General features: G+C 32.2%; 57 protein-coding genes, 8 tRNA genes, 2 pseudogenes and 2 riboswitches (2 of these 69 running past the window's edge). Of the genes and pseudogenes, 20 read left to right on the top strand and 47 right to left on the bottom strand.

The annotated features are described in order from the left end of the window. Nucleotides 1-58, bottom strand: the beginning of a protein-coding gene (locus BTJ66_RS00805; RefSeq protein ID WP_099089101.1) for an alpha/beta hydrolase. The gene continues 767 nt to the left of window position 1, outside the view; 58 of the gene's 825 nt are visible here — the first part of the coding sequence; the start codon lies at nucleotides 56-58; its stop codon lies off the left edge, out of view. 265 nt (nucleotides 59-323) lie between these two features. Here BTJ66_RS00805 and BTJ66_RS00800 point away from each other — a divergent pair, with 265 nt between their 5' ends. Beyond that, the gene (locus tag BTJ66_RS00800; protein WP_099089100.1) at nucleotides 324-1,325 is read left to right on the top strand and encodes a proline dehydrogenase family protein; all 1,002 of its coding nucleotides are present in this window, start codon (nucleotides 324-326) and stop codon (nucleotides 1,323-1,325) included. Between the two features lie 209 nt (nucleotides 1,326-1,534). Here BTJ66_RS00800 and ribH read toward each other — a convergent pair whose 3' ends face one another. The 5 genes from ribH to BTJ66_RS00775 form a co-directional block, all read right to left on the bottom strand. Next, complete coding sequence (gene ribH / locus BTJ66_RS00795) at nucleotides 1,535-1,993, bottom strand: 6,7-dimethyl-8-ribityllumazine synthase (protein ID WP_099089099.1); 459 nt, start codon at nucleotides 1,991-1,993, stop codon at nucleotides 1,535-1,537. Nucleotides 1,994-2,006: 13 nt separating this feature from the next. Beyond that, nucleotides 2,007-3,188, bottom strand: a complete 1,182-nt coding sequence (ribA, locus tag BTJ66_RS00790) for a GTP cyclohydrolase II (protein ID WP_099089098.1) — start codon at nucleotides 3,186-3,188, stop codon at nucleotides 2,007-2,009. A gap of 11 nt (nucleotides 3,189-3,199) precedes the next feature. Further along, complete coding sequence (locus tag BTJ66_RS00785) at nucleotides 3,200-3,832, bottom strand: riboflavin synthase (protein WP_099089097.1); 633 nt, start codon at nucleotides 3,830-3,832, stop codon at nucleotides 3,200-3,202. Between the two features lie 6 nt (nucleotides 3,833-3,838). Then, nucleotides 3,839-4,882 carry a bifunctional diaminohydroxyphosphoribosylaminopyrimidine deaminase/5-amino-6-(5-phosphoribosylamino)uracil reductase RibD gene (gene ribD / locus BTJ66_RS00780; RefSeq protein WP_099089096.1) on the bottom strand — a complete coding sequence of 348 codons (1,044 nt, stop codon included), beginning with the start codon at nucleotides 4,880-4,882 and terminating at the stop codon, nucleotides 3,839-3,841. A gap of 154 nt (nucleotides 4,883-5,036) precedes the next feature. Then, a riboswitch (FMN riboswitch) is annotated at nucleotides 5,037-5,169 on the bottom strand. 245 nt (nucleotides 5,170-5,414) lie between these two features. Beyond that, nucleotides 5,415-6,881 carry an FAD/NAD(P)-binding protein gene (locus BTJ66_RS00775; RefSeq protein ID WP_099089095.1) on the bottom strand — a complete coding sequence of 489 codons (1,467 nt, stop codon included), beginning with the start codon at nucleotides 6,879-6,881 and terminating at the stop codon, nucleotides 5,415-5,417. 172 nt (nucleotides 6,882-7,053) lie between these two features. Here BTJ66_RS00775 and BTJ66_RS00770 point away from each other — a divergent pair, with 172 nt between their 5' ends. Then, nucleotides 7,054-7,980 carry an osmoprotectant ABC transporter substrate-binding protein gene (locus BTJ66_RS00770; RefSeq protein WP_099089094.1) on the top strand — a complete coding sequence of 309 codons (927 nt, stop codon included), beginning with the start codon at nucleotides 7,054-7,056 and terminating at the stop codon, nucleotides 7,978-7,980. Between the two features lie 312 nt (nucleotides 7,981-8,292). On the opposite strand, the gene sagB is transcribed toward BTJ66_RS00770, so the two are convergent. Both sagB and BTJ66_RS00760 read right to left on the bottom strand, forming a co-directional pair. Further along, nucleotides 8,293-9,141 (bottom strand): peptidoglycan release complex glucosaminidase SagB, encoded by an 849-nt coding sequence (gene sagB / locus BTJ66_RS00765; protein WP_099089093.1) that lies wholly within the window; start codon nucleotides 9,139-9,141, stop codon nucleotides 8,293-8,295. A 168-nt stretch (nucleotides 9,142-9,309) separates the two neighbouring features. After that, nucleotides 9,310-9,534 (bottom strand): hypothetical protein, encoded by a 225-nt coding sequence (locus tag BTJ66_RS00760; RefSeq protein ID WP_099089092.1) that lies wholly within the window; start codon nucleotides 9,532-9,534, stop codon nucleotides 9,310-9,312. A 219-nt stretch (nucleotides 9,535-9,753) separates the two neighbouring features. On the opposite strand from BTJ66_RS00760, the gene BTJ66_RS00755 reads away from it, so the two are divergent. Both BTJ66_RS00755 and BTJ66_RS00750 read left to right on the top strand, forming a co-directional pair. Further along, nucleotides 9,754-10,224 carry a sigma-70 family RNA polymerase sigma factor gene (locus BTJ66_RS00755; RefSeq protein ID WP_099089091.1) on the top strand — a complete coding sequence of 157 codons (471 nt, stop codon included), beginning with the start codon at nucleotides 9,754-9,756 and terminating at the stop codon, nucleotides 10,222-10,224. Between the two features lie 14 nt (nucleotides 10,225-10,238). Continuing rightward, the gene (locus tag BTJ66_RS00750) at nucleotides 10,239-10,664 is read left to right on the top strand and encodes a competence protein ComK (RefSeq protein ID WP_099089090.1); all 426 of its coding nucleotides are present in this window, start codon (nucleotides 10,239-10,241) and stop codon (nucleotides 10,662-10,664) included. 7 nt (nucleotides 10,665-10,671) lie between these two features. Here the strand turns inward: BTJ66_RS00750 and BTJ66_RS00745 are convergent, their stop codons facing one another. The 3 genes from BTJ66_RS00745 to BTJ66_RS00735 all read right to left on the bottom strand — a co-directional run bounded on the left by BTJ66_RS00745 (nucleotide 10,672) and on the right by BTJ66_RS00735 (nucleotide 12,796). Continuing rightward, the gene (locus BTJ66_RS00745; protein WP_099089089.1) at nucleotides 10,672-11,121 is read right to left on the bottom strand and encodes a hypothetical protein; all 450 of its coding nucleotides are present in this window, start codon (nucleotides 11,119-11,121) and stop codon (nucleotides 10,672-10,674) included. A 107-nt stretch (nucleotides 11,122-11,228) separates the two neighbouring features. Then, nucleotides 11,229-11,864: a pentapeptide repeat-containing protein gene (locus BTJ66_RS00740; RefSeq protein ID WP_099089088.1), complete on the bottom strand. Its 636-nt coding sequence runs from the start codon at nucleotides 11,862-11,864 to the stop codon at nucleotides 11,229-11,231. A gap of 218 nt (nucleotides 11,865-12,082) precedes the next feature. Next, on the bottom strand, nucleotides 12,083-12,796 hold the full coding sequence (locus BTJ66_RS00735; protein WP_099089087.1) for a transaldolase: 714 nt from the start codon (nucleotides 12,794-12,796) through the stop codon (nucleotides 12,083-12,085). A 285-nt stretch (nucleotides 12,797-13,081) separates the two neighbouring features. Between BTJ66_RS00735 and BTJ66_RS00730 the strand changes: the two genes are divergently transcribed. The 3 genes from BTJ66_RS00730 to BTJ66_RS00720 all read left to right on the top strand — a co-directional run bounded on the left by BTJ66_RS00730 (nucleotide 13,082) and on the right by BTJ66_RS00720 (nucleotide 14,291). Next, nucleotides 13,082-13,387 carry a hypothetical protein gene (locus BTJ66_RS00730; protein WP_099089086.1) on the top strand — a complete coding sequence of 102 codons (306 nt, stop codon included), beginning with the start codon at nucleotides 13,082-13,084 and terminating at the stop codon, nucleotides 13,385-13,387. A 185-nt stretch (nucleotides 13,388-13,572) separates the two neighbouring features. Further along, nucleotides 13,573-13,938 (top strand): fluoride efflux transporter CrcB, encoded by a 366-nt coding sequence (gene crcB, locus BTJ66_RS00725; protein ID WP_099089085.1) that lies wholly within the window; start codon nucleotides 13,573-13,575, stop codon nucleotides 13,936-13,938. Continuing rightward, complete coding sequence (locus BTJ66_RS00720; protein ID WP_099089084.1) at nucleotides 13,935-14,291, top strand: fluoride efflux transporter FluC; 357 nt, start codon at nucleotides 13,935-13,937, stop codon at nucleotides 14,289-14,291. Before crcB ends, BTJ66_RS00720 begins: the two co-directional genes overlap by 4 nt. A gap of 92 nt (nucleotides 14,292-14,383) precedes the next feature. On the opposite strand, the gene BTJ66_RS00715 is transcribed toward BTJ66_RS00720, so the two are convergent. The 3 genes from BTJ66_RS00715 to metK all read right to left on the bottom strand — a co-directional run bounded on the left by BTJ66_RS00715 (nucleotide 14,384) and on the right by metK (nucleotide 17,715). Next, complete coding sequence (locus BTJ66_RS00715; RefSeq protein ID WP_099089083.1) at nucleotides 14,384-15,220, bottom strand: aldo/keto reductase; 837 nt, start codon at nucleotides 15,218-15,220, stop codon at nucleotides 14,384-14,386. A gap of 292 nt (nucleotides 15,221-15,512) precedes the next feature. Further along, entirely contained in the window at nucleotides 15,513-16,421 is a 909-nt protein-coding gene (locus BTJ66_RS00710) for a nuclease-related domain-containing protein (protein WP_099089082.1), read from the bottom strand. Nucleotides 16,422-16,518: 97 nt separating this feature from the next. Further along, nucleotides 16,519-17,715, bottom strand: coding sequence for a methionine adenosyltransferase (gene metK, locus BTJ66_RS00705; RefSeq protein WP_099089081.1), 1,197 nt, complete (start codon nucleotides 17,713-17,715; stop codon nucleotides 16,519-16,521). Nucleotides 17,716-17,825: 110 nt separating this feature from the next. Beyond that, nucleotides 17,826-17,938: riboswitch (SAM riboswitch) on the bottom strand. A 166-nt stretch (nucleotides 17,939-18,104) separates the two neighbouring features. Here metK and pckA point away from each other — a divergent pair. After that, a complete protein-coding gene (pckA, locus tag BTJ66_RS00700; RefSeq protein ID WP_099089080.1) occupies nucleotides 18,105-19,694 on the top strand; it encodes a phosphoenolpyruvate carboxykinase (ATP) in 1,590 nt (529 codons plus the stop codon). Nucleotides 19,695-19,796: 102 nt separating this feature from the next. On the opposite strand, the gene BTJ66_RS00695 is transcribed toward pckA, so the two are convergent. Further along, nucleotides 19,797-20,594 (bottom strand): alpha/beta hydrolase family protein, encoded by a 798-nt coding sequence (locus tag BTJ66_RS00695; protein WP_193433003.1) that lies wholly within the window; start codon nucleotides 20,592-20,594, stop codon nucleotides 19,797-19,799. After that, nucleotides 20,581-21,054 carry an RNA deprotection pyrophosphohydrolase gene (gene ytkD, locus BTJ66_RS00690; RefSeq protein ID WP_099089079.1) on the bottom strand — a complete coding sequence of 158 codons (474 nt, stop codon included), beginning with the start codon at nucleotides 21,052-21,054 and terminating at the stop codon, nucleotides 20,581-20,583. The genes BTJ66_RS00695 and ytkD overlap by 14 nt, the downstream gene beginning before the upstream one ends. A gap of 56 nt (nucleotides 21,055-21,110) precedes the next feature. On the opposite strand from ytkD, the gene yidD reads away from it, so the two are divergent. Then, a complete protein-coding gene (yidD, locus tag BTJ66_RS00685; protein ID WP_193433005.1) occupies nucleotides 21,111-21,356 on the top strand; it encodes a membrane protein insertion efficiency factor YidD in 246 nt (81 codons plus the stop codon). Here yidD and menC read toward each other — a convergent pair. From menC to hemE, 15 genes and pseudogenes are all read right to left on the bottom strand, one after another. Then, the gene (gene menC / locus BTJ66_RS00680) at nucleotides 21,353-22,357 is read right to left on the bottom strand and encodes an o-succinylbenzoate synthase (protein WP_099089077.1); all 1,005 of its coding nucleotides are present in this window, start codon (nucleotides 22,355-22,357) and stop codon (nucleotides 21,353-21,355) included. The two genes, yidD and menC, sit on opposite strands and share 4 nt — an antisense overlap. 19 nt (nucleotides 22,358-22,376) lie before the next feature. Beyond that, nucleotides 22,377-23,759 (bottom strand): o-succinylbenzoate--CoA ligase, encoded by a 1,383-nt coding sequence (gene menE, locus BTJ66_RS00675; RefSeq protein WP_099089076.1) that lies wholly within the window; start codon nucleotides 23,757-23,759, stop codon nucleotides 22,377-22,379. Between the two features lie 212 nt (nucleotides 23,760-23,971). Next, nucleotides 23,972-24,325, bottom strand: a pseudogene (locus tag BTJ66_RS00670) (carboxymuconolactone decarboxylase family protein); the annotation flags it as partial. A gap of 84 nt (nucleotides 24,326-24,409) precedes the next feature. Further along, nucleotides 24,410-24,498 (bottom strand) — tRNA-Ser (locus BTJ66_RS00665). Nucleotides 24,499-24,537: 39 nt separating this feature from the next. After that, nucleotides 24,538-24,609 (bottom strand) — tRNA-Glu (locus tag BTJ66_RS00660). 4 nt (nucleotides 24,610-24,613) lie between these two features. Next, a tRNA-Asn gene (locus BTJ66_RS00655) sits at nucleotides 24,614-24,688 on the bottom strand. A gap of 10 nt (nucleotides 24,689-24,698) precedes the next feature. Further along, nucleotides 24,699-24,772: transfer RNA gene (locus BTJ66_RS00650), tRNA-Gly, on the bottom strand. 13 nt (nucleotides 24,773-24,785) lie between these two features. After that, nucleotides 24,786-24,861: transfer RNA gene (locus tag BTJ66_RS00645), tRNA-His, on the bottom strand. 20 nt (nucleotides 24,862-24,881) lie between these two features. Next, nucleotides 24,882-24,954, bottom strand: a tRNA-Phe gene (locus BTJ66_RS00640). A 9-nt stretch (nucleotides 24,955-24,963) separates the two neighbouring features. After that, nucleotides 24,964-25,039 (bottom strand) — tRNA-Asp (locus BTJ66_RS00635). Between the two features lie 10 nt (nucleotides 25,040-25,049). Further along, a tRNA-Met gene (locus BTJ66_RS00630) sits at nucleotides 25,050-25,123 on the bottom strand. 361 nt (nucleotides 25,124-25,484) lie between these two features. Beyond that, nucleotides 25,485-26,042, bottom strand: coding sequence for an RBBP9/YdeN family alpha/beta hydrolase (locus tag BTJ66_RS00625; RefSeq protein ID WP_099089074.1), 558 nt, complete (start codon nucleotides 26,040-26,042; stop codon nucleotides 25,485-25,487). Nucleotides 26,043-26,233: 191 nt separating this feature from the next. After that, a complete protein-coding gene (gene hemY, locus BTJ66_RS00620; RefSeq protein WP_099089073.1) occupies nucleotides 26,234-27,628 on the bottom strand; it encodes a protoporphyrinogen oxidase in 1,395 nt (464 codons plus the stop codon). A gap of 17 nt (nucleotides 27,629-27,645) precedes the next feature. Beyond that, on the bottom strand, nucleotides 27,646-28,569 hold the full coding sequence (gene hemH / locus BTJ66_RS00615; RefSeq protein WP_099089072.1) for a ferrochelatase: 924 nt from the start codon (nucleotides 28,567-28,569) through the stop codon (nucleotides 27,646-27,648). Nucleotides 28,570-28,654: 85 nt separating this feature from the next. Continuing rightward, nucleotides 28,655-29,658, bottom strand: a pseudogene (gene hemE / locus BTJ66_RS00610) (uroporphyrinogen decarboxylase). Between the two features lie 290 nt (nucleotides 29,659-29,948). Between hemE and BTJ66_RS00605 the strand changes: the two are divergent. After that, the gene (locus tag BTJ66_RS00605) at nucleotides 29,949-30,452 is read left to right on the top strand and encodes an antibiotic biosynthesis monooxygenase (protein WP_099089071.1); all 504 of its coding nucleotides are present in this window, start codon (nucleotides 29,949-29,951) and stop codon (nucleotides 30,450-30,452) included. 67 nt (nucleotides 30,453-30,519) lie between these two features. Here the strand turns inward: BTJ66_RS00605 and ecsB are convergent, their stop codons facing one another. Further along, nucleotides 30,520-31,743 carry an ABC transporter permease EcsB gene (gene ecsB, locus BTJ66_RS00600; RefSeq protein WP_099089070.1) on the bottom strand — a complete coding sequence of 408 codons (1,224 nt, stop codon included), beginning with the start codon at nucleotides 31,741-31,743 and terminating at the stop codon, nucleotides 30,520-30,522. Further along, nucleotides 31,740-32,477 (bottom strand): ABC transporter ATP-binding protein EcsA, encoded by a 738-nt coding sequence (gene ecsA / locus BTJ66_RS00595; protein WP_099089069.1) that lies wholly within the window; start codon nucleotides 32,475-32,477, stop codon nucleotides 31,740-31,742. Before ecsA ends, ecsB begins: the two co-directional genes overlap by 4 nt. Nucleotides 32,478-32,605: 128 nt before the next feature. Here ecsA and BTJ66_RS00590 point away from each other — a divergent pair, with 128 nt between their 5' ends. The 4 genes from BTJ66_RS00590 to prsA all read left to right on the top strand — a co-directional run bounded on the left by BTJ66_RS00590 (nucleotide 32,606) and on the right by prsA (nucleotide 35,512). Continuing rightward, nucleotides 32,606-33,031, top strand: coding sequence for an HIT family protein (locus tag BTJ66_RS00590; protein ID WP_099089068.1), 426 nt, complete (start codon nucleotides 32,606-32,608; stop codon nucleotides 33,029-33,031). 78 nt (nucleotides 33,032-33,109) lie between these two features. Continuing rightward, nucleotides 33,110-33,484, top strand: coding sequence for a YtxH domain-containing protein (locus BTJ66_RS00585; RefSeq protein WP_099089067.1), 375 nt, complete (start codon nucleotides 33,110-33,112; stop codon nucleotides 33,482-33,484). A gap of 207 nt (nucleotides 33,485-33,691) precedes the next feature. After that, nucleotides 33,692-34,261, top strand: coding sequence for a DUF3267 domain-containing protein (locus BTJ66_RS00580; RefSeq protein WP_099089066.1), 570 nt, complete (start codon nucleotides 33,692-33,694; stop codon nucleotides 34,259-34,261). 258 nt (nucleotides 34,262-34,519) lie between these two features. Continuing rightward, complete coding sequence (prsA, locus tag BTJ66_RS00575) at nucleotides 34,520-35,512, top strand: peptidylprolyl isomerase PrsA (RefSeq protein ID WP_099089065.1); 993 nt, start codon at nucleotides 34,520-34,522, stop codon at nucleotides 35,510-35,512. A gap of 276 nt (nucleotides 35,513-35,788) precedes the next feature. Here prsA and yhaM read toward each other — a convergent pair whose 3' ends face one another. From yhaM to xdrA, 6 genes are all read right to left on the bottom strand, one after another. After that, complete coding sequence (gene yhaM / locus BTJ66_RS00570; RefSeq protein WP_099089064.1) at nucleotides 35,789-36,730, bottom strand: 3'-5' exoribonuclease YhaM; 942 nt, start codon at nucleotides 36,728-36,730, stop codon at nucleotides 35,789-35,791. After that, nucleotides 36,730-39,663 carry an ATP-binding protein gene (locus BTJ66_RS00565; protein ID WP_099089063.1) on the bottom strand — a complete coding sequence of 978 codons (2,934 nt, stop codon included), beginning with the start codon at nucleotides 39,661-39,663 and terminating at the stop codon, nucleotides 36,730-36,732. The genes yhaM and BTJ66_RS00565 overlap by 1 nt, the downstream gene beginning before the upstream one ends. A gap of 1 nt (nucleotide 39,664) precedes the next feature. Further along, complete coding sequence (locus BTJ66_RS00560) at nucleotides 39,665-40,849, bottom strand: metallophosphoesterase family protein (RefSeq protein ID WP_099089062.1); 1,185 nt, start codon at nucleotides 40,847-40,849, stop codon at nucleotides 39,665-39,667. Nucleotides 40,850-41,274: 425 nt separating this feature from the next. Then, complete coding sequence (locus tag BTJ66_RS00555) at nucleotides 41,275-41,619, bottom strand: YlbF/YmcA family competence regulator (RefSeq protein WP_017723169.1); 345 nt, start codon at nucleotides 41,617-41,619, stop codon at nucleotides 41,275-41,277. Nucleotides 41,620-41,687: 68 nt separating this feature from the next. Then, nucleotides 41,688-42,818, bottom strand: coding sequence for a DUF445 domain-containing protein (locus BTJ66_RS00550; RefSeq protein WP_099089061.1), 1,131 nt, complete (start codon nucleotides 42,816-42,818; stop codon nucleotides 41,688-41,690). A gap of 254 nt (nucleotides 42,819-43,072) precedes the next feature. Then, nucleotides 43,073-43,537, bottom strand: a complete 465-nt coding sequence (xdrA, locus tag BTJ66_RS00545) for an XRE family transcriptional regulator XdrA (RefSeq protein WP_099089060.1) — start codon at nucleotides 43,535-43,537, stop codon at nucleotides 43,073-43,075. 428 nt (nucleotides 43,538-43,965) lie between these two features. Between xdrA and purU the strand changes: the two genes are divergently transcribed. From purU to BTJ66_RS00520, 5 genes are all read left to right on the top strand, one after another. Further along, nucleotides 43,966-44,817 (top strand): formyltetrahydrofolate deformylase, encoded by an 852-nt coding sequence (purU, locus tag BTJ66_RS00540; protein ID WP_099089059.1) that lies wholly within the window; start codon nucleotides 43,966-43,968, stop codon nucleotides 44,815-44,817. A gap of 373 nt (nucleotides 44,818-45,190) precedes the next feature. Further along, a complete protein-coding gene (pflB, locus tag BTJ66_RS00535) occupies nucleotides 45,191-47,440 on the top strand; it encodes a formate C-acetyltransferase (RefSeq protein WP_099089058.1) in 2,250 nt (749 codons plus the stop codon). A gap of 26 nt (nucleotides 47,441-47,466) precedes the next feature. After that, the gene (gene pflA, locus BTJ66_RS00530) at nucleotides 47,467-48,222 is read left to right on the top strand and encodes a pyruvate formate-lyase-activating protein (RefSeq protein ID WP_099089057.1); all 756 of its coding nucleotides are present in this window, start codon (nucleotides 47,467-47,469) and stop codon (nucleotides 48,220-48,222) included. Between the two features lie 247 nt (nucleotides 48,223-48,469). Next, nucleotides 48,470-49,270: an ABC transporter permease gene (locus BTJ66_RS00525; protein WP_099089056.1), complete on the top strand. Its 801-nt coding sequence runs from the start codon at nucleotides 48,470-48,472 to the stop codon at nucleotides 49,268-49,270. A gap of 184 nt (nucleotides 49,271-49,454) precedes the next feature. Further along, nucleotides 49,455-49,763, top strand: a complete 309-nt coding sequence (locus BTJ66_RS00520) for a hypothetical protein (RefSeq protein ID WP_099089055.1) — start codon at nucleotides 49,455-49,457, stop codon at nucleotides 49,761-49,763. Between the two features lie 77 nt (nucleotides 49,764-49,840). Here BTJ66_RS00520 and BTJ66_RS00515 read toward each other — a convergent pair whose 3' ends face one another. From BTJ66_RS00515 to BTJ66_RS00505, 3 genes are all read right to left on the bottom strand, one after another. Continuing rightward, nucleotides 49,841-51,130, bottom strand: coding sequence for a dicarboxylate/amino acid:cation symporter (locus tag BTJ66_RS00515; RefSeq protein WP_099089054.1), 1,290 nt, complete (start codon nucleotides 51,128-51,130; stop codon nucleotides 49,841-49,843). 125 nt (nucleotides 51,131-51,255) lie between these two features. Next, nucleotides 51,256-51,879: a response regulator gene (locus BTJ66_RS00510; RefSeq protein ID WP_099089053.1), complete on the bottom strand. Its 624-nt coding sequence runs from the start codon at nucleotides 51,877-51,879 to the stop codon at nucleotides 51,256-51,258. Between the two features lie 20 nt (nucleotides 51,880-51,899). Further along, entirely contained in the window at nucleotides 51,900-53,009 is a 1,110-nt protein-coding gene (locus BTJ66_RS00505) for a GAF domain-containing sensor histidine kinase (protein ID WP_099089052.1), read from the bottom strand. A gap of 181 nt (nucleotides 53,010-53,190) precedes the next feature. On the opposite strand from BTJ66_RS00505, the gene BTJ66_RS00500 reads away from it, so the two are divergent. After that, nucleotides 53,191-54,018, top strand: a complete 828-nt coding sequence (locus BTJ66_RS00500; protein ID WP_099089051.1) for an RluA family pseudouridine synthase — start codon at nucleotides 53,191-53,193, stop codon at nucleotides 54,016-54,018. Between the two features lie 148 nt (nucleotides 54,019-54,166). Here the strand turns inward: BTJ66_RS00500 and fumC are convergent, their stop codons facing one another. From fumC to trmL, 5 genes are all read right to left on the bottom strand, one after another. Then, nucleotides 54,167-55,552, bottom strand: coding sequence for a class II fumarate hydratase (gene fumC / locus BTJ66_RS00495; RefSeq protein WP_099089050.1), 1,386 nt, complete (start codon nucleotides 55,550-55,552; stop codon nucleotides 54,167-54,169). A 347-nt stretch (nucleotides 55,553-55,899) separates the two neighbouring features. Next, complete coding sequence (locus BTJ66_RS00490; RefSeq protein ID WP_099089049.1) at nucleotides 55,900-56,316, bottom strand: hypothetical protein; 417 nt, start codon at nucleotides 56,314-56,316, stop codon at nucleotides 55,900-55,902. 156 nt (nucleotides 56,317-56,472) lie between these two features. After that, complete coding sequence (locus BTJ66_RS00485) at nucleotides 56,473-56,658, bottom strand: SAS053 family DNA gyrase inhibitor (RefSeq protein WP_099089048.1); 186 nt, start codon at nucleotides 56,656-56,658, stop codon at nucleotides 56,473-56,475. Between the two features lie 23 nt (nucleotides 56,659-56,681). Next, a complete protein-coding gene (locus tag BTJ66_RS00480) occupies nucleotides 56,682-57,281 on the bottom strand; it encodes a sugar phosphate isomerase family (RefSeq protein ID WP_099089047.1) in 600 nt (199 codons plus the stop codon). Nucleotides 57,282-57,461: 180 nt separating this feature from the next. Next, nucleotides 57,462-57,671, bottom strand: partial view of a tRNA (uridine(34)/cytosine(34)/5-carboxymethylaminomethyluridine(34)-2'-O)-methyltransferase TrmL gene (gene trmL, locus BTJ66_RS00475; protein WP_099089046.1) — the 3' end only. The gene runs 261 nt beyond the window's last position; the window shows 210 of its 471 coding nt (coding positions 262-471); its start codon lies beyond the right edge, outside the window; its stop codon occupies nucleotides 57,462-57,464.

Below are 57,671 nucleotides of genomic sequence, written 5' to 3'. Positions count from 1 at the left end.
TGTTATGTGCAATTACAACGACACCTTTAGCTTCATTTTCGGTTTCCCATTTCCACATAATCCATACTTCCCCTTCTACTTTATATTCATTACGCTCATTGTATCAAAATACGCTATCCTTTTTCCATTTTAAACATATTAATTGTGTATAAAAACTAAATTTATTTACCACAATCATTTCCATTTTCTGTTCAATACATATCAGAAGAGTGTATTTTATAATTTAAAGTGTAATATATTTTATTGTAAACGATTTCATTACTATTAGATTCATGCTACACTATTATAGAAACATAGCTATAAGCGGAATAGGAGGAATTAATATGCCAATTGTGAAAGATTTTTTTATCGGATTATCAAATAATTCGTTTCTTAATAAGACTGCCAAGGAAATTGGCCCAATGTTCGGTGCTAATAAAGTCGTTGCAGGTAATACGATTAAGTCCTTGCTAGACACAATTGAACGTTTAAACAACAAGGGGATCACTGTCACAGTGGATTGTCTTGGAGAATTTGTTGTAACTGAGGGTGAAGCAATTCAAGCAAAAGATCAAATTTTAGAAGTGATGTATGCTATTTATAATCATAACCTAGATGGACACATGTCAGTTAAAATAAGTCAGCTAGGATCAGAATTTGATATAGACCTTGCTTACCGTAACTTGCGTGAAATATTATTGAAAGCTACTGAATTTGATAATATGCATATTAATATCGATACTGAAAAATATGATAGCTTATTTGATATAACTCAAGTATTGGATCGATTAAAGGGAGAATTCAAAAATGTAGGTACTGTCATTCAAGCATATTTATATAAAGCAGATGCACTAATCGATAAATATCCAGAACTAAGACTTCGTATGGTAAAAGGTGCATATAAAGAAAATAATGTTATCGCCTATCAAACAAAAGAAGAAATTGACGAAAACTACATACGCTTAATTGAAAAAAGATTGTTGAATGCAAAAAATGTGACCTCTATTGCCACACATGATGACTACATTATTACGCAAATTAAACAATTTATTAAAAATAATAAAATTGATAAGGATAGATATGAATTTCAAATGTTGTATGGTTTCCGTTCTGACTTAGCTGAGCAACTTGCACGTGAAGGAAATAATTTCTGTATTTATGTTCCTTATGGTGACGATTGGTTCAGTTACTTTATGAGAAGATTAGCCGAAAGACCTCAAAATTTAAATTTGATGTTTAAGGAAGTTTTAAAACCAGATGTTCTTAAAAAGGCTGGAGTTATTACTGGTGTATTCACTGGTGTGATAACTGCAGGATTGCTACTATATCGTAAACTAAAGAATTAGTCGATTCAGAATTCACTATATAAGACACTGAGTGATAAGTAATTTCTTTTATTAATACATTACGTTGGGCTTATGATTGGTCAAAAATGATTTTTTTAAAAGCCTTGAATAAGCTTATTCCAATGCTCACAACAATTAAGAGGGAGCCAAAGACTTAAAGTCTCTGGCTCCCTCTTTTGAAAATTATTTTTTAGTAATCTAGTCTGACGTTATATCTCTCTTAATAAATTAGCCATTTCTATAGCACTAACTGCTGCTTCTGAACCTTTATTACCTGCTTTTGTACCAGCACGCTCAACCGCTTGTTCAATATTTTCAGTTGTTAGAATGCCAAATATAACTGGTGTGTCCGTAACATCATTGGCTTTTGAAACGCCTTTTGCTACCTCGTTACAAACATAATCGTAGTGAGAAGTCGAACCTCTAATAACACATCCTAAAGTAATGACAGCATCATAATCTTCTTTTTTAGCCAATTTTTTTGCTACTAAAGGAATCTCAAATGCGCCAGGAACATATGCAACATCAATATTCTCTTCAGCTACTTCATGTCTAATCAAAGTATCCTTCGCACCATCTAATAAGCGGTTTGTAATGAAGTCATTAAACCTACTTACTACAATTGCAATTCTTAAGTCTGAACCTATTAATTTACCTTCAAAATTCATTTTAAATTACCTCCTATATTAAGTGACCCATTTTTTCTTTTTTTGTATCCATATAATCTTGATTGTATGGGTTAGTTGGAACTACGAGCTCAATTCGGGTAGAAATATGAATCCCATATGTTTCTAAACTTTCAAATTTTTTAGGATTATTACTTAATAAATTAACGCTTTCAACACCAAAATATTTTAATATTTGTGCTGCTTGTTGATAATCCCTTAAATCTTCTTCGAAGCCTAATGCAATATTTGCTGAAACTGTATCATATCCTTGCTCAATCAACTCATATGCTTTCAGTTTATTGATTAATCCAATACCTCTGCCTTCTTGAGGTAAATATAATATTATGCCACCATGTTCTGAAATATATTTCATTGATGCTGACAGCTGTTCACCACAGTCACAGCGTTGGCTATGGAAAATATCGCCGGTCAAACATGCTGAATGGATGCGTACATTTTCTGTTTTTTTAATATCACCATTAGCAATGACTACAATTTCTTCATTTCTATTTTCTGTGGTAAATCCATACATATCAAAGTCGCCATATTCAGTAGGCATCTTAACTTTCGCCTTTGCTTCTATTATTGAACTTGAAGATTTACGATATGCTTCCAAATCTTCAATGGAAATCATAACTAGCTCATGAGCTTCTTTAAATGCTTCTAACGATTCACCTTTTGCCATAGTCCCATCTTCATTCATAATTTCACAAATTAATGCTGCAGGCTTGGCGCCAGTTAGTTTAGCTAAATCTACAGAGGCTTCTGTATGACCACGTCTTGCTAACACCCCATTATCTTGTGCAATTAAAGGGAAAAGATGACCTGGTCTGTTAAAGTCTGTATCTTTTGATTGTGCATCTATCAACGCTCTAGCAGTTAACGTTCTTTCACCTGCACTGATACCAGTTGTCGTTTGAATATGGTCAACACTTACTGTAAATTGTGTACCATAAACATCCGAATTATTTGTCACCATGGGATTAAGATTCAATTTTTCAGCGATTCCTTTACTAATAGGTGCACAAATTAAACCTTTTCCATATGTTGCCATAAAATTAACTGTATTGTCGTTCATCCATTCTGTAACAGCTACTAAATCGCCTTCATTTTCTCTATTTTCATCATCTACCACAATGATACTATCGCCATTTTTAAGTGCTTCAAGCGCTGTATCAATACTATCTAATTGCATATTAGCCCTCCTTAAAATCCAAATGCTTTAAGCTTATCTGATGTTAATTCAGTCTCGTCATTTTTTATAATTTTCTCCACGTATTTAAATAACATATCCGTTTCTAAATGAACTGGATCTCCAACACGTTTTAGATTTAGTATTGTCGACTTTCTCGTCTCAGGAATAAGATGTATATCGAACTCTGAATTTTTCAATTGGAATATCGTTAAACTCACACCATCAACTGTTATTGATCCTTGACTAACCATTTGCTTAATTAGTTTCATTGATGGTTGAATAGTCACTATTTTTGAATTATCGGAAGATTGGATACGTGTTATTTTTGCTACTTCATCCACATGGCCAAGTACAAAATGACCTCCAAAGCGTCCTTGACCACTCATTGCTCTTTCTAAATTAACTTCCGCAGATTGGCTTAATTGATTTAAATACGTTTTATTTTCAGTTCCTTTTATAACTTGCACTGAAAAGCTATGTTCATCATATGCTACCACTGTTAAACATGCCCCATTAACACTAATTGAATCGCCTAAATGCATATCTGATAAAATGCTTTGACATTCAATATTCAAGTTAACTACAGACTGTTGTGTTGATATTTTTTTTATTGTACCTATTTCCTCAACAATTCCAGTAAACATGTTTAATCACTTCTTTCGTAATTCTAATTTAATATTTTGCTCAAGCATTTGAGAATTAACAATTTCAAATTGAGGTACCTCAGACAAATCAAAAATATGATCCGTATGGAAAAATTGATAATCGCCTGAACCACCTATTATTTTCGGGGCGTAATATATAACTAGTTCGTTTGTATAATTAGATAGGAGAAATTCAGATGTAATTGTTGGTCCTGCTTCTACTAACAATCTTCCGATTCCTTTTTGATATAAATCTTTCACAATATTTTCAATCGAACAATTTTCAAGATGTATTATTTTAACTTGTTCAATGTTTGATGATAATTTTTCATTTTGTGTATAAATCCAAATGGGCGTATTAGTATTTTTAAAGATATCTAAATCAAAATTTAAGTTTCCACTGTTAGCTAATATCACTTTAATTGGATTTTTTCCTTCTTCAATTCGCGTTGTATATTGTGGATTATCGGCATTTAATGTACCACTTCCAGTAAGTACCGCGTCATGTTGATGTCGTAATTGAAATACATCTTTTTTCACAGCTTTATTCGTAATCCATTTGCTTTTTCCCGCATCAGTTGCCTGTTTCCCGTCTAAACTACAAGCCACTTTGACGGAAACGATTGGCACGGATTGCCTTTTGGTAATAAAAAAGTATTTATATAATTCTTCCGCATCCGGTTGGTGTCGAAATTCAACACGTATACCTGCTTGCTGTAAGATTTCATCACCGTTTGAAGGTAATGTTGTATCCTTAACAGCATAAATAACCGTTTCAATACCTGCATCGATAATTTTATTGACACAAGGCGGGGTTGAACCAAAATGTGTACACGGCTCTAACGAAATATATATTGTTCCGCCTTTTGCATGTTCTTGTGCCATATCCAATGCTTGTACTTCAGCATGTTTATCGCCCTTTTTTAAATGTGCGCCAATACCCACGATACGGCCATCATTTACCACTACAGCACCAACTGGAGGATTTTTACCTGTTTGTCCTTCAACCATTTTTGCGAGTTGTATAGCATAATTTAAATATTGACTCATCTCATCACCTCTATATAATAAAAAAACACCTGAAAATTATTTCAGGTGTGGGATATATTGATATAACGTTATTAGCAGAATTAAACACACTTATCCAAATTTTTAAAATAAGGGTATGCCAAATAAACACTTAAAAGTGTCATTTTGTTATACTTCATTCTTTCTCCCATCCAGACTTTACTGTCGGCTCTAGAATCTCACTAGATCAGCCACATTTAAAATATAAATGCAGGTCGCAGGCTTAATTTACTGCCGGTTGGGAATTTCACCCTGCCCCGAAAGAATATTTATGAAATTGTTATTTGATGATTGAGTCATGTAACTGAAATTTAGTTACAAAATCATCGTACTACATTTTTAATGAAATGACAATTCTTATTATCTAAGTCGGCTTTATTTCTAAAATTTCAATACATTAACATTAATAAAATTGAATTGAAGTTAAACCTATTTCACATACGTATATATCAAAAGTAAATTACAAAGTTGTCTCATCATAGTTCAAAATGCCTTGTAATCTTAATAAACACACTTATCTATTTGTCTCAAACAGGTGATTGACTACACTAACCGCTTGTCTAACAATCATCATTACACCATTTCTCGATTGGTTAATACCATTTGTTAACTGGCCTAACGCATACATATTTTTAAGTGTGCCATATCTTGGGCTAATAATTTGATTCGTTTCAGCGACAATTTGGATACCTCCAAGTGGATGTCCTTGTACTACTTGTCTATCTTCTAAATTCAATACAAGTTGATCGTCACTATCAAGGTCTGAAAGATGAGTTTTCGAACCCGTAGCATTAATCACGATATCACACTTTTGCACTGAACCGTCTTTGAATTTAAGGTGAAATTCACTATCGTGGTGTGTAACTGTTTCTAAGTCTTTCTCGATTTTTATTAAGCCATTTTTAATATGTTCAATAAGTAATTGCGCCGTTTGAGGCGGCATAGGATTGGAGTTTTCTTTTAAAATACTTTGATAATTTGATAAAAAACGTTTTTGATCTGATCGACTGAAACTGTTCCATATCCAATTTAAATTTTCCTTAGTTAACTCTAGAATACTTTGAAATCTTCCTAGTACTTCTGAATGCTCTAAATCATAAGTCAAATCTAATATTGGATCATTTTGTCTTCGATGAACAAGGGTTTCAACAGGAATTTCATAAAGTGCACAATCCTTCATAAATAGACTCATCGCTTCATCTAAAGGCACATTACCGAAGTGCTTTGCTTTAATTGCGTTAAAATTCTCAGGTGTTAAATATTTAAATTCAATTTCAGGCATTTCTCCCCTAACACTAGGCAAACGACCTTTACGACTAGTAACTGTAATAGGCAAATTGGGATGATGTGCAGTTACGTAGCGTATTACATCCAAACTTGCTAGGCCCGTACCTATAATCGATATTCTATCCGTATCCTCAACATGATCTAGTGTGTTATAAGTCGGATATGGTGTTTGAATATAGCCAACTGTACCTTTCAAATGATATGGATCGTGATATGATAATGTTCCGATAGCTAAAAATACCACGTCATATACTTTTCGATTGTGCATATCTTTAGATATGCACACATTATATTTAACCTCTGTCTGACCAACATCTGACTCAATAAATACCTCAGCAACTTCTTCTCTAATCTGTTGGATATTATTATATTTAGTTAAAAATTGTTGTAAATAATCCTTCATATAATGTCCAAAAATAAATCTTGGTAGATATTTCGGATGAGAGAATTTAAATGTTGATTGCTTTTCATACCATTCATAAAATTCTTGTGCATTATCTAAATTTAAAGACATATCTTTTGCTGGTAAGTTAATTAATAACTGGTCACTATCGTTTTGAAATGGAACGCCTTGTCCCATGTTTTTAGGGTTATCATATACGTCAATTTGTAATTCAGAAAAGTGTTTATTCTTTACTAACTCTTTTAACAAACTGACTCCTGCTGTACCCATTCCGATGATGGCAATTCTCATGTTACACATCCTAACTAAAATTATTTAACATTATTATACCAATGATTTATCTCACATTATACATTAATGCCTTACAGTTGTTTTTCGAGGTGAGTTATAATGTGTGATTAAATGTGTTAATCTAAATATAATGAAAAATTTAATTTTTGTATTTTACATAAGGGGTTAAACAATGAAATATTTAAAACATTTAGTTATTTTGATTTTAGTTAGTTCAATTTTTTTAGCAAGTTGTGATTTACCGGGACTTGGTGGCGGACAATCTAAAAATTCTGTAAAAATTTCTGCGCTAGCCACAAGTGAGTCACAAATTATGGCGTACATGTTAAAAGAGTTAATAGAACATGATACTAACGGGAAAGTTAATGGATCTATTATTAATAATTTGGGATCGGCAACAATTCAACATAACGCCTTAATCAATGGTGACGCTGATGTATCAAGCACACGCTACACAGGTACCGACTTAGTTGGTGTACTTGAACAGAAACCAATAACCGATCCTAATAAAGCAATGAAATTGACTAAAAAATTATTTAATCAAAAATTTGATCAAACTTTTTTTGATTCTTACGGATTTGAAAATACATTTGCTTTTATGGTGACTAAAGAAACTGCCAAAAAATATGATCTGCATACAATCTCAGATTTAGAAAAAGTTAAAGACCAAGTTAATGTTGGGACTGATACTACTTGGATTAAGCGAGGCGGTGACGGTTATGCACCTTTCCAAGAACACTATGGTTTTGGATTTAACTCTATTAAACCCATGCAGATTGGTCTTGTATACGATGCTTTAAAAAATCAAAAGTTAGACGTTGCACTTGGATACACAACAGATGGTAGAATTGCAGCATATGATTTGGTGGTACTAAAAGATGATAAAAACTTCTTTCCACCCTATGACGCAAGCGCCGTTGCTCCTAACAAAGTTATAAAACAACAACCAGAGCTGAAAGAAGCAATTAAAAAGCTTGAAGGCAAAATCACCACAGAGCAAATGCAAAAGTTAAATTATGAAGCAGATGGACAAGGTAAAGAACCTGCCGTTGTAGCAAAAAACTTTCTAAAGAAACATCATTACTTTGATGAAAAATGATAAGTTTATTGACTCATAATGCTTAGTTTAATTTAAATTTTAAACTTAGACATGTTATTGTGTTAATCATAGATTAGGAGTTGAAATAATGAAATTTATATTAAAAGTTTTTATATCTGCATTAATGTTATTCCTCCTTATAGGGCAAAAAAATAAAGCGGAATAAACAGCAATTAGAATTCAAATAATACGTGGAGACATCACCTAAAATGTGACAGCCTCGATGTATAAAAATAACTCGCATGCTTTTCTGCTCAGCATGGTTATAACTTAAAAAGCTACAAAGAGCTCCTTTGTAGGCGTTTTTAAGTACTATTTATGTTTGTGATCATCTTTATAAACAAAGTATTTGTAATACTTACCTTCTGTTTTCATATCTTCATAAAAATGTGCCATTAATGAAGCATTACTTTCTGCCCATTTAATATCAGTGGCATATTGATGTTCACCAGGATTTTTCGGATTCCATCTCATGCTATAAAGTGTATTTTGATCTTTATTAGATAAAAAATGCCCATGAATAAAGTTGGCTCCACCACTTATTGCTTTCTGTGGAGTATCCCATCCATGTTTCTTGGCGTATTTAGAGCCAGTTTCAATAGGATCTTCATCTAACGCTCCTACACCAAAGAAATTATAATACTTCTTACCATCAATCTCAACACCACTAGCCAATTCACTTTTAGCAGAACCAGTTTCTAACAAGGCATGTGAAATTAAATAAACTTCATTTACATGTTTGTCTTTAGCAGCTTTTATAAATTCATCAGAATGCTCTAACAATGTTGGGTTATCTATCAACATACGCTTGATTCTATTATGATCAATACCTTGATATTTATCTAATTCTAAAAATTGATATTTTTGTGTATCACTTTCAATAAATTCGCTACTATCCATTGCAGATTTTATTTCAGTTGATGATGCGTCTCTCCAAGTTTTGTTATCTTTACTTGAAACTTGTTGGCTTGTGTAGTTATCTATCTGTTTTTTAGACGCTTTGTCTAAAGATACTTTTAAATTCTCAACTTTTTCTTGTTCATCTACTTCTTTAAAAAAGATTTGATCTGAAATCATTGAAAATACAACAATTGCAGCTACACCTAAGATTATCAATAAACTTATAATTGATAAAATTGAGCCTTTTTTATGCTTCGTCATGTTCCACACCTCTTAGGTAATAATTAGGAATGAGAAGTCCCTACCATTTATGTATCAATGCTACTTGAGACTTTCTGATAATAAAGTTTAACACTAAATAGTTAATCGCACAATTTTATCTTAGTGTTGTTACATATTCATAAAAAAAGTAATGAAATTTTAATTTCATTACTCTTGACTTTTACTATATTCCATTATGATAAAGCTTGATGCTTGTGATCTATTTTTATAATAATAACGATTTAAGTCAATCGTCCCCTCTATTTCTCCATCACGATACATCATTTCATTTGTTAAATTATTAATCATTACAAAATCAGATTTATCTTTAATCATATCTAAATCATTATGTTTAGCAAAAAAATGCTCCAAATTTAAATGTGCGTAGTCCATATAAACCTCCTACTAATTGTCCGAAGATAATAATACATCTTTTAGTGTTATATCTCTATGCTGAATACGCGTTTATGTTATAAAACCTAAAATTTATTACTCTTATGTGTTCTATTTAACACCTATTAAGCATATTTAGCAAATGAAATTTATTATTTCTCTTTATAAAATAGATACATCCGGAAATTCAAGTTGTATATGCAACAATGGAGTAATCCAATGCACTTTGAACAACAATTTCAGAATTCAAAATATATTCTTTATTTTCTACTAAAAAAATACCGTATTAAGTACAATAATGATGAATACATGCAATTACTCACTATAAAATTATGGGAAATATCAAAAACCTATAATGCTCAAAAATCCCCTTCTTTTCATACTTACTTATATACTCGTTTAAATTTTTATTTAATCGATTTGTTTCGAAAGCAAAATAAAATTTGCGAAGTTCCATTAACCTGTAGTATTGACGCTAAACTCCAAACACTACCTTCTACCCTTGATACAGAAATCATTTATAGACAATTTCAAGACAAGCTAACTTCGAGAGAGAAGCAATGGCTACAGTTAAAGCTAGAAGGTTATAAGCAAAAAGAAATCGCTCACCATTTAGCTTGCTCAGTTTCAACCGTTAAAAATTACCAACAGCGTGTGCAAGCAAAATATTTAATTCACTATAAACATTAATGAGGTGTTATGTTATGAATCATCTAACTAAGTTATTATATTTCAAAACGGTCATTGGTCCAGAATTATTTACGATATGCCAATATACAACACATCAATTTATCTATCCTACCTCCATAAATCAAACATTAAAATACATACTAGAAGTTAACCAACTCTCTTTACCTATACAAACTAAACAAGCTAAGGAAGTGCTTAAAATAAGAAAGCACATCCCCATTTCTATCAATCAACAAGCAATTATCTTTCCAATTAAACCCAAAAGATCTCCAATACAATATTATATCAATGCTTTAACGATAATTGGTATAAAGTCAAAAGAAACACAAACCATTATTTATTTTGAAAATGCCACTTTTATAACTGTCGATGTTCCTTATATATTTGTGCATAAAAAATGGCAAGAAAGCCTGACACTTTCTCGCCTTCTGAACAAATAGCAGTTCATTATAATGTTTTATTGTGTTTATATTCTAATAGCTTTTTCGTAAAGTATCCTGTAGCTACTCTGATTAAATACAAACTGACAATAATCAGTAATATAGCACCTATGAAAGTCAAAATGACTGTCAATGTCGATAATTGAACCTCTGGTTTTATAAAATACTGTACAGACGTTAAACTAGTAATAAATCCAAACAAGAATATACCTAATAACAGAATATATGTAAATAAAATACCTAATAATAAGGCAAATAATTGCGTAGAGGATACTACCTTTTCTTTAAACACATATTCTTTTAAAAATTGATTAGAAAATGCAATAGGTCGATTTAAATGTTCTTCACCATGCAGTTTTGTGACATTTTCTAGTACTGCATTCAATTTACTTTTTTCCTTTTTATTTAAAAACCATAATTGCTTTTTTACCTTTTGCTTAAAAATATTTACTTTCATTTAAATTTTACTCCTTTAGCAATTTCACGATACGCTACCTCAATCAAATATTAATTGAAATACCTTAATGAATCAATAAATATTGAAAATATTTTTACTTAAGTTGGTTAGTTTACGACAACCAGTCCCATTAAAGTAGCAAACTGAATAGCTTGTTCTCTTGATACTTTGCACCCCTCCAAGTCTTCTCTACTAACAACAATAGATTCAAAATGTGAATTGCTTAAATCACAATCTTTTAATGGGGTTTGGTAAATTGATACGTGATTTAAGTTTGTATCATCAAAGATGGCTTGCTTTATTACAGATTTGTGAAAATCACCATGTTCCATGCTGCAATGTTCAAAACGCAAGGTCTCCATTCTAGTATCTATAAAACTAACAAAATCAGCTTTAATCTCACTAAAAGAAATGTGGCACAGTCGCATTTGTTTTAATACTGTGCCAGTCATACGACAGTTTTTAAAAACGACCCTTTGTAACGAACCTAGTTCCATTTTAGTATTGGAAAAATCACAATTTTCAAAAATCACATCCGTAAAATCTACGCGACCTAAATCAGAATTAGAAAAACTACAATCACTGATGCGTGAACCATATATCAATAATCTGTCCAAAGTTTGATCAACCATATTCGAATGATTAATCTCTACTAACTCTAAAATATCATCAACTTCATTGAATACATCCGTCAACTTTTTCTTTTCTAGAATAGCATTTATTTTAGGCTGTTGTACCTTCATTGTTTTTTCTCCTATTCAAACTGCATGTTATCTACGCTCAAATGAAATTACTTAATTTTCGATTGATTCATGCTTAAAGTTTTATATATAAGTATAACAGACCAAATTCATTCATTTATTATATTTTTATAATATATGTTAAAAAAATAGCCAACATCGCCTAAACAAGGCAATGTTGGCTATTAAATTTAAAATTTCATTGCTAATTATAAGGAATATTATAGAATGGATAAGCCTGAACTTTGGATGTCTTTAGCGAATCCTTGTACAGTATCTACTGATAATTCATTAATATCACGGCCAAGATTATTGTTTACTTTTTTAACAACATCTGCTGGACATGTGATAATATCTGCGCCTACTTCATCTGCTTGGATGACATTAATTACTTCACGACAACTTGCCCATAGTAATTTAACGCCTTCTTTACTATGTGTTACTTCTGCAGCTTCTTTCATCAATGGTACTGGATCTACGCCAGTGTCTGCAATACGACCTGCAAATACTGATACATATGTTGGTACGCCTTCTGTTACCGCATCAGTAATTTCTTTAACTTGATCTAAAGTATAAACAGCAGTTACATTTAAGCGAACATTTTCTGCTGATAATTTTTTAATTAGAGAAATCGTTGATTCACCTTTAGTGTTTACAACTGGAATTTTAACAAATACATTTTCACCATATTGTTTTAAAATTTCAGCTTCTTTTGCCATTGTTTCTAAATCATCTGCAAATACTTCAAACGAAATTGAAGCATCAGGAATTTCACGTACAGCTTCTTCAGCGAAAGCTTTATAGTCTGTAACACCTGCTTTTGCCATTAAACTTGGGTTAGTTGTGAAACCATCAACCTGTTTATTTTTATATGCTGCTTTCATTTCTTCAATATCTGCACCATCTGCAAACACTTCAACATTTAATTTTGCCATTTCAAATTCCTCCTGACTTAAATAAATAATCCTATTAAGAATTATTTCTAACGGCTATTAACCATTCAATTTATTTATACCATCAATGTTAGAAAAATTCTAACTTTTTGCTTAACGTGGCTAAATGAAATAGGAAAACCATACAGTGTGTGTAACATTGTATCGTTGTTTTTGAACCACATCTACAATATTTAAATTTGTGAAAATAACATAAAATTGTAAATTTCATTAAATAATCTTGAATTTATGGTATTATTATTAAATGAATTCTTCTAGGAGGTAAATATGGCACGCTCAAAACTTTATTTTTATTTATCTAGTCTATTGGTAATTATAAGTTTTTATTTTAATACTAGAAACCCTCTACTAAGCATGCATTTTAGCTCAATGATTAAATTAATATTTGTATGTAGTATTATAAATGCTATTATTTTAATAATTTCCATTATATTTGCAGATAAAGCGATTAAACATTTACATGACAAATCAGATTGGATTAGGAAAGCTAGCAAAATATTACCCTATATTATCTTAGTCGTACTAATTATTCACATCATTGCTTCTCTATCCACATTTGGTATTATTTTTTAAAAGCAATAGGCAAGCTTTTACTAAGAGCTTATCCATGTAAGTATCAGTGACAAGCCAAAGACTTACATGCGTTGTACTAGCATGTGTGTTCAGCTAAATCGACACCTAATAATATGAGATTAACACGACTGGAACATGTTGATTGTGTTCCAGTTTTTATTTTATATGAAAGGATGTATATGAATATGCAATATTTATTTATTTTTGCAGGCGGTGCTCTTGGTGCTCTGTTAAGATATTTATTATCATTTATAAATTCATCTTCAGAAATTCCTATGGGTACTTTTATTGCAAATTTATGTGGTGCTTTCTTAATGGGCTATCTTGGCACATTAACCATCAAGTATTTTAAAAATAATCCTTTACTTAAAAAAGGGGTAACAACAGGATTCCTTGGTGCACTCACAACCTTTTCTACCTTTCAATTTGAACTAGTACAATATTTTGAGAAAGGTGCATTACTTTTAGTCATTATTTATGCACTAACGAGTTATATTTTTGGTATCTTGCTGTGTTATATAGGAGTTAGATTGGGGGAAAAAACCTCATGATAAATTGTATACTGGTTATGTTAGGCGGCGGCATTGGTGCAGTAATTAGAGGATTTATCACGAATGTATTTAATCAAAAGTTTAATAGTACACTTCCAATTGCGACACTTACTGTGAATGTGTTAGGAAGCTTTGTGATTGGTTTACTGATGGGTATGGCTATTAATTTAAGCTGGATGAATCCATTTATAATTGTTGGCATACTCGGTGGATTAACTACCTTCTCAACTTTATCATCAGAACTAGTCAAGTTTTTATTACAGCCAAGACAACTCGGTTTGTTTATATTTTATTCCTTATTACAATATGGTATATCCTTCGGAGCTTGTTTTTTGGGTTACCAATTTTTTTAATTATATGGATTAACTATCATGCTTATATTCTTTTGCACACATCAATAAAAAGTGCACGCCTTATTAATTTAAGACGTGCACTTTCTCTGCAATTAATGACCATTAAATGCTGCTGGGTCTGGACCAATTCTACGATTTTCATCAAGGTTATCTAACTTTTCAATGTGGTCTTCTGAAAGAGAAAAATCAAATATATTTAGATTTTCTTCAATTCTCGATGGTGTTACAGACTTAGGAATAACAACGACGCCATGTTCAATATTCCATCTTATAATCACTTGTGCCGGTGATTTATTAACTTCTTGTGCAATCGCTTTAACTGTATCATCGTCTAAGATTTGTGCATTCATTAAAGGCGACCAAGATTCCATATGAATATTTTGCACTTCTAAATATCTTCTTAGTGATGCTTGCACTAGGTAAGGATGAAATTCAACCTGATTAATTACTGGTTTAATAGAAACTTGTGCTAACAATGCTTCTAAATGTTCGATATTAAAATTACTCACACCAATATTTTTCACTTTATCATCTTTATAAAGATCTTCCATACCTTGCCAAGTATCAATCATTAATGCTTCATCTGTACCTGGCCAATGCATTAAATATAAATCTAAATATTCTAATTTTAGTTTGTTCAAACTCGTTTCATACGCAGCTGCAACATTGTTACGTCCATAATCAGCTAACCACAATTTCGATGTAATAAATAGATCACTTCTTTTAAGTCCTGTAGAAGCAAGTCCTTCAGCAATACCTTCTCCAACTTTATCTTCATTTTCATAAATCATTGCCGTATCAATATGTCTATAACCACTTTCAATTGCATGCTTAACAGATGCTTTACAATCATCATTATTTTCTACTCGAAATGTTCCTAAACCTACAATAGGCATTTCTTTTCCATTATAAAATGTAATATTTTCCAAGTTAAACTCCCCTTTTAGTCAAGTTAGTATTTATACTAATCAATATTCTCAAAAATATAAATAATAATGCTTATAAAGGAAATAAAAATTCACATCTCAAACTGTACAATTAGCGAAAATGGTTATAAACGATTATATAACCATTTTTAATGTAATTCGAATTACATTAAAAATGGCTGGCTACATACCTAAAGGTATGCAGTCAGCCTATAATAAATTCCAATTACTTAATTGTTTACTTAACTGGATACAAATCACTTGTCAACAGTTCTTATTAAATAGTGCAATATCATTAATTAAAGGATTCGATTTCATCCATCACACGTTGTAAATCTTCCACATTATATTGAATGCGACCATGAAATACAAATTTATTGAAGAATTCATCCAATTGTTCTGCTCCAACTAACACTTTTGAATTTGAGCTTTGCGCATAATTTGTAATCGTTACATCACCATCATTTTTAGGGTTGAAATATAAAATCGTTGTAGGTGTGAATTTTAAGTTTAATTCTGTTTGGATATCACCAGCTAGTTTTTCAATTTCATCTAAATGTGTTGTGTAATTAACAAAAGATAAGCTATCTTTATCATCATTTTGATCTAGGACAAGTGTTTGAGGAACTTGTCTATCAAGATCTAATGTATGAAATACTTGTTCCATCATCGGCTGCTCTTTAAATTGTGCTGCACTTACACCATTATAGACATGCCCTTTTAATAATTGTGAATCAATAATATATAAACCTGTACGCGTTAAGACTAAATGACTGATACGTTGAACATCACTAAATTCATTTCTAGGTAAAAAGATATTTGCCATGATATGCATATCTTCTGGACGAATTCTCTTTTCATTTACAAGTCTTTCGCGAATACCAATCAATCTCATATCTGTTACATATTCACTTTGATTTTTAGAAAACAATTTCAATGCGTCAATTTCTCTATCTTTTGAATTAACCGTAGCTGTGTATTCTTCTTTTTGCTTTGTTACTGTTTTTTTATTTTCGATTCTTTCTTTTTCTAATTCTTCTTCATGTTCATCGTTAAGTTGTTGCTCTCTTGATTTGTATTGTGCTTTCACTTGTTCTTGCGCTTTTTTCTTACTGCTTAATGCAACAATAAATAAAATCAAACAAATTACTGCTACAACGATTGCCACGATTAAACCAATCTCTATTGGTCCAAATGAATTCATAACAAAAACGCTCCTTTATGTGTTCAGTAACTTAATTATAATAGATATATGCTTATCATTCGATAGTAAAATTAAAAATAAGTGTTTTTATCTTAGTTTAAACTTGAACACTATCTTTTAATAAGTTGACCTTATCTAATTTTTCCCATGGTAACAATACATCTGTTCGTCCAAAATGGCCATATGCAGCTGTTTGTTTATAAATTGGATGTTTTAAATCTAACATTTTAATAATCCCTGCCGGTCTTAAATCAAAATGTGTTCTAACCGCTTCTACTAATTCATATTCGCTTACTTTTCCAGTTCCAAATGTATCAATTGAAATTGATACTGGTTCTGCTACACCTATTGCATAGGCTAACTGCACTTCACATTTATCAGCCAGTTGTGCTGCTACGATATTTTTAGCAACGTAACGTGCAGCATATGCAGCCGAACGGTCGACTTTAGTTGGATCTTTACCACTGAAGCATCCACCACCATGACGTGCGTAACCACCGTATGTGTCAACGATAATTTTACGACCTGTAAGTCCTGCATCTCCTTGAGGACCACCAATTACAAATCTGCCCGTTGGATTGATATAAAATTTAGTATGCTCATCTAATAAGGCTTCTGGAACCGTTGGATAAATCACGTGCGCTTTAATATCATCTTTAATTCGATCTAATTCAATATCTTCAGCATGTTGTGTAGATAAAACAATTGTATCTATACGCACTGGTTTATCCTGTTCATCATATTCAACTGTAACTTGAACCTTACCATCTGGACGCAAATATTTTAATATTTCATCTTTACGTACATCGGATAAGCGTTTAGCCAACTGATGTGATAAAAATATAGGCAACGGCATATACGTATCTGTTTCATTCGTTGCATAACCAAACATCAATCCTTGGTCCCCTGCTCCAGTTGCTTCAATTTCCTCTTCTGACGCATCATCACGATATTCTAAAGCCGTGTCTACGCCCTGCGCAATATCAGGAGATTGTTCATCAATGGCAGTTAATACAGCCATTGTCTGGCTATCATAGCCATATTTCGCACGCGTATACCCAATTTCTTTAATTGTTTCTCTTACTACTTTAGGAATGTCTACATAAGTTGTTGTTGAAATTTCACCTGATATTAACGCCATTCCTGTTGTTACTGTTGTTTCACAAGCTACTCGTGCATTAGGATCATCTTTTAAAATTTCGTCTAAGATTGCATCTGATACTTGATCCGCAATCTTGTCAGGATGACCCTCTGTTACAGATTCTGAAGTGAATAATCTTCTATTGTAAGTCATAATTTGCTCCTTTAGTTTTAAATTACGAAAATTCTCTCTCTGTTGAGCTCATTAAAAAGGGCCTTCTACACTATGATAAATAGAGAGAAGGCCCTTTATACGTCCATTCGCTCTTATCGTTCAGACGCTATTTGTCTGCAAACGGTTTGGCACCTTTCTTCTATATAAGAAGAGGTTGCTGGGCTTCATTGGGTCCATGTCCCTCCGCCACTCAGGATAAGAGAATCCGTTAATTTATATAGTACCTAATCTAAGATATAATGTCAATTTTACATTTATTAATATTTATTTAAAATTCCTTTGAAATTGATGTGGACTATTAATACATATGTGTTATACTCTGTAATTGTAAAGGCTTACATTAACTAAATAGCGTGGAGGGATTAAGTATGGCGGTAGATACATACACTTATACTAGTAAAATTGAAAGCATTTTAGACAAATCATCTTCATTATTTCAATTATCTACAACACAGTTGTATAACAAGATTTTAGATAATAATGAGGGTGAACTAACAGAATTAGGCGCAATTAATGCCAAAACCGGAAAATATACGGGACGTTCTCCAAAAGATAAGTTTATTGTAACTGAGCCATCTTATAGAGATGACATTGATTGGGGCAATATTAACCAACCTATTGAAGAAGAAACTTTTTTAAACTTGTATGATAAGGTATTAAACTATCTTGATAAAAGAGAAGAACTATATGTATTTAATGGTTATGCTGGCAGCGATAAAGATTCACAATTAAAGCTTACAGTAGTGAATGAAATAGCTTGGCATAATTTATTTGCACAGAACATGTTTATTCGCCCCGATACAAAAGAAGAAGCTGAAGATATTAAAGCAGACTTCACTATTGTTTCTGCACCACATTTTAAAGCAAACCCAGAAATAGATGGCACAAATTCAGAAACCTTTATCATCACATCATTTAAGCACAAAGTGATTTTAATTGGCGGTACCGAATATGCTGGCGAAATGAAAAAAGGTATTTTCTCCGTAATGAACTACTTACTACCAAAAGATAACATTATGAGTATGCACTGTTCAGCTAATGTTGGTGAAAAAGGTGACGTTGCTTTATTCTTTGGCTTATCTGGTACTGGAAAGACAACACTTTCTGCTGACCCTACTCGCAAACTTATTGGTGATGATGAGCATGGTTGGAATGATAATGGTATCTTCAATATAGAAGGCGGCTGTTACGCAAAAGCAATTAATCTCTCTCATAAAAAAGAACCACAGATTTATGATGCTATTAAATACGGTACAATCCTAGAAAATGTAGTTGTCGACGAAGAAGGCGATGTTGATTTTGATGACAATCGATATACAGAAAATACTAGAGCCGCATACCCAATTAATCACATAGATAATATCGTAACACCATCTAAAGCAGCACATCCTAATACAATTATATTTTTAACAGCGGATGCATTCGGGGTATTACCTCCTATTTCAAAATTATCTAAAGATCAAGCAATGTACCATTTCTTAAGTGGTTTTACTGCGAAATTAGCAGGTACGGAGCGTGGTATTACTGAGCCAGAACCTTCATTCTCCACTTGTTTCGGTTCGCCATTCTTGCCGTTAAACGCAAAAGTCTATGCTGATTTATTAGGTAATCTTATCGATAAACAAGGCGTTGACGTCTATTTAGTGAATACAGGTTGGACTGGTGGTAAATACGGTGTAGGACGTCGTATCAGCTTGAATTATACGAGACAAATGGTAAATCAAGCCATAACAGGTAGATTAAAAGATGCTGAATACATTAAAGATGATATGTTTGGCTTAGATATTCCTGTCGAGGTAGAAGATGTGCCCCAAACACTACTTAATCCTATCAATGCTTGGAGTAAGCCAGAAGCATATAGAGAACAAGCTCAAGATTTAATCAATCGTTTTAAAAATAATTTTGAAAAATTCGGTAAAGATGTAGAAACATTAGCGTCGACTGGTGGATTTAAATAATACAGATAAGGTGTCACAATGCATTGTGACACCTTTTTTATTTAATCACGTACTAATAACTTCAATAAGATATAACAGTTCAAATTGTAAAATGATATTAAACTATTTATTATTGTTATATTGTTCTTTCAAAGTATCTTGCTCAACATCCTTCATCCATTGTTTAATTGCCTCTAGCGTATCTTTCAAGGCGAAAGGCTTAGGAACATGACCTTCAGACATTTGATAATACGTGCGATATGTCGCGCCAATTTTGTCTAATTGTTCTGCTAAATAATAAGCATTATGAATACCTACTTGCTTATCCTTCCCTCCATGTACAATTAATATAGGAGGACTTGTCTCAGTAATTTGACTAATGGCATTACGTTGTTGATAAGCTTCTGCGTCCTTTTTTGGATGCCCAACCATACGTTTAAGCATCCCTCTTAAATCAATACGTTCCTCATACATTAGATTTATGTCTGAAACACCACCCCAAATGATATAACTAGAAACTGGTAAATTTTGAAATGTTAATAGACCTTGAAGGCCGCCTCTTGAAAATCCAATCATATGAATAGCAATGTCCGGATATATTTGATGTAATATTCGAATCGCCTCAGTAACATCATTTAAATCAGAACCATAAAATTCATCTTTTCCTTCACTACCGTTATTACCTCTATAATAAGGACCAAAAACCAATGTATGTTTATCAGCAAATTGCATTAATCTACTCGTTCTCACCTTGCCTACCTGACCTTTACCACCTCGTAAATATATAACAATTCTTCTCACATTTTCGCGAGGTGTCATCAACAGTCCTCTAACGTGTAAATCCTCTACTTTATAAGTTACTTCATCGAATATATGATATTTAGATTCAACTGGCATCCTTTTTTTATTAATAAAATCCAAGGTCAATCACTCTTTCTAAACAATGTAATATTGCTGCATCTTTCAATAAATAACTTTTTTCAGCTTCAGGAATTTCTGATAATGATTTATATAATACAGGTCCCTCTGTTTCAAAATAATCAGATTGCTGAATCATTTCCTCAATATCTACCATAAACACATCTTTAGTAAAGCTCAGTCCACTTTGTCGCTCAACTTTATACTGAGCTATATACTCACAATGTTTGATGGTTGCCCCAGTTTCTTCTAACAGTTCACGTACTGCAGCATTCTCACTCGATTCACCTTTTTCTTTTTTACCACCTGGAAACTCAATACCACGGATTTTATGATTAGTGAATAACAATTGATCCTTGTACTTTGGAATTATAAGTACATGATTGCCATCTGCATCTTCGTCAGCATTTTTAAATGTTAAGAACACATCGTCATTTTCTCTATCTTTAAACTTCACATACATCACTCTTCCACTTATTATGTTAAACTATCTATGCTAAGATTTTTGTTGGAGGCAAAATTATGAAAACTATATTTCTAGGACTTATCCGTATATATCAACGTTTTATATCACCATTAACCCCTGCAACTTGTCGTTTTTATCCAACTTGTTCAGAATACACACGAGAAGCTATACACGTATATGGCGCTTTTAAAGGTACCTGGTTAGGTGTGAAAAGGATTTCAAAGTGTCATCCACTCCATAAGGGTGGTTTCGATCCAGTTCCTCTAAAGAAAAAAGACCATAATAATAAAAATCACTAGCAAATATGATTCAATATCTTGCTATTCACTTTTGGAGGCTCAAAATATATTGAGCCTCCTTTTAATTCACCCGCTTTATTAATTACGTCAGAATCATAGTAATAACCTTCTGGCGTAATATCACTTGGAAAATCCGCAAATTGTGCTAACATCGCTGTAAAATATCTACTTAATCCATATTCATACATACCGCCAACAACTATTTTTATATCTTTTGCTTTGAGTATTTTTATCAAATCCATCACCTTATCAATTCCACCTAACCTAAACGGTTTTAGAACTACGATATCAATACCATACTCGTTAATAGCCTGTAAAATGGATTGTTCAGATTTTGCTTTTTCATCAATCGCAATGGGAGGAAATTCATTTTTCTCAAAATGACTTAAAAGCTCCAGCGAACTAAAAGGTTCTTCAACATACGATAATTGGTATTTATGAAGTATTGATAATTTATCACAATCTGCTTTAGTTAAGCTTTCGTTTGCATCAATTACAATTTTTGGTTGAAAAGAAAGTTTCGCAACATTTTCAACGTCATCTATAATGTTCTTATTCCATTTAATCTTAACACGCTGTGGTTGCGTTTGAACCAATTGGTGATAAGTTTTGGGGGTCATACCATTTATAGTTGCCCCATAAGGAACTTTAAAAGCATTTAAGTCATAGAACATTTGATAGCAAGCCATCACAATCATACTGCGTGTTGCTGGATAATTTGATAAGTGATTTAATGCGTTTTGTACTTCAGAAAATGTATCAAATGACTGCAGTTGGTGTTGATTAAACCATAATTTTGAAACACGTATAACATCGCTTATTGTTTCATTCGCGTACCAATTCGTTTCAAAAGCGTTACATTCTCCAAAATATGATTGTCCTTTATCAGTTATCAATTCAATAAATAAGGCTCGCCGTGTATCCATTTTTATTTTAGGTGTAATCACAGGTGCCTTAAATTCAGCCTGGTAATCATACAAATGCATATCAACTATTTTCATATATTCTCCTTTGTTAAGACTATAAACGCGTTCTTTGAAGCTTACCAGTAGATGTATATGGTAATGTAGGTACACGTTGAAATTGCTTAGGAATTTTAAATTTTGCCAACTTTTTTTCAAAAAATGTAGTTAAGTGTGCTTCTGTTATAACTTCATTTGCAACATAATATAGATATGGCACTGCTCCCCATGTTTCATCTTCAACGCCTATACACATCGCATCTTCAATATTTGGATGTAGTTTGGCCACAGTTTCAATTTGGTACGGGTAGATATTTTCACCACCACTAATAATTAAATCTTTACGACGATCATATATCATCACGTAACCTGCTTCATCTATCTTCGCTATGTCACCCGTTTTAAAATATCCATTTTCAAATGTATCCCGTTTATTTTTAGGATAAAGATAACCATCCATCACATTAGCACCTTTTATTAACAACTCACCGTGACCTGCTTCATTTGGGTCTTTTATTTTTATTTGAACATCATTACTTGGTTTCCCTACGGTATCAAAACGATGCAAAAGCATGTCAGGCGTCGCTGTTAAAAATTGTGAACACGTCTCGGTCATACCAAAGGAATTATATATAGGCAAATGATATTCTAAAGCTTGTGTGATTAAACTGCGTGATAATTTTGCACCACCCAGTAAAATTTTCTCAATATAAAATGGTTGATGCAAACCTCCATCCATTAACCATTTTAATGTTTGGGGTACTAACGAAACATGTGTTGGCGCCTCATTCTTTATAATATCAAGCATTTTATCTGTATCAAATTTAGATGCGATTCTCAAAGTGAATCCTTCAATTAAGGCACGTAACACAACACTTAATCCAGAAATATGATATATAGGTAATACCGATAGCCACTTGGTCTGCTTATCAAAACCCAAACTCTCTTTACAACCAACCGCACTCGCTAAATGATTATTGAATGTTTGGGGTACTGCTTTTTGCGGACCTGTTGTACCTGATGTGAACATTATCGATGCTATACGTTCTAGCGAAAATGAACCTTCAAATTTTTTATTATTGTTAATTGCTTGTAATTCATCAAATTTCAAAACACGAACATGTTCTAATTCAAGCTCGTTCATTGCAATGACGGTATCTACATTAATAGAGTCCATTTGTGCTATCATTTCATGCTTAGTTAAACGAGTATTTACCATGGCAATTTCTATACCTGCAATCCATGCTGCATTAACTAGCAATACAGCCTCTATTGTATTATCTATATAAAAGCCTATTCTCTTTCTGTTCAACTGTTGTAATGACCATGCAAGTTTTGAAGCATCATCATACATAGATTCAAATGTTATTTGGTGTTCGCCATCATCAACAAATACACATTCTCCATTTTGTTTCGCTTGCTGTTTCAACCAAAAATCCACTGTGTCATTCCTCCATCTCACTACTTATTATAACGTGTTTCGGGTTATTTAGCAGTGTGTATGCATCGATAATAAGTATGCCGATAAACTATGCAAAAACCAATACTTTTCTGCTAGACAATAACAATATAAAATTTAAACGATACAATAACTACACCCAAAATAAAAAAGCATTCAATGTGATGGTTGAATGCTTTTAAGCTTAAAATACACTATATATGATACTGATTACCCATAGAAATGGAAAGTCTATTCCACATATTAATTTGATTTATAATTAGTACAAGATCTGTATACTCCTCTTCTGAATATACAGTACGTACCTCATTATATAAACTGTCTGGAACGCCATTTTTAGAAATATGCGTAATTGCTTCTGCTAATTTAAATGCTAATTTAGCTTTTTCAGAATAAATATTTGTATCATTCCATGCATTTAATAAATAAATCTCTTCTTCTGAAACTTTCATTTTCCTCGCATCTGCAGTATGCATACCAATACAGAATGCGCAGCCATTGATTTGAGAAACACGTATTTTAACCAATTCACGTAATTTCCGCTCAATTACAAATAAAACATATCGAAATATAAAAACCCCCGTTATATCAACGTTTTAGTAAACGAAGTATAACGAGGTATATCGAAATAGCGGAGAGTGAGGGATTCGAACCCTCGAGACGCTTGTGGCGCCTACACACTTTCCAGGCGTGCTCCTTCGGCCAACTCGGACAACTCTCCATATAAAAAAACAGAAGCGATAATTCACTTCTGTTTGTATGACCCCGACGGGACTCGAACCCGTGTTACCGCCGTGAAAGGGCGGTGTCTTAACCGCTTGACCACGGGGCCATAATGGCTCCACAGGTAGGACTCGAACCTACGACCGATCGGTTAACAGCCGATAGCTCTACCACTGAGCTACTGTGGAATAATTAGAATGGAGCGGGTGATGGGAATCGAACCCACAACATCAGCTTGGAAGGCTGAGGTTTTGCCATTAAACTACACCCGCACTTTAACGATTATGGGGCGGATGATGGGAATCGAACCCACGAATGTCGGAACCACAATCCGATGCGTTAACCACTTCGCCACAACCGCCAAAGTTTAAACTAAAAAAATGGTTCAGGACAGAGTCGAACTGCCGACACATGGAGCTTCAATCCATTGCTCTACCAACTGAGCTACTGAACCATAATAAAATGGCGGTCCCGATGGGATTCGAACCCACGATCTCCTGCGTGACAGGCAGGCGTGTTAACCGCTACACTACGGGACCTATTTAAAAATTGCGGGAGGCGGATTTGAACCACCGACCTTCGGGTTATGAGCCCGACGAGCTACCGAACTGCTCCATCCCGCGATAATATTATTAATGACGCCTACCCAATTAATATACCATAATTATTTACTTAATGTCAATAATTTTTTAAAACTAATTAACATTTGCTTAATTAAAAATTAAAAGTAAAATGCGACAATTAATGTTTACACATCACGTATCACTTAAGACTTTATCAGTATATAAACTTTTCGCATGATAGTCAATGGGTTCCAAAAAATATTTTGTGTAAAAACGGAATATAACAATAATATTTTATTTTTTGTTCCTTATTTATACAAATTTTGATTGCCTCATAACATATATGAGTATCATGGCATTTGAAATAATCACTTAACAAACACCATGATCTTATTTTTTCAATTCGGTTGAAAATATCTTTTTACTTACTCATAATTCCCTGCATCTTACTTTGTAGTCGTGTGAAAGTTGTAAAACCATCATCTTCCATAAAATGGCCACCAAATTCTGTTACTTTACAAGTGCCATCTAAAGTATCCATCAACCTTTTTGTTTCCTCATGTGATATATACGAATCATTTTTTGCACATAATCCATAAAAAGCATCAACTTTTTGTTTAACATTATCATAATCTATGTGTAACACTTTGCCTTCATCATTTTCTAAAAATGCTTTCGCATCTTCCATAAAACCTGAAATACTGAAAAGACCTTGGATATGATCAATGTCTGCTTGTTCTATAAATTTTAAAGATGCTAAAGTACCAAAGCCATGCGTTACAAAAAATGTTTCATAGTGCGTTATATGTATCTGACTTTTCATCTTAGCTAGCCAATTCTCAATTTCATCATTTTCATCGACTGGTATATTACATAACGTCACATTATAACCTTCTAAGGTAAGATTATCTGCTAACCATTCATACCAGTGATTTCTCGAGTCTCCTTGTTTAGAATGTACTATAATAATATCTGTCATATATATCCCCCACCAAAATAATAATATCTTATGCTTCGTTTTTATAGTATCTCATAAATCTCAAAGCAAGATAAATGATATAAATAAAAAAAAGAGTGAGTTTGAAATCGCAGTTTCATTTGATTTCGTACCCTCGCTCTTTTTACTTCGCTCAATTATAAATTAAACTCAAAGTATCTTAGTTAATCATGCTACAATTCGCTTAATAATTCAGATACTGCTTTTTCACCTTGTAATATACAATCTGGCAAACCAACCGCTTCAAAAGAAGCACCTGTTATTCGTAATCTTGGATAATTATGTTTGATATGTGATTGTATCGCATTTATATGCTCCATGTGATTAACATGATATTGTGGCATACTGTTTGGTAACCTGCTCACAATACTGAAATCCGGGGCCCCCTTAAATGTCATCATTTGATTCAAATCTCGTTTCACAATATCCACAAGTTCATCATCCGTGTGATCATCAACAACAGTATCTCCAGGTTTACCTACATAAGCACGTATCAACACTTTACCATCTGGAGTAGTGAATGGCCATTTTTTGCTCGTCCAGGTACATGCCGTAATATCAGTTTGACTCGTTCTAGCTATTACGAAGCCAGTACCATTATAAGTATTTTCAATATGCTGTTCATCAAAAGCTAATACAACCGTTGCAACGGTTGTAGATGCCATATTTTTGAAGTAATCAAACGCTGGATCATTTCCAAACCATTTCATAAATGTTTGATGTGGTGTTGTAACAAGTACGCTATCATATACATGTGTGTCACTAGCAGTTTTAACTTCATAATTCGTTTGTGAAACAATAATATCTTCTATAGGTGTATTATAATGGATTTGCACGCCTTGTTTTATGACGAAGTCAGTTAATTTTTCAATAAAAGACGTAAGACCGTGTCTAAATTGTCTAAATTGACCTTTTGGCGCTCCAGGATATAATTGGTGTTGTTTCTGGCGTTGTCCCTTTTCATATCTCATACCTTTAATTAAACTACCAAACTGCGCTTCTCTTTCTTTAAATTCAGGAAATGTTGACATTAAACTTAAATCATCTATGTTCGTACCATAGATGCCGCCCATTAAAGGTTCAATTAAATTTTCTAATACCTCGTCTCCAAGTCGTTCTCGAAAGAATGCCCCTACAGATATATCATGCTCCATTTGAATTGGCTTTTTAAATAAATCTAAACCTGCGCGTAACTTTCCTTGCGGTGAAATCAATTTCGTTTTTAAAAAGGGCTTAATATCTGTTGGAACACCTAATATAGAGCCTCCAGGAATGGGAAATAATTTATTTTTCGCATAGATATAGGATTGTCCAGTTTGATTTGTAATTAGTTCATCTTCTAAACCAATATCTTTTGCAATATCTGTCATAATTTGTTTACGTCCTAGATATGATTCTGGCCCTAATTCAATCGTATAACCATCTTTTCTATAGGTTTGAATTTTACCACCTGTTCGATTTGTAGCTTCATATATGGTTACATCAATATCCGGTCGTTGTTTTTTTATAAAATATGCACTTGATAGACCTGTAATACCAGCTCCGATAATAGCAATATGCTTAGTCAAAATAAGTCACGCTTCCTTTAATAAACATTTTTTATCTCGTCAACAATTGCTCCGATAAACAGAGGATCTGTGTCGGGCATTTTAGGACGATAATAATTGACTCCCAATTCATCACAAATTACTTTACATTCATAATCGTTATCGTAAAGTACTTCTAAATGTTCGCAGACAAAACCGACTGGTGTGTAAATAAAGTGTTTATACTTATGTTCACTGTGTAATGCTCTAGTTAAATCTTGAACATCTGGTCCTAACCACGGTGTACCTGTATTCCCTTCAGATTGCCAACCTTCAGCGACATTAATAATGTCTGAATGTCTGCTTAATAATTGTGCTGTTTCATGTAGTTCATTTGGATAAGGGTCGTTATTTTTCTCAATTAATCCTTTTGGCAAACTATGTGCCGAAACAATGAGTACTGTATCTTCATGCTCATCTTCTGGTATATCAGATAACGTTTCATTAATTTTCTCAGTCCAATATTGAATAAACTTAGGTTGTTGGTAATAATGTTCAACATGAGTAAACGTAATACCATATTTATCTGCTTCTTTTTCTGCACGTGTATTATATGATCCAACTGAAAAGCTTGAATAGTGCGGTGCTAACACAACTGTTACTGCTTCTTCAATACCATCTTCATACATCGATTTTACAGCATCTTCAATAAATGGATGAATATGTTTCAAACCAACATATAGTTTGAATTCCACATCATCATAGGCTTGATTCAACTCATCACGAAGTGACTCTGCTTGTCTATTTGTAGTGCCTGCTAATGGAGATAAACCACCGATAAATTGATATCTATCTTTCAAATCTTGCAATTCCGCTTCTGATGGTTTTTTACCATGTCTAATATCTGTATAATAAGCTTCTATATCACTTTCTTTATATGGCGTTCCATAAGCCATAACTAATAGGCCTATTGTTTTTGTCATTTTAAAATCATCCTCTTGTATAATAATTTTTAGATGTATATGACATAATTATTTGTAATTCTTGATAGTCAAAATTTATGTCTTACTATCTTTCAGTGTATTCATGTACAAACGTAGTTACACGTTGTAATGTTTCGGGCTTAACCTCTGGGAATACACCATGGCCTAAATTGAAAATGTGTTTACCATGCACCATACCTTGGTCTAATATTTCTTTCAGCCTTTGTTCAATTACCTCCCATGGTGCTAATAATAGCGATGGATCTAAATTACCTTGCAGTGTCTTCGTTATATCCATTGAATTTGCTTCTTTAATAGACAATCTCCAATCTAAACCAAGTACATCGATAGGCAATGAATTCCATTCTTCTGCTAAATGACTAGCACCAACACCAAATAGAATAACAGGTACATTATACTGCGCTTTTATTCCTCTTATCAATTTATTCATCGCAGGTTTAATATAGTAGCGATAGTCTTGAACATTCAACGCACCTACCCAAGAATCAAATACTTGAATGATTTGTGCACCAGCTTCAATTTGCGCAGATGTATAAGTGATTGACATTTCAACTAAATGATCCATCAATGCAAACCATGTAGCTTCATCACTATACATCATCGCCTTCGTAAAATTATAATTTTTGAAGGGCCCCCTTCAATCATATAACTGGCGAGAGTAAAAGGTGCACCAGTAAACCCAATAAGTGGTACATTTAATTTTTCATTAGTTAATAATTTAATCGTATCCAACACATAAGGGACATCTCGCTTAGGATCAATATGGCCTAGTTTTTCAACATCCTGTATATTTTTAATCGGATTGTGTATAACTGGACCGATACCAGATTTAATTTCTACATCTACCCCTATTGGCTGCAAAGGCGTCATGATATCTTTATAAAGAACTGCTGCATCTGTATTGTAATTATCCACTGGCAGATGTGTTACATAGGCACACAATTCCGGTTGATGCGTAATTTCAAATAATGAATATTTTTCTTTTAATTTTCTATATTCTGGCTGAGATCTACCAGCTTGTCGCATAAACCATACTGGTGTGTGCGAAACTGACTCGCCTTGTATCATATTTAGGATCGTATTATTTTTATTATGCACCCTGTAATCCTCCTAGATTATAATTATTCTCGTCTATAATACCATAATGCTTTATTGAACGTATTTTAATGTTCTAAAATGTCATAAAAATGACAAACAGTCTTCTTTTCTTGGCTAAATCATTTGACTATTGTTTTATAATAGAAATCAATTATAATGTTATCAAAGCCTATTTTATATTTATTTGAAAAGCTAGATATTTTTATAGTAAAGTGAAATAGTTATTATACTTTCACATACCAAGCAAGGGGGACAATCTTATGAAAATTTATGCATCATATGGGACGTTTGGTTACTTAAACCAGATTAGGTTAAATAATCCTGACCATAACTTATTACAGTTTTCAGCGTCTGATTCTTCCGTGATTTTAGAAGAGACAGACCAAACATCAGTATTAAAACAACCTTTAGTCTATGATGTACTTAAGGCTGAAGGAGATTTAAATGAAAATTATTTTTATTCAGTCATATTTATACCTACATCAGAAGATCATGCTTATCAACTAGAAAAAAGATTAGAAACAGTCACTACTGATTTTAAACAGTTTGCTGGTTTTAGAAGTTACCGCTTCTTAAAACCTGAACAAGGTTTAACTTATAAGATTTACTTTGGGTTTGAAAGTAGAACTGCTTATGAAGATTTTAAAGCATCATCTGTTTTCAAAAATAACTTTGATAAATTAGCACTAAGCCAATTTTTTGGTTCAAGTGGCCAACATTCAAGTTATTTTGAAAGATATTTATTCCCTATTGATGATAATTGATTGAGCGTAAATTTTTATAAAAAGTCACCATTTAGGTCATTTACTTATGACCTAAATGGTGACTTTTTTAATCTCGCAATAAAGTTTCTTGATATTTTAATTTTTTAATTACATTTCTAATTGTTAACCATCCTACGATAAAGTACAATAATCCAAAATAACTATATAGTGGAAATGTGATTGCATATACAACTAAAAATAAAATACCAATAATAATCATCAGCCTGTATAATAATTGTTCATATCCTTGAATCACTTTTGAATCTGGGCTTGGCCATACTTGGGGCCATAAACCATATGCTTGTTGTGTATAGAACTGAGCCATTTGTAGTAAGATGACATACATAAATAGACTCCCTATGATTAAAGTGATTACTGGTTGATGTAACCAAATCATGAGTATTAAAGCAATGATAACTAATCTTAAGATAATATTAAAAACATCTTTCCCTCTAGCAAAACTTCTAACAAATAAGTATAGATACATATTGTTTTCATTAAAATTTTTACTCTTTGGTGTTGCTAATATCGAGTCTAAATAACTTCTCCGTACCGCTGTTCCTTTAAGATGTTTAACGTCAGTGAACATATTTACAAATTTATAATAGTTCATATGATGTTGTTGTTCAGATTTGATCATACGTTCCCATGGAAATAGTTGATGCTTATTCTGATATCGAAGCATTAATGTTAATCCTACAATGACTATGACAGGAATAATGCTTGAAATTTGTTTTGCATCTAAGGCAACATAGTACCCTGATGCAAAAAAGATGAATAGTAATGTGTGCAATGACCAACTTTCCAATTTGTACGTATACCATTGCCATTTCAACAATAATCCTATAAAAGGCATAATTAACATTAACAACGCGAATAAAATATAAAAACCAATCGTTTTGTCATTAATTACATAAAATAACGGAAATAAAACTATGATAATTATAATTTGTAATCCAATACGCGAAAAGTAACTATATAGTAAAGAATGTGTTATATAGTCTGTCATATTTTTTTCAAATGGTAATAAGAATAATTTGTCTGCATCTTTAAGTAGTGTTCGCATTGGAAACATCGATGTTATGGCAACCACGACACTAACGATGAGTGAATAATTAATTTGTTTAGGTATCGTTTTAAGCCAATCACCATAACCTAAAATAAACGCGCCCAACATAATGACTAAAAACAAAGAAAAATGACCATTAAAAATAAATTTATTATAATATTGCTTTTCTTTGTTTATTTCACGTTTTCTAGCTTTAAATAATTGTTTTGCCTCTACCGTCATAGAATTTGGCCACCTTGTGTGACATGGATATAAATTTCATCTAATGTCTTACCTTCTAACCCTGTCTGAGCGCGTAACTCTTCCAAGTCTCCAAAAGCGACGATTTCTCCTTCATCCATGATTAAAAATCTATCACAATAGCGTTCTGCAGTCGCTAAGATATGTGTACTCATCAACACCGTACGACCTTCTTGTTTTTTCTCTACCATTAAATCTAACATTGACTGGATTCCTAGAGGATCTAACCCAAGAAATGGTTCATCAATAATGTAAAGTTCGGGATCAACTATAAACGCACATATAATCATGACTTTTTGTTTCATCCCTTTAGAGAAATGACTAGGAAAGATATTTAACTCATCCTCTAAACGAAATGTCTTTAACAATGGACGTGCACGTTCCATTGCAACTTCTCTACTTATATTATAAGCCATAGCCGTCATATAAATGTGTTCTTGCAGTGTCAATTCTTCATAAATTACTGGTGATTCAGGAATATATGACAACTTTCTTCTATATGTTTCAACATCTTGTTTAATGTTTGTATTTGAAATAGATAGGTCACCTTCCATTGGCGTCAACAATCCAAGCATATGCTTGATTGTTGTACTCTTACCTGCCCCATTTAAACCTATGAGTCCTACAATTTCACCTTGCGTTAATTCAAAGTTTATATTTTTAATTACAGGTCGTTTGCCGTAGCCACCTGTTAAATGTTCTACTTTTACTGTCATATGGCACCTCCACAAAATATATTGTACCAAAAATCCTTCATTAGTCATAAATTTACTGCGAAAACTGACGTAAATAATACAGGAATGCTATAATAGTAACTAACAATCTTACAAGGAGTGAAGATTTTATGTCTGAAACAATCTTTAGTAAAATTATAGATGGTGAAATCCCAAGTCATAAAGTATACGAAGATGATTATGTCTATGCATTTTTAGATATATCTCAAGTTACAAAAGGCCACACACTTTTAATCCCTAAAAAAGTATCTGCTAATATTTTTGAAACTGACAGTGAAACCATGAAACATATTGGTGTCGCGCTACCAAAAGTAGCAAATGCTATTAAAGCAGCATTTAATCCCGATGGACTCAATATTATACAGAATAATGGTGAATTTGCCGATCAATCTGTCTTCCATCTCCACTTCCATTTACTACCAAGATATGAAAACGATGTTGATGGTTTTGGCTATAAGTGGGAGACACACGAAGAAAGTATTGACGATGAACAAAAAGCTCAAATTGCGCAAGAAATAGCCGCTCAATTCGAATAATCATGCTTACCTTATTACATATGGGGTATATAAAAAATATTAACAGATGAGATACTACTAGAAATGAGGAGAATTTTTATGAAAACAGCTCAAATATTATTAGGACTAGGTGCGGGCGTTGCAACTGGTCTTGGTGTAGCTCTAATGAATCGTGACAAAAAGGATTCAAATCAATTTACGGCGCATGCCAAAAAACCAACTGGTGCTGAGTCAGAGTTTGACAGAGAAATAAACACGATTAAACAAAGTGTCAATGATATCGCAAATTATATTTCACAAATCAAAACAGAAAGCACTGAATTTGGTAGTTCAATCGGTGATGAAGTAAAAACAATGATTGGTGATTTTAAATCAGATATCAACCCAAATATCGAGAACTTACAATCACATATTGAAAATCTTCAAAATCGTGGCGAAGAAATTTCAAAAGCATTTGAAAAAGACGAAAAATAAACTTAATATAAGTCATAAATTTGTTAGCTGTAACCTATCATTTTATTAAATGATAGGTTACAGCTTTTTAATTTAAATTCGCTACTATCACTCCTATGTTTATCCTCTTTTAAACCCATAAATATATCTTGACGTTTCTCAACTTAAGATAGATAATACGAAAGTATATATAATATAACTTTAAGAGAGCATAGGAGTGAACAAACAATGTATCTCTGTACTCGACAAATCGATATAAATGCACGATTTGGATTACCAAGGATTGCATTCCTTAGTTTAGTCACAACCATCATCACTTTTCTCATTGCTTATGAAATACTTTATTTTTTTTCTAATACCAAACTAACTGACAAATATTTTTTAATTTTTTTACTACTTGTTATTATTTTATATCCAATTCATAAAGCAATTCATTTACTATTTTTTATTCCTTATTATAAATCGTTTAAAAAATATAAGTTATTGCGACAAAAAAACATCCCATTTTATAATACCTATGTAAGTACACCGGTAAATAAGTATTACTTTTGTTTTGATTTAATTACACCAGTTATAATAATCACTGCGATTTGTGGATATATGAGTACCCTATTTCCACAATATGGTCATTATCTTATGTTCTTAATTGCTTTAAATATGGGATATTCAGTTATGGATTTTCTATATTTAAAAATTATTTTATTTTCAAATGAAGGTGATTATATTGAGGAGCATCAAACAGGTATCAATATATTAAATAAAGTGAAAACGAATTATGAAAAAAAAGACGAATTTTGATTATTAATGCTTGCTTAGCATTGTGATTTAAATATGTTTAGAGGTGCATATACGTTGTCTAAATGTTATTAGATAACTATGTTACCTCTTTTTTTATATTATCTATCTTACTCACTTGGAATAAAATTATAAATCATAACATAGAACAATTCATTTAAAATACTAATACTATAGTCGTAGAAGTTATGTTTCTAATTGGTGATTAATCAATAATATGTTATATTTACGTTGTTATTCTTACAAAAGGAGTTTCCAACTATGAAAACATTTAGAAAAGTTTTACTTCCTGTTACGGCTAGTGCATTACTTTTAGGCGCATGTGGTAACAGCGCAACAGATTCAAAAGATGATACGATTATTTCTTCAAAAGCTGGTGACGTCAAAGTTGAAGACGTAATGAATAAGATGGGTGACGAGCAAATTGCTAATACCTCTTTCTCTATCATGTTAAACAAATTGTTAGCTGACAAATATAAAGATGATGTAAATACTAAAGATATTGATAAAGAAGTTGAAAAAGAACAAAAACAATATGGCGGAAAAGATCAATTTGAAAGTATGTTAAAACAACAAAAAATGTCTATAGGCGACTATAAAGAACAGAAAAAATTACAAGCTTATCAAAAAGAACTACTAAATGATAAAGTCAGTATGTCTGACAAAGAAATTAAAGAAGATACTAAAAAAGGTTCTCATATCTTAATCAAAGTCAAAGAAAATAAAGATGATAAAGAAGGTTTATCCGACAAAGAAGCTAAAGCCAAGGCTGAAAAAATCCAAAAAGAAGTTGAAAAAAACCCAAGTAAATTTGGAGAAACTGCTAAAAAAGAATCTATGGATAAAGCATCAGCTAAAAAAGATGGCAGCTTAGGCTATGTTATCAAAGGTCAAATGGATGACAAGTTTGAAAAGGCTCTATTCAAACTTAAAGAAGGCAAAGTGTCAGATGTAGTTAAAACAGACTATGGTTACCATATTATCAAAGCAGATAAAGAAAACGATTTTGATAAAGAAAAAAGTAAACTTAAAGGTCAACTCATTCAAACTAAAGTTCAAAAAGATCCTAAACTCTTAACTGATGCTTATAAAGAATTACTTGATGAATATAAAGTGGATTATAAAGATAGAGATATTAAAAAAGCAATCGAAGACTCAATATTAGATCCTAAAAAAATTAAGCAACAGCAGCAACAACAACAGCAACAGCAAGCAATGCAACAAAGTGGTGGCGGTATGACAGCAGGACAATAATCACACACATAAAAACAAAGCGTCACAGAATTCTATGTTTAAATTAGAATTCTGTGACGCCCTATTTTTGCTAATCATAATATATTCTAATGATATAAATAACAAGAAGCTAGGGCAATAAATTGTCCTAGCTTCTTGTTATGATATAAGTGATGCTTAAGCATGATGTTCAATCCAGTTAAATCTATACTCCCATATTCACTTCTAGATATTATTTAACAACTAGGTAGTCAACAAAAAATTATAGAAAATGAAAATACCTTCATTTAATCATACTTAGTCTAACGAAGTTGGCTTGTAAAATTGTCTTCCATCTAAACCAAAAATACGTTCTGTAAATTGGCCTTTATCTGTTTTCTTATAAGCCTTTTCAAACATATTCATTTTCGCATCGATATTATCAATGAAAAATAAAATCTCCGCTTCTTTCATATGTGGTAATTTCGGTGAACCATATTCCATTTTTCCGTGATGTGCTAAAATCATATGGCGTAGCAATAATACTTCTTCACCTTCTAAATTTAACTCTCTTGCTGCTTCCGCAACTTCATCACTAGCAATTGATATATGACCTAATAAATTACCTTCAACAGTATAAGACGTGGCTACTGGACCACTCAATTCTCTGACTTTCCCTAAATCGTGTAAGATAATCGCACTATATAATAAACTACGATTTAACAATGGATAAATGTCACAAATTGATTTTGCTACACGTAACATGGTAAGCACATGGTAACTAAGGCCGCTAGAAAAATTATGATGATGCGTACTCGCAGCTGGGAATGTAAAGAACGATTCTTGATGCTTGCGAATCAAGTGTCTAGTGATACGTTGTAATGTTGCATTTTCAATATCCAACATATAATGTGCTATTTCCTCTTGAATTTCTTCAGGAGTAAGCGGTGCTCCATCAACAAAATCTTGTGTTTTCATATTATCTTCTGGTGTAGCTAATTTTATTTTATTTATCTTCATCTGTTTTCGACCACGATAATTAATGACATCGCCCGTGACATGTACGATTTTTTCTGGTTCTAACACTTTCATATCTTCTTTAGACACAGTCCATAATTTAGCTTCTATATCACCACTTTTGTCTTGTAAGTGTAGCGTCATATAATCTTTACCTTGAGCAGTAACACCTTGTGTTGCTTTATGAATCAAGAAAAAATGATCTACTGAATCACCTGGATTTAATTTTTCTACATTTCTCATTATTTACCGCCTTCCTGAATTTTATCTAAAGTAATAATTTGTTTTGAAGGCACGCTTGTATCTTTCACACACGTAAAGTATAGGATTTGGTAACTATTAGGCATTTGTCTTAAATAATTCATCATGATGTCTTTTCGTTGTTTATCAAAATGAACAAATGCATCATCGATGACGATTGGGAATGGATAATATGGTTTTAATGTTTTAATTAAACTTAAACGTAATGCAATGTATAAAATTTCTTTAGTTGATTGACTCAATTCTACTGGTTCATACATTTGACCATTGACCTGTTTGACCATTAAATCATCATTTGCATACGTAACTTGAACGTAATGACCATTTGTTAAATGCGCAAAGATATCAGTCGCTTCATTTATCACTTGTGGTAAACGCTTATCTTTAATTTGTTTAATATGTGCTTCAACTAATGCTTGTAAGTAACTTAAACTTGCCCAATCTTTTGCTTCGTCATTAACTTTATTTTTTAATATATGGAATCTATGTCTTAACTCCGCTAATGTTTTATCTGTTTCCATGTCAGAAATTTTGGCATTCAAGTCACTTACTTCAGATTGCATTTCTAAATACTGATCATTATATTCATCAACTTGTCGTGCCAACACTTCATCTTCATTCGTCAATTGTGCCGCCGTTTTCTCACTTAGTTTAGAACTCGTATCATAATTATAATTTTGGTTTTCTAGGTATTTAGACAAGTCGTTAAAACGTGACATATTTTGATTGTAATTTTGATATTGAACATGATGTTGATAATACGATTCTTCATCGCTTGCGTTAACAAAGTTAAACAATTGGTTAATCACATTGTTATTTTCATTTAATCTATTGCGAAGTTGTGAAACTTCACTTTCAATTAAATTAATTTGTTCATCATTACGAGACCATTTTTCTAAATTATTTGTTTCTTCTTTTAACCATTGTCTTATGTCATGAAATAATGACAATTCATTGAAATACGTGAATTGATTTTTCGTTACTTCTTGTGCATGTACATAAAATTCAGTTAACTGTTGTTTTAATGCTTGGACCTGCGTTTTCAAATCGTCGATATGTTTATCATGTGCTTTAATTTTGTTCATTGTACCAATACTATCCACGATTAATTCATCCGACATTTTATCGGATAAATTCAAATCAACTTTCACTTTTTCAATATTGCTTTGGGCATTTTGGTATTGTTGCTGCGCTTGCGCTAAAGTATCAGTTAGATATGTTGCTTTCTTATCTATTGCTTCTTTAGACTTAATCGTTGTTTGTAATTGTTCACGCACTCTATATTGATCATCTAAATCGAAATCCAAGTCATAATTATCTTCAAGTTGTGTAACTTGATTTTGTAAGTCGTCAATTTCTTTGGAGAAGGATTCACTATGTCCTACTTCTTTGGTTTTAATAAAGAATATACCGATAATAAACACAAGTGCTAAGATAGCAAAAATGATGCCGAATATGAAATTAGCAGAAACAAATGAGAATATAGTAAGTCCAATACTAACAACAGATAATACGATTAGTGCGATACGCATTAAGTTTTGCTTTTTCTCATTTTCTCGTTGCTCTTTATCAAAAGTTTCTTTCATTTTTTGATAAAGATTATTTTTCTCTTGAAGCTCAAAAACTTGTCTATTATATTGTTTTTTCTTTTCGAAGTTTTCTTCTGGAACAATATCAGCCTCAAGAGCATCCATTTCTGCTTGATTTGTATCTTTATCAATTTTGTTTTCTTCAATATTACGTTCAAGTTGTTGAATATAAGCCATTTGCTCTTGCTTATCTTTTATTTGATTACTAACATGACTCTTCATAGCTTCTGAACCATCCACCTCATGATGAACAGTTTGCCAACCAATGTTAGATTTCAAACCTTCCTTTTCACGTTCTTTATCTTGTATTTCTTTATCTAATGCTTTAACTTCGTACTCTTTTTGTTTTATTTCATTTTCCTGTTGATGTAAATGATTAAAAGCATCAATATCACTTTGACGTGGTACCGTTATTTTTTCATTTTCTGCTTTAAGATGCGCTATACGTTCTTCTCTTAAACTGATATCACGCTTTAAATTCTGAGTTTGTAACTTTGCAGACTCATAACGATCTATCCCTTGTTCCGGAAAAACAACGGGTTCTATATTCAATTGTGCTTCCAATTGTTTCCATTCTTGCGCTTGTTCATGTAGCGCTAACTCTTTTTGTTTACGTTCATGCATCTTAGATAACTGTGCCAAATTTTGCTTTAAATTGTTAAGTCGTCTTTCTGCCTTATCTTTATCATCTACTAAGCGTTTATAGGAAGTTAATTTGGCCTCTTCTTCTCTGATTTGTCCTTCTAATTCTTTTAGTTGCTCCAATTGTTGATTAATGATGGGATTACGACCATTCTTCTTATAAAGCATTTCTTTTTTATCGTTTACTAATTCACGCATACTTGTAAATTCAGTAGAACCTAATGCACCTGCTTGTAATAGATAATTTTGTAATTGTGTTTCATCCATATTTTTATGAATATCTTGTAAACCTAAGACATCAAAAGAAAAAATGCCTTGATAAGTACGTTTAGAAATAAAGTTGAGTTCTTTTTTCAACCAACTTTCATCTTTAATGGAGCCATTCGGAAGATAAACTTTCACATCCCCCGTTGCACTACCTTTAATACGTTCAACTTCAACAAAGGAACCATCTTCTTGTATTAAAGTCAATTTACCACCATACTGATTACCTAATCTCGGCTCTAGTCGTGGTTCATTTTCCTTTTTTGTTGGAAAGCCAAAAAGAATGGAATGAATAAAGGCCTGTATTGTAGACTTACCGGTTTCATTTTCACCATAAATCTCTGTAAATGATTCATCAAATTCAATTTTTCTTTCAATAAATCTGCCATATCCATATATCTCTAGTGATTTGATTTTCATATTAATCCCCCCTCATATCTGACTTCAATAATGCTTCAGCATGTTCAATCAATGCTTTTCTATCGAAATCACTATAATTTTCTAGATATTTAGACGCTTTAGGGTTCAAATACAAATCATTCATCGCTTTATCATATACCGTTGTATCATCTATTAAATCTGGTGAGAACTCTTTAACTAATGTATTTTGATCTTCGTATTTATTTCTAATTGACAGTTGTTCTATAAATACGAAATTATGCTCATTTTCTTCATAGTCACTTATCATTTCATGGACCTGTAAAATGTCTTGTTCAGAAATCATTTGATCCGAATTTACTATTACGTTCAACTGATAGATAGCTTTTCCATCTTTTCTAACTTGTGATTTAAATGATTGAATATCATCAAATAAACCTTGTTTTGAAGTTTTATCTGATTCTATCGTTGCTTTTTCAAAGCGTATAAACTGAGTTGGGATAAATTGCGCATTAAGCCTTAAATCATCTCCCTCAACTAACAAGCATCCTTTTTCACCTTGCTCTTTAAAATGTCGTCCTTGAATATTGCCTGGATAATGAATTTGAGGCATATCACTAAGTTGTTGACGTTCATGAATATGACCTAATGCCCAATAATGATACAGTTTCGTATTTAAGTCCTCTAATCTAAATTCTGTATAGCGATCATTGGTATTTGATTTGCTATATGTACCATGTAAAATACCAATATGTATACCTTTTTGCCCTTGACTAGAAGGATAAGCATCGAGCTTATTTTCATAACTAGCATCATTTTGATAACTAAACCCATGTAAATAAATTTCTTCGCCATTTTTAGTTATTGTTTGATATGTTTCAACATTCTCTGAGAATACTGAAACATTATCCGGCCACACTGTTCCAATACTTGCAGACAAAGGATCATGGTTACCATGACATAAATAAACAAATATTTGTTCCCGTTCTAACCGTTCAAATTGTTCCTTTAAAAATACTTCTGCGCGAAGTGTACGATTGTGTTGATCGAATAAATCACCAGAAATAATCATGAAATCTATTTCTTCATTTAATGCTAAATCTACTATTTTTTTAAAACTTTCGTACGCACTCTTTTGCATATCTTCAAAAATAGACTGACTAAGATAACTTCTAGATTTAAAAGGACTATCTAAATGTAAGTCAGCACAATGAATAAATTTCACCATACAGTATAGTTCTCCTTTATCGAAAGGTTTATTTGTACTTAAGCATATACCACAATTTAATAACATCCAGGCATTTATCCTGATTGTTAAATTATATGTATGTCAATACCTTATATCTCTATATTTTACCATATTGTCTATTCACCAGTCGATAAAACTAGATACGTATTCGTTTTATTAACTATCTTTTATATAATTTACTAAACTTAAGTTGATTCAAGTTTCAATTAAAAAGAATGATTTAGTATTAAACATTTTAAAGCAGTTCATTAAGAACAGCTCATTCACATAATTAAAAGTAATGCCTCAATTTTCATTGCAGCAATTCACTGACTTTAAGACAAACCAAAGCCGAGACATATATTTATGTCCCGGCTTTGGTTTCATTATCTGAATATATATACTTAACGTTCAACTAATTATAATTAGTCAGCGTAAATTTCGTCTAATGGTTTAACAATAATTTGGTTAATTTCTTGGAATACTTGGCTCATGTTTTGTTCAGCAGCCATTAATTCAGAAATATTTGAATCATTTTCGATTTTTTGAGCTTGTTCTTGTGCTTTTTGTAGCTCTTCTTCACCGATTTCTTCACCTTGCATTTGTTTTTGTTGGAAATTTAATTGCGTTTCGCGGAATTCGTCAAATAAATCTTTTGACTCTTGATTTTCTTTAACTTTCGCATAAGCATTTTGAATAGCTTGATATTCATCACTTTCTCTTAATGCTTGTTCTAATTGATTTGCATGATCGTATAAATTTACTGCCACTATGCTTCACTCCTTTTTTGTATATGTGTGAAAACCACATCGATATTACAATAACATAATTTAATATGTTATACAAAAATTGCAATCACACCTTGTAATAAACCGATTATACCACCTAGTAAAAAGCCTAAAAGCATAATTAATTTCAATTCTTTGTTAGCAATATCTATGATTAATTTTTCAATATAAGCTAAATCAAATGTATTGATTTGAGCTTCTACCATTTGTCGCAAATTTATCTTTTTCATAATTGGTGATAGATGTTTTGATGCGTTATCAATAACGACATCTGTTAATTTTTTTGAAACTTTCATTTCTAAAAATGTTATAAAACTCGGCATGACTTCATGCAATGGTTTTTGTGATGTTTTTTCAATATCCATGTAGCTTATTGCTAACTCTATAACAGACGTTTTAAATGAATTAAATTGATCTTCATTTAAAAGTTCATTCAATTGCTTCGATTTCATCGTTTCATATTCATTTTCAATGATTTGCGTAGCAATGGCTTTCGCTTTAGGATGGCTCGTAAGTCTTATAAGTTCATGCTGGATACGCTCAGCAATGCTTTCTTTTGTCATAAACATTTGTAGCATACCTACAATTTTCCCTTTTTCATTGAAAAAAGTATCTAACATCGACGCAATATCAGTACCACCCTTTTCTGACTTCAAGTACACACGTGCTCTATCGAATAATAAATCAGGAAGTAAGGCAACTTTATCATCTAAACTGCTTTCAATATCAGCAGGTATAAGTTGTGCTATGGGTGTTTGTTGATGATCTAGATAAAATGTTTTTAATTTACTAGAAATAATTCCCTCTAATTTTTGGTTTGCTGTATTAGCAAAATCAATATCCAATTTGTCTGCCAATGTTTGTATCGTCGTATGATTTTGTTTTAATTGTCCAATTTGATTAAATATAATCTCTTCAATGGCATCTCTAGAAGTCGGTGCTTTCAATTTAGATTGAATAACTTCCTCAGTTAGTAAATGTTCTTCAACGACTTGACCAATTTTATCAGCGACTTCTTTTCTTCTTTTTGGAATTAATCCCGGTGTAAATGGTACTCTTTTATTGAATATATAATACGTCTTAAACGGGTGGAATAACATTCTGACAGCAATGACATTAGTTACTCCACCAATCAGTGCGCCGATAACCATCATAAAAATAATAATTAAAAATGCATGCATTTGTTTAACTCCTTTGTTTACTTAAATAAAATTCAAAATATTATCATAGTCATTTTTACATTGTATAACACATAGATGCTAATTGTGTAGGAAAAAGCCATGATTCACATGCTTTATAAAATCAAATAAAAAAAGACCTAAAGCCATGTTTAGGTCAAATAACGGATAGTGACTAAATCATTCATATACAATGTAACATGCTACATATTATGATTATATAAATAATGATTCTTCTATCACATTTTGAATTAATATTAAACGTGCATTAATTCTTCCTTAGAAATTCTACCGAAATACGTTTCAGCTTCTCTTAGTTTAGAAGTGCCAAATATCGGTTGTGTCTCTTGGTTCAACACGCGATAAATATCGCTTACTTTATTACTTTGTAAAATAAAACCATTACGATTATCAACAGTGTTCCAATATATATCACTTGTTGTTGAATGGTTAGGATATGCACAATGATTACGAGAAATAGTTTGTACCATTTCTAAGGGATCACAACCAAATGTACTATTTAATACATCTGAATCTCTAAATAATGCACATATTGACACACATGTTGTCCAGTTAGGTAATACTCTCTCTTTTTCTATTTGTACTAATGTCTTTTTAGAAAGACCTATAGTTTGGGCCATTGTATCTTGCGTATAACCTGCTTCAATACGTACCATTTTGAATTTTGTTTGAATTAAATCTGTAAAACTCTGTCTATCCATTACTTTAATCTACCTTTCATAAAAGAATATTTTATCCGGACACAAGAAATTGCAATAATACACGCTTCTTGAAACACAAATTACATCATAATACAATTTTCAGGAAAATAAAAGAGTGAAATGAAATTTTCGTTATTTATGTTTATTGGCGCAATTATCAAAATAATCAATCTTATATCTTATATTAATTTTAAAAACTAAAAACACTTTGTTTGTAAGCGTATTATTTTTGTGAAAAGTGTCAACACTATAAATTACTTATTACTCTTTTAAGATAAAAACACTATTATTTATTATAACCCATTTTTTATGTTTTCGCATAGATAAAGTCCAAATTTATCTAAATTAATTTATTTAAGCGAATTTGTTTGCATTATTCTGAATTTTCATTATAATCTGAGTTACTTTAAAATTTCGAGGTGCTTAACATGAAAAATACATATATATTACTAGCTAGATGCAAAGACAAGGTTGGTGTTACTTCTTTAATTACTACACTAATAGCAAAACATAATGCTAATATATTGCATTTAGACCATTTTACGGAATATGACAACTCCCAAGATGAAAATGGTAAATTATTTCTACGTCTTGAGTTTGAAGAAGTAGCTGAACTGAAAACATCATTGGAGTTTACTTTAAATCAAAATAACATTCAGTTTGAACTTTTCGATAGTAACGTTAAAACTAAAGTCGCACTCTTTGTCTCTAAAGAAGATCATGCGTTTAATGAAGTATTGTTAAGAGTACAACGCGGTGAACTACCAGCAGAAATCGTTTGTGTCGTCAGTAATCATGAAACAAATAAACATTTTGCTGAATCTTTATCCATTCCTTTTTATTTTGTACCTAATAATAAGGATAAGCATGAAGTTGAAACAGACACACTAAATATTTGTTCAAAACATGAGGTTGATTTAATTGTCTTAGCTAAATATATGCAAATTCTGACTGATTATTTCGTTAGTCATTATCCAAACCAAATTATAAATATTCATCATTCATTTCTACCATCATTTATAGGTGCTAATCCATACAAACAAGCATGGGAACGTGGTGTTAAACTTGTAGGTGCAACAAGTCATTATGTGACATCGGACTTAGATGAAGGCCCAATCATAGAACAAGATGTCACACGTATCAATCATCGATATAGTGTTCAAGATTTAAGAAAAATTGGTCGTCATATTGAATCAACAGTTCTAGCACAGGCTGTTGAATATCATGTGCAACATAAAATAATTGTAAATGATGGCAATAAAACCATCGTTTTTAATTAATTGTAAATGTGCCTATGTATGCGAGACTAACATGACTATCATAGGTAGAAATGCCAATTCATAAATTCAAAAATAACAAATCCCTACTATTATATTTCATACATTCAAAAGTTATCTGAAACATCACTAGATATGTTTCAGATAACTTTTTTTGTTAAATTATAGCGCTTCATGCCATAAAAAGTATGACTATTTATTCGCGTCTGTTATATAACAGACACTAAATAGTATGTATCTGTCATATGATTGGCTACAGTTTTTCAAACTATTCACAGATTAGTGAAAAAATGGCCACAATTATTGTGAAAAAAATAACAAAGTAAATGTTACAATTATTGTGAAAACGTTAACAATATGAATGGAGGAATTAACTATGCCAAATGAAACTAATCAAAAAACAGATGCGTGGCAAGGTTTTAAGAACGGTCGTTGGAATCGTCATGTAGATGTCCGTGAATTTATTCAATTAAACTACACACTTTATGATGGTGATGACCAATTTTTAGAAGGGCCTACAGAAGCTACTTCTAAACTTTGGGAACAAGTCATGACTTTATCAAAAGAAGAACGTGAACGTGGTGGTATGTGGGATATGGATACTGAGGTTGCATCCACAATTACATCACACGAAGCTGGCTACTTAAATAAAGATTTAGAAACGGTTGTGGGTGTTCAAACCGAGAAACCATTTAAACGGTCCATGCAACCATTTGGTGGTATTCGCATGGCTAAAGCTGCTTGTGAAGCTTATGGTTATGAATTAGATAAAAATACAGAAAAAATATTCACAGAATATCGCAAGACACATAATCAAGGTGTCTTTGATGCATACTCTAAAGAAATGCTCAATTGTCGAAAAGCAGGTATTATTACTGGACTTCCAGATGCATATGGTCGTGGACGTATTATTGGTGACTATCGTCGCGTTGCACTCTATGGTGTCGACTTTTTAATGGATGCCAAAATGCATGACTTCACTACACTGTCTACAGAAATGTCTGAAGATGTCATTCGCTTACGTGAAGAATTATCCGAACAATATCGTGCACTTAAAGAACTAAAAGAATTAGGCAATATGTATGGCTTTGATCTTAGCCGTCCAGCTACAAATTTCAAAGAAGCCGTACAATGGCTGTATTTAGCTTATTTAGCTGCAATAAAAGAACAAAATGGTGCCGCTATGAGCTTAGGTCGTACCTCTACTTTCTTAGATATATATGCTCAGCGAGATTTAAATAATGGTGTAATCACAGAACAAGAAGTTCAAGAAATTATTGACCATTTCATTATGAAGTTACGCATTGTAAAGTTTGCACGAACACCTGACTATAATGAACTATTCTCAGGCGATCCTACTTGGGTGACTGAATCAATCGGCGGTGTTGGTATTGATGGCAGAGCACTGGTTACAAAAAACTCATTCCGCTTCTTACATTCTTTAGACAACTTAGGTCCAGCGCCAGAACCAAATTTAACCGTATTATGGTCCGTACATTTACCTGAACACTTTAAAACATACTGTGCAAAAATGAGTATCAAAACAAGTTCCATCCAATATGAAAATGATGATTTAATGCGAGAATCCTATGGCGATGATTATGGTATTGCATGTTGTGTTTCTGCAATGAAAATCGGCAAGCAAATGCAATTCTTTGGGGCACGTGCAAACTTAGCGAAGACATTATTATATGCCATCAATGGTGGTAAAGATGAAAAATCAGGTATGCAAGTTGGCCCATCATACGAACCAATTCATTCAGATGTATTACAGTATGATGAAGTCTTTGAAAAATTCGACAAGATGATGGACTGGTTAGCCGGTGTTTATATCAATGCATTAAATGTCATTCATTATATGCATGACAAGTATAGTTATGAAAGAATTGAAATGGCGCTACACGATACTGAAATTATACGTACTATGGCAACAGGTATTGCTGGGTTATCAGTAGCTGCAGACTCCCTTTCAGCTATAAAATATGCTCAAGTAAAACCGCTTCGTGATGATAATGGTTTGGTCATTGATTTTGAGGTTGAAGGCGAATTTCCTAAATACGGAAACAACGATCAACGGGTAGATGATATCGCGATTGATTTAGTGGAACGCTTTATGACAAAATTAAGAAGTCATAAAACATACCGTAATTCCGAACATACTATGAGTGTACTAACTATTACATCTAATGTAGTTTATGGTAAGAAAACGGGTAACACACCTGATGGTCGTAAAGCTGGTGAACCATTTGCACCTGGTGCGAATCCTATGCATGGACGTGACCAAAAAGGAGCACTATCTTCATTAAGCTCTGTAGCGAAAATTCCATACGACTGTTGTAAAGATGGTATTTCGAATACATTTAGTATTGTACCTAAGTCACTTGGTAAAGCATCAGATGAACAAAATAAAAACCTAACTAGTATGTTAGACGGGTATGCAATGCAACATGGACATCATCTGAATATCAACGTATTCAACAGAGAAACACTTATTGATGCCATGGAACATCCAGAAGCTTATCCCCAATTAACAATACGTGTTTCTGGATATGCAGTAAACTTTATTAAATTAACTCGTGAACAACAATTAGATGTCATTTCCCGTACTTTCCATGAAAGAATGTAAAATTAACTATATAAGGTGGTAACAACATGCTTAAAGGACATTTACACTCCATCGAAAGCATGGGTACGGTTGATGGACCAGGCATTCGCTATATATTATTTACCCAAGGTTGTTTGCTCAGATGCCTCTATTGTCATAATCCAGACACTTGGCAAATTAACTCCCCCTACCGAGAAGTAACTGTAGATGAGATGGTAAATGAAATTATAACTTACAAGCCTTATTTTGATGCATCTCAAGGTGGTGTAACGGTTAGTGGTGGCGAACCTTTATTGCAAATGCCTTTCTTGACAGCTTTATTTAAAGAACTACAATCACAAGGAATTCATACATGTATTGATACCTCGGCAGGATGCGCAAATGATTCTATTGCTTTTAATAGACACTTTGAGGAACTTTTACAGTATACCGACCTCCTGTTATTAGATATCAAACACATGGATGATGAACAACATGTATCATTAACTGGTAAATCAAATAAACATATATTAAAAGTAGCTCGTAAATTATCTGATATGCAACAACCTGTATGGATAAGACATGTGCTTGTTCCCGGATATACAGATAGCGAAAAGGCTTTGGTTCAGCTTGGAGAATTTATTAATTCTTTGAAAAATGTTGAACGATTTGAAATACTACCCTATCATCAACTTGGCGTTCACAAATGGAAAGCATTAAATATTCCTTACAGATTAAATGAAGTAGCTCCCCCTTCAGATTCGAAAGTAAGAGCTGCATACCGCGCAGTCAATTTCAAAGGCAAAATACCAATAGATTTATAATATTATATATGTACACACACTAAATTTAGCTTGATAAATGTATAAATAAAAAAGACGAACTTCCTAACTTAGAGAGGAAGTTCGTTTTGATTCTTAAATTGTTATTGAAACTAATAATAAATCATGTATCAACATTCAAAATATCAATACGTTTATTTGTAATCTATTTACTTATATTCTTAAAATAATGTATAATAATTTGCATTAATATTTATAAATACTAAATATGAAAGCGTGATATGTTCAAATGAATTCAGTTTGTTTTATATTAAAGGAACAATTAACGAATCTTTACTTAATTAAAAGACTTGCCGATTTTCAACTACGTATTTCTAATCATAATAACTACTTAGGCATAGCCTGGGAATTGATAAATCCAGCTATGCAAATTGCAGTATATTGGTTTGTATTCGGCTTAGGTTTACGAAATAACGCTACACATGATGGAATTCCTTTTATCTATTGGCTTATTGTTGGCATAAGTATGTGGTTTTTTGTGAACCAAGGTGTTTTAGAAGGCACAAAAGCAATTGCTTCAAAATATAATCAAGTCGCTAAAATGAAATTCCCATTATCAGTGATACCAAGTTACATCGTATTCAGTAGATTTTATGGTCATCTTGGCTTATTATGCATAGTATTGATTTTATGTTTTTTGGGAGGATATCATCCCTCTATTTATTCAATACAATTATTAATTTATGTACCTTATGCACTTATATTAACAATAGTCATCTCTATATTAACATCAACGTTAGGTGTCCTTGTTCGTGATACACAAATGGTGATGCAATCATTGATGCGAATCATATTTTTTGTATCCTCAATTTTATACGCACCTAAAAATGAAATTGTAGTAACTGTAATGAAGTTAAATCCTATTTATTTTTTAGCTGAAGGATATAGAGCTGCCCTACTACACAAAGAATGGTATTTCATTGACCACTGGCATTTAACCGTTTATAATATCATACTTGTCGTAATGCTTTTTATTGTTGGGTCTATCTTACATATGCGTTACAGAGATCATTTTGCTGATTTCATGTAATTTAATATAATGAACATTAAAAATAAAGCCACATCATGCATTGTTATGTGTGATGTGGCTTTATGATTGTTCATTTGCTATAACACTATGGCGTGTTATACTCAAACAAAATCACTTACTAAGCAATATGATATTTACTAAGATTAAATCATATAAAATCAAATTTCAGATTGGAGAACTTTGTATGCATATTGATATGAACCATCCAGTAATCGCTATTAATGTTTCATTGAAATTTTATCAGTTACAAATGGTTTCTGGACATTTAATTCTACTCACTGATAGAATTGTTTTTAAATCGTTGAAAGGTACACACATTACAAATGTGACTGAAACAATTTTATTTTCTGAAATTAAAAATTTGAAAATGGGTTTGTCTTTTTCACCATTTAGAATTGCTATTATCCGTATCGATGGTGAAACTTGGATTTTCGATCAAATAAATCGTAAAGATGCGAAAAAATTTGTAGAACTATATCATGATATTAAATAATATATACACTACTTCAAAAATGGAAGTGACATAACATTTTAATTTATCCACTAGCTTAAAGCTAAATTGTTTATAGGCTATTCATTAATTGTTCTATTATTTGCTAATTTTTTATCTTCAGCTTTTGAAATGATTAAGGCACATGCTGCATCACCTGTGATATTAACTGATGTTCTAGTCATATCAAGTAATCTATCGATACCCAATATAATACCAATAGCTGCTGGATTTAGACCAACTGCATTCAATACCATCGCCAACATAATTAATCCTACTCCAGGAACGCCAGCCGTACCAATTGACGCAACTACCGCGATTACGACAACGGTTATAATTTGAGAAATCGACAATGATACGCCAGAAATTTGAGCAATAAAAATCGTTGCGACCCCTTGCATGATTGCTGTGCCATCCATGTTGATTGTTGCACCCAAAGGTTGGACAAATGAGGCAATTTCCCTCCTAACCCCCATTTTCTTAGTACATTCTAAAGATACAGGTAAAGTCGCCGTAGAACTTGAAGCACTAAATCCAAGGGTGATAGCCGGAATAAAATCTTTGAAGAATTTTAACGGGCTTGATTTTGCCATAAATTTAACTGCTGCACCGTAGACGACAAAGAAATGAATAGCTAATGCTAATAAGACAATAAAGAAATACATACCTAATTGTTGAATTGCTCCAAATCCTGCGCCTGTAAATGCATGCGCTACAAGCCCAAACGTACCAATTGGTGCAAAGACGCTCATAATCATAGTTACGATATACATTAATACATCATTGGTTTGTTCCAAGAATTTATGAACCATTTGCGCCTTAGAGCCAACCATGATAATACCTACACCAATAAATATTGCAAATGTAATAATTTGAAGCATATTTTCATCCGTCATTGCTTGTAATGGGTTTTTAGGAAATAGATTAATTAACGTTTGGTCAAATGTTTGTTTTGCTGCTGAATCTTGCGAATTATCTTCTTTATCTAAAGTTTGTTGATAACTAGAGACATCGTCACTGTTTAATAATTCCGATTTCCCTGAACCAGGCTGTAATACAAGTGCTAATGTAATACCAATGATAATTGCAATTGCCGTCGTTGTTAAAAAGAATGTGATGGTCTTTAAGCCAATCCCCCCCAATAGCTTAGGATCCCCTACACCAACTACTCCTAAAACAATGGATACAAAGACAACTGGTACAACTAACATAAAGATTAAATTTAAAAAGATTTGTCCGATAACGTTAAATAGATATTTATCAACATTTTCTACAAATGCAGTGTTAGCAAATACATTAAATATAGAACCTATTGCAATACCTAATATTAACGCTATGACAATTTTTATTGAAAGATTCTTTGTTTTCATAGCAATATCCCCCTTTTGTTTATTAATGTTAATTATATAGTATTTTTATATATTTAAAAGTAATAATTCACTAAAGTGGGTAAATTGCAATCAAACTTTTTTATTTAACTTTATATATTATTGATTTATATTAAATTATTTTGCATAGCATAAATCGCTGCTTGTGTCCGATCAGTTACTTGAAGTTTACTAAAAATATGGCTAACATGCGTCTTAATGGTTTTTTCAGATACAAAAAGTGTTTCCGCAATTTCTCTATTTGTTTTGCCTTTTGCCATTTCTGTAAGCACTTCCGATTCTCTTTTTGAAAGCTTATTTGTAAAATGAGGTTTTTTACTAACCGCTTCAATGACATGTTGCGCTTGAGGATGTATCATTTTTTCTCCAGAAAGTACATTTTTAATTGTTTTTATCAATTGGTCTGGCTCTACATCTTTCATCTCATAACCATCTGCACCTTTGTCGATTGCAGAAATGACATGTTCGTCATCCACATAGCTTGTGAGTACTAATATTTTCACATTTGGATATTTTTGCTTCATCTTATCAGTTATTTCTATACCATTCATTTCTGGCATTACTAAATCTAATAGCACAATATCTGGGTGTACATGATTTTCCATATATTCAAAAAAAGATTGGCCATCTGAAAATCCACCTATGACTTCCAAATCTTCCACCGTTGATAATAAAAATTCTAACCCTTGTCTAACGATATGATGATCATCTATAAGTATAATTCGGTTCATTGTCTTCCTCTTTTCTATTTCTATAAAGGCACCTGAACATGTATGTTCGTACCTTTATTTTCAATGGATTTAATATCAAGTGTGCCTTTTATTGCTTTAGTACGTTGCCTCATATTATTGATACCATGTGAATAGTTAAGGTTGACTTGACTCATATTAAAGCCGTTTCCCATATCTTCAATATCGATAGTTAAATATTGATTATTTTGAGTTAGGCTTACTTTAACCTCACCTGTATTCGCATGTTTTTTTGTATTGTTCATGGCCTCTTGAATAATGCGATAAACATTTTCTTCTACAGGACTTGGTAAATTGATTAACCCGTCAACGCTAACGTTCAATTTAATTTGTAAAATTTCGCTATAATTCTTTAACGCATAGACCAAACCTTGTTCTAATCCAACAGGTTTAAGTTGCCATATCAATGAACGCATTTCATTCACTGCTTGTTGACTTGTATCTTCTATTAAGTTAAATGCATTACGCGATACAGATTCCTTGGTTATGCCTTGGGCGGCATGCGCAGTTAACTTCACCGAAAACAATAATTGGTTCACTGCGTCATGTAGATCACGTGCTAACCTATTTCTTTCACTAATACGGGCTGCCTCTTTTTCTTGATCTGTTAGTATGATTCTTTTTATAGCAGATCCTATTTGAAGCGCGACTGACTCTAGCAATTCTAAATCTTCTTCACTATAAGTTGTTTTATATGGTGTTGCCACATTTAACAAACCAAATAGTTCTTCTCCTGAACGCAGTGGCACCGTGGCATGATGAGTTATACCATTGGTTTCTTCATGGTGTGCACGATTAGCTAAATTAATACGCGAGCAGTTGATTATATTTGATGCTTTCGTAAGCTTTTTGTTTTGATAGGCTTGAACACACCAACATGTACCTTCCGACATGTATTTACAATTATCTCGAGCTAATGCGCCCGGTAGTTCGAAATGGGATACTAATTCGTGTTGCCCAACATCATCAATAAAAAATATCCACCCAGTTGTAAATTCAGTACCTTCTATTAGATACTTTAGCGCACCGTTCATCATGCTGTATGTTTCCGTTTCTTCATTTAAAAATTCAGCAATTTCTTTGAGCAATGCAAGTCTTGTCGGTTTTTCCATTTAACCATTCCATTCTTTTACTACTTTATCTTTATTATACCTTCTTCATTCTAAATTTTAAAACGAAGCTTTATCTTTTCATCAAATGCTATATTTTAAATTTTTAATATAGAATACCTTGGACTAATATTTTTAATAGCATCTTTATGGTATGATGATAATGATAATCGAGGAGGATAATATGAAATTTGAGATTCCTAATAAATATAATCAATTAACGTTGAGAGAAATATTTCAACAATTGCACTTACCAAAGAAAGATTTACACAATTTAAATATGTCAAAGGCAATTACAATTAATGAAGAAGTTGGAACGCTTATGACTAAAGTAAATACTGGTGATATTGTTTACATTCCAACACCTGATGAAGTAAGTAATTATTTACCAAGCTACCGTTTCGCTCAAATATATTATGAAGATGATGACATTGCTATTGTCATGAAACCTAAGGGCGTCAAGACACATCCAAATGATTTAAAAGAGAGTAACACATTAATGAATCACGTCATATACACAATAAAAAGTGATTATGTAGAACCAATTCATCGCTTAGACCAAGAAACAGTTGGTTTATTGATTGTCGCTAAAAATCCATTAATGAAAAAAATCTTAGATCGCATGTTAGAGGAAAATGAAATAGACCGTATTTATAAGGCTAATGTACACAGTTTATTACCAATCAAACCTCAGACCATTGATATGCCAATAGGTAAAGATAAATTCCATTCTAATAAGCGTCGCGTGTCTCCTACCGGTCAAACTGCTATCACACATATTCTTAATTCAAAAATGATTAAAGAAGATGTCAGTGAATTAGAAATAAAATTAGATACTGGCAGAACACACCAAATACGTGTTCATTTAGCTGAAATTGGACATCCTGTTATTGGCGATCCATTATACGGTAATTCTACGTTAAGAAAGTTAGAGTTAAATAGTTATAAAATAGAATTTATTCATCCACTTACTCAAAAGACGATTTCAGTAAGTTTAGATGATGAGATTTAGCGCTAAACATCGATTATAGTAATTCATTTATTAATAAAAACACTTCCGCATAAATTCATTTTATATGAATTCAGCGAAAGTGTTTTTATTTTGTATCCACAAATTGTGTGTGTCTCTTTATTTAATTAAATGTTAGATTATTGAGTCCTTATTTAGGTTCAACCATATCTTCTGGTTTAATCCATTGTTCAAATTGTTCTTCTGTAACATAACCTGACTCGATAGCTGACTCTTTTAAAGTAAGCCCTTCACGGTGTGCTTTTTTTGCGATACTTGCTGCTTTTTCATATCCAATATGAGGGTTTAAAGCAGTTACGAGCATTAATGATTGATTTAAATAATTATCAATATTTTCCGGTATTGGTTCAATACCTACAGCACAATTATTATTAAATGTATCCATACCATCTGCTAATAAATAAATAGATTGTAATGTATTTAATAAAATGACTGGTTTGTATACATTAAGTTCAAAGTTTCCTTGCGAGCTACCAATGCCTACTGCCGTATCATTGCCCATAACTTGAACTGCTACCATAGTTAACATTTCACATTGCGTTGGGTTAACTTTACCTGGCATAATAGATGAACCTGGTTCATTCTCTGGAATGGATAATTCAGCAAGACCTGCACGAGGACCAGAAGCTAACCATCTTATATCATTTGCAATTTTCATCAAATCAGTTGCAAGTGCCTTTAATGAACCGTGCAATTGTACAACTTCGTCATGTGCTGTTAATGCGTGGAATTTATTTTCAGATGATACAAAAGGATAGCCAGTATTTTCAGCAATAAATTTAGCAACTTTATCACCAAATTCTGGATGTGCATTAATACCCGTACCGACTGCAGTACCTCCAATAGCTAAGTTCAAAATATGCGCTTTAGATTCACTTAACAATGTTTCACACTTGTCTAACATATAACGCCATCCACTAATCTCCTGGCCTAGACGGATAGGTGTTGCATCTTGTAAATGTGTACGCCCAATTTTTATAATGTCATGATATTGTTCTTCTTTTTGCTTAAATGTATCTCTAAGGGCTTTTAATGCAGGTTCTAATTTCGTTTCTACCTCATTGTATAATGCGACATGCATTGCTGTAGGAAACGTATCATTAGAACTTTGTGATTTATTCACATCATCATTTGGATGAATCGACTCATCACTGCCTTGCTCTTTTAAGTAAGTATTTGCAACATAACTCACCACTTCATTTACATTCATATTACTTTGTGTACCACTACCTGTTTGCCACACAACAAGTGGGAAATGTTCATCTAACTCTTTATTTAATACACGGTCACATGCATAAACAATAGCATCTTTTTTCGCATCAGATAGCTTGCCTAATTCGTGATTAGCTAATGCAGCACCTCTTTTTAATTGAGCAAATCCGTACACAACTTCAATTGGCATACGCTCTTTACCTACCGGAAAATTACGTTTACTTCTTTCTGTTTGTGCACCCCAATATTTACCCGCAGGCACTTCAATTTCACCGAATGTATCATGTTCTATTCTTACTGACATTTATAATTCTCCCCTTCATTAATCATTGTTCGATATTAGTATAGCATTAATTATTTTAAAGGGGCAATTGTATTATATAGCGTTTTCATAATTCTGTATTATCTCATATAAACTTACATATTATGTAACATCATTAAATTTAATCTACTATTTTAATTTTTAATTAACAAATATTTAAAACATCTAAAGATAATATTGATTTTTGCTATTTTTATGATAAAAAAGCCTTATGAAATAATTCATAAGGCTGTCATAGTAAAAAAGAATATACTATTAAAATCTATATTGCCCCCCAATAAACCTAGGCATCATTTATTTGAATATTCATCTCTAGCTTTAAGCTATGATTAACGTGCTTTAGTAATATTCACATTATTAAATTGAACTTTAGCAGCTTGTATTACACCTACTGCAGTTAAAATTAATAAAATGCCACCTATAACTAATGTAACCGGGCTTATTGTTATCAATACACTAAAGATCCCATCTAAATTACTATAAAAGTTACCTAAAGGTTTAAATAATAATACGGTTATCACAATACAACATAGCACACTGATAATCACACCTGTTTGATTACCTTTAACAAAAGTTGAAGCGTTCACTTGATCGACAAGACCTTGTGATAAATTTATCTGTAATTTTATTATTTTAAATAATACTGGCAAATAAAGTGCACCGATTGCCATTGGAAAGCCTTTTATAGAAATTAAATTTACAATAACAGCACTTATCATAATGTATTTCCAATATTTGCTAATCATTTATATAATTCTCCTTAATTCAATAATGCTTTAATAATAACACATTCCCATTTATCTTGGCATTGCTTTTTTCAAATCAAAGTTCTCGCTAATAAACTATAGCCTACATAAACAAAAAACCTTTGTGACATTGTAGCTTCACAAAGGTTGATTGAACTATTCATTTAAATCAGAACGTACTTCAGAATCATGTGATTTATCTAGCTTTTGTTCATCATTTTCTTCCGAGATTTGTTCCATTTCTTTTCCTAATTCTACGACATCATCAAAATCATCAACCATAGCATTTTCTGGTTCTAATTCATCATTATGTGAATTGTTTTGATTTTTATCAATAGTCATCATATACACCTCACATTTATTAATTAAGCAAAACGTGCAGTGAAATAGTGTCTAACATCTTCAGGTAAACCTTCGGCAGCCGCTTCATCTAAAATGACGTTAACCATACGATGTGCTTTTAAATCAGAAGGTTCGAAACTTGTCTTACCATTTTCTTCATAAAGTTTATGAACAACTTCTTTTTTATCGTTACCTGTAATAATTAAAATGACTTCACGCGATGAGAATAAACCTTGTTTCACACTTACGTCTAGTTTCCCGTTTGTATCAATTGAAAGAACTTGTGTAATCAATTTTCCTTTATTTTCTTTAGTTTTAATTTTATCACCGATAAATGATTCAGTATCTTCACCAAATGAAACATTGTAAATTTGGCCTTCTGGAACACCTAGTGCTTCAAAATATGATTTATTATTATCATAATCAAGAATATTGATTTGACTAAAATCTACTGCATGTTTATCTACATTTTTCTTCAATTCATCTAATACTGGTGCATTATCACTTGAAAGGTGAACTCCAGCAATTGTTGTTGGATTGTTGTTAAATTGTTTTCTTAAAATATCTGCAGCATATTCTGCTACAACTTGTTCATTTTCTAAAATTTTAAAATTCATTGCCATAGTCATTACACTCCTCTTTTTCTATTAAGACGCGTTTTAGCATTATTTTAAATAATACCCTTGATACAGTATCATTAAACCATTTACTCAATTTAACTGAGCATTAATTTCGTTTAAGTAATATTAAAGCTTAATACTATTATACAAAGATTTTACTATATTTACATTCATTTTGAAAAATTAATGTAATTCAGGGAAACTCTGTTGTCTTAAAGCTTCATATATGAGTAATGATGCAGTATTAGAAAGGTTTAATGATCTAATATTATCATTCATAGGAATACGTAACGCTGTTTCTGCATATTTTTCTTTTACCCAATCAGGTAACCCTGTTGTTTCTCGTCCAAATATAAAAAAATGATCATGTTCTGTATCTGTGAAGTCAAAATT

This window comes from Staphylococcus edaphicus (assembly GCF_002614725.1).
Taxonomy (GTDB): domain Bacteria; phylum Bacillota; class Bacilli; order Staphylococcales; family Staphylococcaceae; genus Staphylococcus; species Staphylococcus edaphicus.
Note: the sequence above shows the minus strand (reverse complement) of the source record. Positions and strands in the feature narration are given on the sequence as shown.

What these genes read in the sequence shown, in the direction of transcription:
- BTJ66_RS00800 (WP_099089100.1), top strand. Translation starts at nt 324, where the DNA reads ATGCCAATTGTGAAAGATTTTTTTATCGGATTATCAAATAATTCGTTT.
- ribH (WP_099089099.1), bottom strand. Translation starts at nt 1,993, where the DNA reads ATGAATTTTGAAGGTAAATTAATAGGTTCAGACTTAAGAATTGCAATT.
- ribA (WP_099089098.1), bottom strand. Translation starts at nt 3,188, where the DNA reads ATGCAATTAGATAGTATTGATACAGCGCTTGAAGCACTTAAAAATGGC.
- BTJ66_RS00785 (WP_099089097.1), bottom strand. Translation starts at nt 3,832, where the DNA reads ATGTTTACTGGAATTGTTGAGGAAATAGGTACAATAAAAAAAATATCA.
- ribD (WP_099089096.1), bottom strand. Translation starts at nt 4,882, where the DNA reads ATGAGTCAATATTTAAATTATGCTATACAACTCGCAAAAATGGTTGAA.
- BTJ66_RS00775 (WP_099089095.1), bottom strand. Translation starts at nt 6,881, where the DNA reads ATGAGAATTGCCATCATCGGAATGGGTACAGCAGGAGTCAGTTTGTTA.
- BTJ66_RS00770 (WP_099089094.1), top strand. Translation starts at nt 7,054, where the DNA reads ATGAAATATTTAAAACATTTAGTTATTTTGATTTTAGTTAGTTCAATT.
- sagB (WP_099089093.1), bottom strand. Translation starts at nt 9,141, where the DNA reads ATGACGAAGCATAAAAAAGGCTCAATTTTATCAATTATAAGTTTATTG.
- BTJ66_RS00760 (WP_099089092.1), bottom strand. Translation starts at nt 9,534, where the DNA reads ATGGACTACGCACATTTAAATTTGGAGCATTTTTTTGCTAAACATAAT.
- BTJ66_RS00755 (WP_099089091.1), top strand. Translation starts at nt 9,754, where the DNA reads ATGCACTTTGAACAACAATTTCAGAATTCAAAATATATTCTTTATTTT.
- BTJ66_RS00750 (WP_099089090.1), top strand. Translation starts at nt 10,239, where the DNA reads ATGAATCATCTAACTAAGTTATTATATTTCAAAACGGTCATTGGTCCA.
- BTJ66_RS00745 (WP_099089089.1), bottom strand. Translation starts at nt 11,121, where the DNA reads ATGAAAGTAAATATTTTTAAGCAAAAGGTAAAAAAGCAATTATGGTTT.
- BTJ66_RS00740 (WP_099089088.1), bottom strand. Translation starts at nt 11,864, where the DNA reads ATGAAGGTACAACAGCCTAAAATAAATGCTATTCTAGAAAAGAAAAAG.
- BTJ66_RS00735 (WP_099089087.1), bottom strand. Translation starts at nt 12,796, where the DNA reads ATGGCAAAATTAAATGTTGAAGTGTTTGCAGATGGTGCAGATATTGAA.
- BTJ66_RS00730 (WP_099089086.1), top strand. Translation starts at nt 13,082, where the DNA reads ATGGCACGCTCAAAACTTTATTTTTATTTATCTAGTCTATTGGTAATT.
- crcB (WP_099089085.1), top strand. Translation starts at nt 13,573, where the DNA reads ATGCAATATTTATTTATTTTTGCAGGCGGTGCTCTTGGTGCTCTGTTA.
- BTJ66_RS00720 (WP_099089084.1), top strand. Translation starts at nt 13,935, where the DNA reads ATGATAAATTGTATACTGGTTATGTTAGGCGGCGGCATTGGTGCAGTA.
- BTJ66_RS00710 (WP_099089082.1), bottom strand. Translation starts at nt 16,421, where the DNA reads ATGAATTCATTTGGACCAATAGAGATTGGTTTAATCGTGGCAATCGTT.
- metK (WP_099089081.1), bottom strand. Translation starts at nt 17,715, where the DNA reads ATGACTTACAATAGAAGATTATTCACTTCAGAATCTGTAACAGAGGGT.
- pckA (WP_099089080.1), top strand. Translation starts at nt 18,105, where the DNA reads ATGGCGGTAGATACATACACTTATACTAGTAAAATTGAAAGCATTTTA.
- ytkD (WP_099089079.1), bottom strand. Translation starts at nt 21,054, where the DNA reads ATGTATGTGAAGTTTAAAGATAGAGAAAATGACGATGTGTTCTTAACA.
- menC (WP_099089077.1), bottom strand. Translation starts at nt 22,357, where the DNA reads ATGAAAATAGTTGATATGCATTTGTATGATTACCAGGCTGAATTTAAG.
- BTJ66_RS00625 (WP_099089074.1), bottom strand. Translation starts at nt 26,042, where the DNA reads ATGACAGATATTATTATAGTACATTCTAAACAAGGAGACTCGAGAAAT.
- hemH (WP_099089072.1), bottom strand. Translation starts at nt 28,569, where the DNA reads ATGACAAAAACAATAGGCCTATTAGTTATGGCTTATGGAACGCCATAT.
- BTJ66_RS00605 (WP_099089071.1), top strand. Translation starts at nt 29,949, where the DNA reads ATGAAAATTTATGCATCATATGGGACGTTTGGTTACTTAAACCAGATT.
- ecsB (WP_099089070.1), bottom strand. Translation starts at nt 31,743, where the DNA reads ATGACGGTAGAGGCAAAACAATTATTTAAAGCTAGAAAACGTGAAATA.
- ecsA (WP_099089069.1), bottom strand. Translation starts at nt 32,477, where the DNA reads ATGACAGTAAAAGTAGAACATTTAACAGGTGGCTACGGCAAACGACCT.
- BTJ66_RS00590 (WP_099089068.1), top strand. Translation starts at nt 32,606, where the DNA reads ATGTCTGAAACAATCTTTAGTAAAATTATAGATGGTGAAATCCCAAGT.
- BTJ66_RS00585 (WP_099089067.1), top strand. Translation starts at nt 33,110, where the DNA reads ATGAAAACAGCTCAAATATTATTAGGACTAGGTGCGGGCGTTGCAACT.
- BTJ66_RS00580 (WP_099089066.1), top strand. Translation starts at nt 33,692, where the DNA reads ATGTATCTCTGTACTCGACAAATCGATATAAATGCACGATTTGGATTA.
- prsA (WP_099089065.1), top strand. Translation starts at nt 34,520, where the DNA reads ATGAAAACATTTAGAAAAGTTTTACTTCCTGTTACGGCTAGTGCATTA.
- yhaM (WP_099089064.1), bottom strand. Translation starts at nt 36,730, where the DNA reads ATGAGAAATGTAGAAAAATTAAATCCAGGTGATTCAGTAGATCATTTT.
- BTJ66_RS00565 (WP_099089063.1), bottom strand. Translation starts at nt 39,663, where the DNA reads ATGAAAATCAAATCACTAGAGATATATGGATATGGCAGATTTATTGAA.
- BTJ66_RS00560 (WP_099089062.1), bottom strand. Translation starts at nt 40,849, where the DNA reads ATGGTGAAATTTATTCATTGTGCTGACTTACATTTAGATAGTCCTTTT.
- BTJ66_RS00550 (WP_099089061.1), bottom strand. Translation starts at nt 42,818, where the DNA reads ATGCATGCATTTTTAATTATTATTTTTATGATGGTTATCGGCGCACTG.
- xdrA (WP_099089060.1), bottom strand. Translation starts at nt 43,537, where the DNA reads ATGGATAGACAGAGTTTTACAGATTTAATTCAAACAAAATTCAAAATG.
- purU (WP_099089059.1), top strand. Translation starts at nt 43,966, where the DNA reads ATGAAAAATACATATATATTACTAGCTAGATGCAAAGACAAGGTTGGT.
- pflB (WP_099089058.1), top strand. Translation starts at nt 45,191, where the DNA reads ATGCCAAATGAAACTAATCAAAAAACAGATGCGTGGCAAGGTTTTAAG.
- pflA (WP_099089057.1), top strand. Translation starts at nt 47,467, where the DNA reads ATGCTTAAAGGACATTTACACTCCATCGAAAGCATGGGTACGGTTGAT.
- BTJ66_RS00525 (WP_099089056.1), top strand. Translation starts at nt 48,470, where the DNA reads ATGAATTCAGTTTGTTTTATATTAAAGGAACAATTAACGAATCTTTAC.
- BTJ66_RS00520 (WP_099089055.1), top strand. Translation starts at nt 49,455, where the DNA reads ATGCATATTGATATGAACCATCCAGTAATCGCTATTAATGTTTCATTG.
- BTJ66_RS00515 (WP_099089054.1), bottom strand. Translation starts at nt 51,130, where the DNA reads ATGAAAACAAAGAATCTTTCAATAAAAATTGTCATAGCGTTAATATTA.
- BTJ66_RS00510 (WP_099089053.1), bottom strand. Translation starts at nt 51,879, where the DNA reads ATGAACCGAATTATACTTATAGATGATCATCATATCGTTAGACAAGGG.
- BTJ66_RS00505 (WP_099089052.1), bottom strand. Translation starts at nt 53,009, where the DNA reads ATGGAAAAACCGACAAGACTTGCATTGCTCAAAGAAATTGCTGAATTT.
- BTJ66_RS00500 (WP_099089051.1), top strand. Translation starts at nt 53,191, where the DNA reads ATGAAATTTGAGATTCCTAATAAATATAATCAATTAACGTTGAGAGAA.
- fumC (WP_099089050.1), bottom strand. Translation starts at nt 55,552, where the DNA reads ATGTCAGTAAGAATAGAACATGATACATTCGGTGAAATTGAAGTGCCT.
- BTJ66_RS00490 (WP_099089049.1), bottom strand. Translation starts at nt 56,316, where the DNA reads ATGATTAGCAAATATTGGAAATACATTATGATAAGTGCTGTTATTGTA.
- BTJ66_RS00485 (WP_099089048.1), bottom strand. Translation starts at nt 56,658, where the DNA reads ATGACTATTGATAAAAATCAAAACAATTCACATAATGATGAATTAGAA.
- BTJ66_RS00480 (WP_099089047.1), bottom strand. Translation starts at nt 57,281, where the DNA reads ATGGCAATGAATTTTAAAATTTTAGAAAATGAACAAGTTGTAGCAGAA.